The organism is Inquilinus sp. YAF38 (genome assembly GCF_052113205.1).
Lineage (GTDB): Bacteria > Pseudomonadota > Alphaproteobacteria > DSM-16000 > Inquilinaceae > Inquilinus.
Genome location: NZ_JBFRCU010000021.1, coordinates 5001 through 59702 on the forward strand (window position 1 = coordinate 5001; position 54702 = coordinate 59702).

General features: G+C 69.3%; 56 protein-coding genes, 2 tRNA genes and 1 rRNA gene (1 of these 59 cut by a window edge). 19 read left to right on the forward strand and 40 right to left on the reverse strand.

From position 1 onward, the window contains the following. Nucleotides 1–119: 119 nt before the first annotated feature. The 9 genes from AB4Z01_RS11950 to AB4Z01_RS11990 form a co-directional block, all read right to left on the reverse strand. Nucleotides 120–195: transfer RNA gene (locus AB4Z01_RS11950), tRNA-Ala, on the reverse strand. Between the two features lie 6 nt (nt 196–201). Then, nucleotides 202–278, reverse strand: a tRNA-Ile gene (locus AB4Z01_RS11955). Between the two features lie 181 nt (nt 279–459). Further along, nucleotides 460–1945: ribosomal RNA gene (locus tag AB4Z01_RS11960) — 16S ribosomal RNA — on the reverse strand. Between the two features lie 517 nt (nt 1946–2462). Then, nucleotides 2463–2885, reverse strand: a complete 423-nt coding sequence (locus AB4Z01_RS11965; RefSeq protein WP_441693716.1) for a DUF1489 family protein — start codon at nt 2883–2885, stop codon at nt 2463–2465. Between the two features lie 44 nt (nt 2886–2929). Further along, nucleotides 2930–3832, reverse strand: a complete 903-nt coding sequence (locus AB4Z01_RS11970) for a hydroxymethylglutaryl-CoA lyase (protein WP_441693718.1) — start codon at nt 3830–3832, stop codon at nt 2930–2932. Between the two features lies 1 nt (nt 3833). Continuing rightward, on the reverse strand, nt 3834–5801 hold the full coding sequence (locus tag AB4Z01_RS11975) for an acetyl-CoA carboxylase biotin carboxylase subunit (protein WP_441693720.1): 1968 nt from the start codon (nt 5799–5801) through the stop codon (nt 3834–3836). A gap of 78 nt (nt 5802–5879) precedes the next feature. Next, nucleotides 5880–6527 (reverse strand): LysE family translocator, encoded by a 648-nt coding sequence (locus tag AB4Z01_RS11980; protein ID WP_441693722.1) that lies wholly within the window; start codon nt 6525–6527, stop codon nt 5880–5882. A gap of 65 nt (nt 6528–6592) precedes the next feature. Next, the gene (locus AB4Z01_RS11985) at nt 6593–7963 is read right to left on the reverse strand and encodes a metallophosphoesterase family protein (protein WP_441693724.1); all 1371 of its coding nucleotides are present in this window, start codon (nt 7961–7963) and stop codon (nt 6593–6595) included. A gap of 13 nt (nt 7964–7976) precedes the next feature. Next, nucleotides 7977–9218 carry an NAD(P)/FAD-dependent oxidoreductase gene (locus tag AB4Z01_RS11990; RefSeq protein ID WP_441693725.1) on the reverse strand — a complete coding sequence of 414 codons (1242 nt, stop codon included), beginning with the start codon at nt 9216–9218 and terminating at the stop codon, nt 7977–7979. A gap of 252 nt (nt 9219–9470) precedes the next feature. On the opposite strand from AB4Z01_RS11990, the gene AB4Z01_RS11995 reads away from it, so the two are divergent. The 3 genes from AB4Z01_RS11995 (at nt 9471) to AB4Z01_RS12005 (ending at nt 12907) form a co-directional block, all read left to right on the forward strand. Then, on the forward strand, nt 9471–11507 hold the full coding sequence (locus AB4Z01_RS11995) for a beta-N-acetylhexosaminidase (RefSeq protein WP_441693727.1): 2037 nt from the start codon (nt 9471–9473) through the stop codon (nt 11505–11507). Between the two features lie 73 nt (nt 11508–11580). Next, a complete protein-coding gene (locus tag AB4Z01_RS12000; RefSeq protein WP_441693729.1) occupies nt 11581–12324 on the forward strand; it encodes a hypothetical protein in 744 nt (247 codons plus the stop codon). A gap of 205 nt (nt 12325–12529) precedes the next feature. Further along, entirely contained in the window at nt 12530–12907 is a 378-nt protein-coding gene (locus AB4Z01_RS12005; protein ID WP_441693731.1) for a hypothetical protein, read from the forward strand. Here AB4Z01_RS12005 and AB4Z01_RS12010 read toward each other — a convergent pair whose 3' ends face one another. The 11 genes from AB4Z01_RS12010 to AB4Z01_RS12060 all read right to left on the reverse strand — a co-directional run bounded on the left by AB4Z01_RS12010 (nt 12908) and on the right by AB4Z01_RS12060 (nt 23172). Then, nucleotides 12908–13690, reverse strand: coding sequence for an enoyl-CoA hydratase-related protein (locus tag AB4Z01_RS12010; RefSeq protein WP_441693733.1), 783 nt, complete (start codon nt 13688–13690; stop codon nt 12908–12910). Next, nucleotides 13687–13980 carry a hypothetical protein gene (locus AB4Z01_RS12015; RefSeq protein ID WP_441693735.1) on the reverse strand — a complete coding sequence of 98 codons (294 nt, stop codon included), beginning with the start codon at nt 13978–13980 and terminating at the stop codon, nt 13687–13689. Before AB4Z01_RS12015 ends, AB4Z01_RS12010 begins: the two co-directional genes overlap by 4 nt. Before the next feature lie 5 nt (nt 13981–13985). After that, nucleotides 13986–15593 (reverse strand): carboxyl transferase domain-containing protein, encoded by a 1608-nt coding sequence (locus AB4Z01_RS12020; protein WP_441693736.1) that lies wholly within the window; start codon nt 15591–15593, stop codon nt 13986–13988. 169 nt (nt 15594–15762) lie between these two features. Beyond that, nucleotides 15763–16032, reverse strand: a complete 270-nt coding sequence (locus AB4Z01_RS12025; RefSeq protein ID WP_429224043.1) for a hypothetical protein — start codon at nt 16030–16032, stop codon at nt 15763–15765. 138 nt (nt 16033–16170) lie between these two features. Beyond that, complete coding sequence (locus AB4Z01_RS12030; protein WP_441693738.1) at nt 16171–16902, reverse strand: peptidase; 732 nt, start codon at nt 16900–16902, stop codon at nt 16171–16173. 29 nt (nt 16903–16931) lie between these two features. Further along, complete coding sequence (locus AB4Z01_RS12035) at nt 16932–17759, reverse strand: transglutaminase family protein (RefSeq protein WP_441693741.1); 828 nt, start codon at nt 17757–17759, stop codon at nt 16932–16934. Nucleotides 17760–17771: 12 nt separating this feature from the next. Next, the gene (locus AB4Z01_RS12040) at nt 17772–18710 is read right to left on the reverse strand and encodes an alpha-E domain-containing protein (protein WP_441693744.1); all 939 of its coding nucleotides are present in this window, start codon (nt 18708–18710) and stop codon (nt 17772–17774) included. 31 nt (nt 18711–18741) lie between these two features. Next, nucleotides 18742–20133 (reverse strand): circularly permuted type 2 ATP-grasp protein, encoded by a 1392-nt coding sequence (locus AB4Z01_RS12045; RefSeq protein WP_441693902.1) that lies wholly within the window; start codon nt 20131–20133, stop codon nt 18742–18744. A gap of 138 nt (nt 20134–20271) precedes the next feature. Continuing rightward, on the reverse strand, nt 20272–21636 hold the full coding sequence (locus AB4Z01_RS12050; RefSeq protein WP_441693747.1) for a glutamate--cysteine ligase: 1365 nt from the start codon (nt 21634–21636) through the stop codon (nt 20272–20274). A 33-nt stretch (nt 21637–21669) separates the two neighbouring features. Beyond that, nucleotides 21670–22428, reverse strand: coding sequence for a 16S rRNA (uracil(1498)-N(3))-methyltransferase (locus AB4Z01_RS12055; RefSeq protein ID WP_441693749.1), 759 nt, complete (start codon nt 22426–22428; stop codon nt 21670–21672). 60 nt (nt 22429–22488) lie between these two features. Continuing rightward, nucleotides 22489–23172: a DJ-1/PfpI family protein gene (locus AB4Z01_RS12060; protein WP_441693752.1), complete on the reverse strand. Its 684-nt coding sequence runs from the start codon at nt 23170–23172 to the stop codon at nt 22489–22491. An 85-nt stretch (nt 23173–23257) separates the two neighbouring features. Between AB4Z01_RS12060 and AB4Z01_RS12065 the strand changes: the two genes are divergently transcribed. Both AB4Z01_RS12065 and ubiA read left to right on the forward strand, forming a co-directional pair. Continuing rightward, entirely contained in the window at nt 23258–24220 is a 963-nt protein-coding gene (locus AB4Z01_RS12065; protein ID WP_441693755.1) for a GlxA family transcriptional regulator, read from the forward strand. A gap of 81 nt (nt 24221–24301) precedes the next feature. Further along, nucleotides 24302–25225 carry a 4-hydroxybenzoate octaprenyltransferase gene (gene ubiA, locus AB4Z01_RS12070; protein ID WP_441693758.1) on the forward strand — a complete coding sequence of 308 codons (924 nt, stop codon included), beginning with the start codon at nt 24302–24304 and terminating at the stop codon, nt 25223–25225. On the opposite strand, the gene AB4Z01_RS12075 is transcribed toward ubiA, so the two are convergent. Then, on the reverse strand, nt 25226–25567 hold the full coding sequence (locus tag AB4Z01_RS12075; protein WP_441693760.1) for a DUF488 domain-containing protein: 342 nt from the start codon (nt 25565–25567) through the stop codon (nt 25226–25228). Continuing rightward, complete coding sequence (locus AB4Z01_RS12080; protein WP_441693763.1) at nt 25564–25875, reverse strand: hypothetical protein; 312 nt, start codon at nt 25873–25875, stop codon at nt 25564–25566. Before AB4Z01_RS12080 ends, AB4Z01_RS12075 begins: the two co-directional genes overlap by 4 nt. Between AB4Z01_RS12080 and AB4Z01_RS12085 the strand changes: the two genes are divergently transcribed. Then, nucleotides 25874–26524 (forward strand): class I SAM-dependent methyltransferase, encoded by a 651-nt coding sequence (locus AB4Z01_RS12085; RefSeq protein ID WP_441693766.1) that lies wholly within the window; start codon nt 25874–25876, stop codon nt 26522–26524. The genes AB4Z01_RS12080 and AB4Z01_RS12085 overlap by 2 nt on opposite strands. Before the next feature lie 43 nt (nt 26525–26567). Here the strand turns inward: AB4Z01_RS12085 and AB4Z01_RS12090 are convergent, their stop codons facing one another. From AB4Z01_RS12090 to AB4Z01_RS12115, 6 genes are all read right to left on the reverse strand, one after another. Next, nucleotides 26568–27716, reverse strand: coding sequence for a L,D-transpeptidase family protein (locus AB4Z01_RS12090; RefSeq protein ID WP_441693769.1), 1149 nt, complete (start codon nt 27714–27716; stop codon nt 26568–26570). Nucleotides 27717–27916: 200 nt separating this feature from the next. After that, a complete protein-coding gene (groL, locus tag AB4Z01_RS12095; protein ID WP_429224057.1) occupies nt 27917–29569 on the reverse strand; it encodes a chaperonin GroEL in 1653 nt (550 codons plus the stop codon). A 49-nt stretch (nt 29570–29618) separates the two neighbouring features. After that, nucleotides 29619–29930: a co-chaperone GroES gene (gene groES / locus AB4Z01_RS12100; protein WP_034840379.1), complete on the reverse strand. Its 312-nt coding sequence runs from the start codon at nt 29928–29930 to the stop codon at nt 29619–29621. 151 nt (nt 29931–30081) lie between these two features. Then, a complete protein-coding gene (locus AB4Z01_RS12105) occupies nt 30082–31362 on the reverse strand; it encodes a TRAP transporter large permease (RefSeq protein WP_441693772.1) in 1281 nt (426 codons plus the stop codon). After that, a complete protein-coding gene (locus AB4Z01_RS12110) occupies nt 31362–31886 on the reverse strand; it encodes a TRAP transporter small permease (protein ID WP_441693775.1) in 525 nt (174 codons plus the stop codon). Before AB4Z01_RS12110 ends, AB4Z01_RS12105 begins: the two co-directional genes overlap by 1 nt. Before the next feature lie 66 nt (nt 31887–31952). Next, nucleotides 31953–32921 carry a TRAP transporter substrate-binding protein gene (locus tag AB4Z01_RS12115; protein WP_441693778.1) on the reverse strand — a complete coding sequence of 323 codons (969 nt, stop codon included), beginning with the start codon at nt 32919–32921 and terminating at the stop codon, nt 31953–31955. A gap of 111 nt (nt 32922–33032) precedes the next feature. Here AB4Z01_RS12115 and AB4Z01_RS12120 point away from each other — a divergent pair, with 111 nt between their 5' ends. The 7 genes from AB4Z01_RS12120 to AB4Z01_RS12150 all read left to right on the forward strand — a co-directional run bounded on the left by AB4Z01_RS12120 (nt 33033) and on the right by AB4Z01_RS12150 (nt 38817). After that, nucleotides 33033–33713: a GntR family transcriptional regulator gene (locus tag AB4Z01_RS12120; RefSeq protein WP_441693780.1), complete on the forward strand. Its 681-nt coding sequence runs from the start codon at nt 33033–33035 to the stop codon at nt 33711–33713. A 148-nt stretch (nt 33714–33861) separates the two neighbouring features. Beyond that, entirely contained in the window at nt 33862–34125 is a 264-nt protein-coding gene (locus AB4Z01_RS12125) for an usg protein (RefSeq protein ID WP_441693783.1), read from the forward strand. Between the two features lie 347 nt (nt 34126–34472). Then, on the forward strand, nt 34473–35639 hold the full coding sequence (locus tag AB4Z01_RS12130; RefSeq protein ID WP_441693786.1) for a pyridoxal phosphate-dependent aminotransferase: 1167 nt from the start codon (nt 34473–34475) through the stop codon (nt 35637–35639). A gap of 13 nt (nt 35640–35652) precedes the next feature. Further along, the gene (locus tag AB4Z01_RS12135; protein WP_441693789.1) at nt 35653–36420 is read left to right on the forward strand and encodes a GNAT family N-acetyltransferase; all 768 of its coding nucleotides are present in this window, start codon (nt 35653–35655) and stop codon (nt 36418–36420) included. Beyond that, a complete protein-coding gene (locus tag AB4Z01_RS12140) occupies nt 36417–36881 on the forward strand; it encodes a hypothetical protein (protein ID WP_441693792.1) in 465 nt (154 codons plus the stop codon). The genes AB4Z01_RS12135 and AB4Z01_RS12140 overlap by 4 nt, the downstream gene beginning before the upstream one ends. Before the next feature lie 180 nt (nt 36882–37061). Further along, nucleotides 37062–38102, forward strand: a complete 1041-nt coding sequence (locus AB4Z01_RS12145; RefSeq protein ID WP_441693795.1) for a hypothetical protein — start codon at nt 37062–37064, stop codon at nt 38100–38102. An 88-nt stretch (nt 38103–38190) separates the two neighbouring features. After that, nucleotides 38191–38817, forward strand: coding sequence for a LysE family translocator (locus tag AB4Z01_RS12150; RefSeq protein ID WP_441693798.1), 627 nt, complete (start codon nt 38191–38193; stop codon nt 38815–38817). Here the strand turns inward: AB4Z01_RS12150 and AB4Z01_RS12155 are convergent. Then, a complete protein-coding gene (locus AB4Z01_RS12155; RefSeq protein ID WP_441693800.1) occupies nt 38814–39893 on the reverse strand; it encodes an asparaginase in 1080 nt (359 codons plus the stop codon). The genes AB4Z01_RS12150 and AB4Z01_RS12155 overlap by 4 nt on opposite strands. 115 nt (nt 39894–40008) lie before the next feature. Here AB4Z01_RS12155 and AB4Z01_RS12160 point away from each other — a divergent pair, with 115 nt between their 5' ends. After that, nucleotides 40009–40536, forward strand: coding sequence for an RNA methyltransferase (locus AB4Z01_RS12160; protein WP_441693803.1), 528 nt, complete (start codon nt 40009–40011; stop codon nt 40534–40536). 109 nt (nt 40537–40645) lie between these two features. After that, nucleotides 40646–42466 (forward strand): glycoside hydrolase family 15 protein, encoded by a 1821-nt coding sequence (locus AB4Z01_RS12165; RefSeq protein WP_441693805.1) that lies wholly within the window; start codon nt 40646–40648, stop codon nt 42464–42466. A 20-nt stretch (nt 42467–42486) separates the two neighbouring features. Here the strand turns inward: AB4Z01_RS12165 and AB4Z01_RS12170 are convergent, their stop codons facing one another. The 3 genes from AB4Z01_RS12170 to AB4Z01_RS12180 form a co-directional block, all read right to left on the reverse strand. After that, complete coding sequence (locus AB4Z01_RS12170; RefSeq protein ID WP_441693808.1) at nt 42487–42843, reverse strand: response regulator; 357 nt, start codon at nt 42841–42843, stop codon at nt 42487–42489. 82 nt (nt 42844–42925) lie between these two features. Further along, nucleotides 42926–43423 carry a hypothetical protein gene (locus AB4Z01_RS12175; protein ID WP_441693811.1) on the reverse strand — a complete coding sequence of 166 codons (498 nt, stop codon included), beginning with the start codon at nt 43421–43423 and terminating at the stop codon, nt 42926–42928. Next, the gene (locus tag AB4Z01_RS12180) at nt 43420–43917 is read right to left on the reverse strand and encodes a hypothetical protein (RefSeq protein WP_441693813.1); all 498 of its coding nucleotides are present in this window, start codon (nt 43915–43917) and stop codon (nt 43420–43422) included. Before AB4Z01_RS12180 ends, AB4Z01_RS12175 begins: the two co-directional genes overlap by 4 nt. A gap of 135 nt (nt 43918–44052) precedes the next feature. On the opposite strand from AB4Z01_RS12180, the gene AB4Z01_RS12185 reads away from it, so the two are divergent. Continuing rightward, nucleotides 44053–44733 (forward strand): DUF1223 domain-containing protein, encoded by a 681-nt coding sequence (locus AB4Z01_RS12185; RefSeq protein ID WP_441693815.1) that lies wholly within the window; start codon nt 44053–44055, stop codon nt 44731–44733. A 13-nt stretch (nt 44734–44746) separates the two neighbouring features. On the opposite strand, the gene AB4Z01_RS12190 is transcribed toward AB4Z01_RS12185, so the two are convergent. The 6 genes from AB4Z01_RS12190 to AB4Z01_RS12215 all read right to left on the reverse strand — a co-directional run bounded on the left by AB4Z01_RS12190 (nt 44747) and on the right by AB4Z01_RS12215 (nt 49347). After that, complete coding sequence (locus tag AB4Z01_RS12190) at nt 44747–45433, reverse strand: NrsF family protein (protein ID WP_441693817.1); 687 nt, start codon at nt 45431–45433, stop codon at nt 44747–44749. Beyond that, nucleotides 45430–46008, reverse strand: coding sequence for a sigma-70 family RNA polymerase sigma factor (locus tag AB4Z01_RS12195; RefSeq protein WP_441693820.1), 579 nt, complete (start codon nt 46006–46008; stop codon nt 45430–45432). The genes AB4Z01_RS12190 and AB4Z01_RS12195 overlap by 4 nt, the downstream gene beginning before the upstream one ends. 95 nt (nt 46009–46103) lie before the next feature. After that, a complete protein-coding gene (locus tag AB4Z01_RS12200) occupies nt 46104–47057 on the reverse strand; it encodes a DUF1624 domain-containing protein (protein ID WP_441693823.1) in 954 nt (317 codons plus the stop codon). A gap of 10 nt (nt 47058–47067) precedes the next feature. Continuing rightward, nucleotides 47068–47751, reverse strand: a complete 684-nt coding sequence (locus AB4Z01_RS12205) for an FkbM family methyltransferase (RefSeq protein ID WP_441693826.1) — start codon at nt 47749–47751, stop codon at nt 47068–47070. A 13-nt stretch (nt 47752–47764) separates the two neighbouring features. Continuing rightward, nucleotides 47765–48607 (reverse strand): branched-chain amino acid aminotransferase, encoded by an 843-nt coding sequence (locus tag AB4Z01_RS12210; protein WP_441693829.1) that lies wholly within the window; start codon nt 48605–48607, stop codon nt 47765–47767. 110 nt (nt 48608–48717) lie between these two features. Continuing rightward, a complete protein-coding gene (locus tag AB4Z01_RS12215) occupies nt 48718–49347 on the reverse strand; it encodes a S24 family peptidase (protein WP_429224079.1) in 630 nt (209 codons plus the stop codon). 391 nt (nt 49348–49738) lie between these two features. Here AB4Z01_RS12215 and AB4Z01_RS12220 point away from each other — a divergent pair, with 391 nt between their 5' ends. The 3 genes from AB4Z01_RS12220 to choX all read left to right on the forward strand — a co-directional run bounded on the left by AB4Z01_RS12220 (nt 49739) and on the right by choX (nt 52482). Then, the gene (locus tag AB4Z01_RS12220; RefSeq protein ID WP_441693831.1) at nt 49739–50866 is read left to right on the forward strand and encodes a D-alanyl-D-alanine carboxypeptidase family protein; all 1128 of its coding nucleotides are present in this window, start codon (nt 49739–49741) and stop codon (nt 50864–50866) included. Nucleotides 50867–51005: 139 nt separating this feature from the next. After that, entirely contained in the window at nt 51006–51500 is a 495-nt protein-coding gene (locus tag AB4Z01_RS12225; protein WP_441693834.1) for a thioesterase family protein, read from the forward strand. 40 nt (nt 51501–51540) lie between these two features. Continuing rightward, on the forward strand, nt 51541–52482 hold the full coding sequence (gene choX, locus AB4Z01_RS12230; RefSeq protein WP_441693837.1) for a choline ABC transporter substrate-binding protein: 942 nt from the start codon (nt 51541–51543) through the stop codon (nt 52480–52482). A 48-nt stretch (nt 52483–52530) separates the two neighbouring features. Here the strand turns inward: choX and sdhA are convergent, their stop codons facing one another. Together sdhA and AB4Z01_RS12240 are read right to left on the reverse strand one after the other, a co-directional pair. Further along, complete coding sequence (sdhA, locus tag AB4Z01_RS12235) at nt 52531–54327, reverse strand: succinate dehydrogenase flavoprotein subunit (RefSeq protein WP_441693839.1); 1797 nt, start codon at nt 54325–54327, stop codon at nt 52531–52533. Next, on the reverse strand, nt 54324–54702 hold the 3' portion of the coding sequence (locus AB4Z01_RS12240) for a YbfB/YjiJ family MFS transporter (protein WP_441693841.1). The gene runs 869 nt beyond the window's last position; 379 of the gene's 1248 nt are visible here — the last part of the coding sequence; its start codon lies off the right edge, out of view; its stop codon occupies nt 54324–54326. The genes sdhA and AB4Z01_RS12240 overlap by 4 nt, the downstream gene beginning before the upstream one ends.

Sequence of the window (54702 nt, forward strand, 5' to 3'; positions counted from 1 at the left end):
ATGTCCAATATCCGCGACCGCCGAAGCGATCTGCCGCAGGCCCCTCAGGACCTGCGATCCGTCTTCCTCTCACATTCCAGCTTGTCGCGTCGCTCTTCCCTCTTCTCACACCAAGGTTTTGGTGGAGGCGGACGGGATCGAACCGACGACCTCATGCTTGCAAAGCACGCGCTCTCCCAACTGAGCTACGCCCCCAAGGGATGGTGGGCCAGGGAGGATTTGAACCTCCGACCTCACGCTTATCAAGCGCGCGCTCTAACCAGCTGAGCTACTAGCCCTAAAGCATTGATGACCGGCCCATGGCCCACCGCTTCGCACCTCGCGCCCAATCCATTGGATCGGCGCCAGATGCGCTGCGTTAAGCCAACCGGTCATCGGCTGGAATGGAGAAGGGATGCGTGGCCGGCGGCCTTCAGATCCATGATCGGATCCTAGGCTCCGTTTGTCGGGCATCCTTAGAAAGGAGGTGATCCAGCCGCAGGTTCCCCTACGGCTACCTTGTTACGACTTCACCCCAGTCGCTGATCTCACCGTGGCCGGCTGCCCCCATTGCTGGTCAGCGCACCGTCTTCGGGTAAAACCAACTCCCATGGTGTGACGGGCGGTGTGTACAAGGCCCGGGAACGTATTCACCGCGGCGTGCTGATCCGCGATTACTAGCGATTCCAACTTCATGCACCCGAGTTGCAGAGTGCAATCCGAACTGAGACGGCTTTTGGGGATTAGCTCCAGGTCGCCCCTTCGCTGCCCACTGTCACCGCCATTGTAGCACGTGTGTAGCCCAACCCGTAAGGGCCATGAGGACTTGACGTCATCCCCGCCTTCCTCCGGCTTGTCACCGGCAGTATCTCCAGAGTGCCCAACTGAATGATGGCAACTGAAGAGGAGGGTTGCGCTCGTTGCGGGACTTAACCCAACATCTCACGACACGAGCTGACGACAGCCATGCAGCACCTGTGTGGAAGCCAGCCGAACTGAAGGACCCGGTCTCCCAGGCCCATACTTCCCATGTCAAGGGTTGGTAAGGTTCTGCGCGTTGCTTCGAATTAAACCACATGCTCCACCGCTTGTGCGGGCCCCCGTCAATTCCTTTGAGTTTTAATCTTGCGACCGTACTCCCCAGGCGGTGTGCTTATCGCGTTAGCTGCGCCACCGAACAGCAAGCTGCCCGACGGCTAGCACACATCGTTTACGGCGTGGACTACCAGGGTATCTAATCCTGTTTGCTCCCCACGCTTTCGCGCCTCAGCGTCAATACCAAGCCAGGTGGCCGCCTTCGCCACTGGTGTTCTTCCCAATATCTACGAATTTCACCTCTACACTGGGAATTCCACCACCCTCTCTTGGATTCAAGCTCGCCCGTATCAAATGCAGTTCCCAGGTTGAGCCCGGGGCTTTCACATCTGACGCAACGAACCGCCTACGCGCCCTTTACGCCCAGTCATTCCGAACAACGCTTGCCCCCTTCGTATTACCGCGGCTGCTGGCACGAAGTTAGCCGGGGCTTCTTCTCCCACTACCGTCATCATCGTCGTGGGTGAAAGAGCTTTACAACCCGAAGGCCTTCATCACTCACGCGGCATGGCTGGATCAGGCTTGCGCCCATTGTCCAATATTCCCCACTGCTGCCTCCCGTAGGAGTCTGGGCCGTGTCTCAGTCCCAGTGTGGCTGGTCATCCTCTCAGACCAGCTACCGATCGTCGGCTTGGTAGGCCGTTACCCCACCAACTACCTAATCGGACGCGGGCCCCTCTTCCGGCGATAAATCTTTCACCCGGAGGTCGTATACGGTATTAGCCAAAGTTTCCCTTGGTTGTTCCGTACCAGAAGGTAGGTTCCCACGTGTTACTCACCCGTGCGCCACTCCCCTTGCGGAGCGTTCGACTTGCATGTGTTAGGCCTGCCGCCAGCGTTCGTTCTGAGCCAGGATCAAACTCTCAGGTTCGACTTCAGATCATTCCAGCCGAAGCCAGAACAACCCTACTAGTGGAGCGCTCCACCCCGATCTCACGACCGAGGCTGCACCTCACACACCTGAGCCATCCACGTCCAATCAGCTTGCGCCAACCAAACGCTCATGACTCTACTAGCGTCCGAGATACCGCGCCCGCTTGTTTGTGCCCTTCAACCGAAGACCAAACCGCCGGCCGCGTATCCCTTCTCCAATGCTTCTCACTTGTACAAGATCCGTCGCTCTTCCGCCGGGCTTCCCCGACCCCAGAGCCGCATCCACCCGTCGCGCCTTCCCCTTCCAGGGCCGGCCCGCCAGGGCGAAACGTCGATGTAGTGTCCCGACCCGGCTTTTGCAACCTTGTTTGGCTGCTCTCCGCTGCGTCGCTCTCTTTCGAGTTCGTCGCCGCGGCGTCGCCGTCGGTGGAGCGGTTTATAGGGGGGTGATCCGGACCACGCAAGAGCTTTTTTGCACTTCCGTGAATTTCTTGTCGGAGCTCCCGGAGTCCCTCTCAGAGCAGCCCGAGAGCCCTGAGTTCCTGCTGCAGATGGGCCGGCAGGTCGCTCTCCGACGCCGTCCCGAGGTCGCGCGGCGCGACGTCCGGGTCGAGATAGCGCCAGCCCTGGAAGGCGCGCAGCGGCCGGGCTTCCACCGCCGTCAGCTCCGGGTCGTAGAGCAGCCGGCAATAGGTGTCGCCGTCCTCGTCGGTCACCATGAACATGTCGAGGATCGGCTGCCGCACGAGGATGACGTGGCGGATCACCCAGAAGATCGAGCCGCCGCCGATCAGGTCGTCCCGCCGGGTCGGCATGCGCTTGGTGTAGCCGTACACGACCTCCCGCCCCTCGACGACATGGCGCCGGCCCTGCTGGACCGTGGCGAGCTGGGCCGGCTCGGCGATGCCGACGGCGACCTTCAACAGATGAACAGGCACAGTTCCTCCATGGCCGCGCCATCGCGGCCACGCTTCGGGATGAATCAGGCGTCGCGGGCGATCAGCGCACGGGCCGTCCTGGAGGCCGGCGGCCGGTCGAGCACGCCCGAGATGAATCGGGTGGCGTCGAGCAGCCGGTCCAGAGCGACACCACTGGCGATGCCGAGGCCGTCGAGAAGATAGACCACATCCTCGGTCGCGACATTGCCCGTGGCACCCTTGGCATAGGGGCAGCCGCCCAGCCCCGCCACCGCCGAATCGACCACGGCGATGCCGCGCTGCAGCGCGGCGTGGATGTTGGCGATCGCCATGCCATAGGTGTCGTGGAAGTGGACGGCCAGCGACTCGCGCGGGATCCGCGCCGCCACCGCCTCGATCATCGCCACCGCCTTGCCCGGCGTGCCGACCCCGATGGTGTCGCCCAGGCTGATCTCGTAGCAGCCGAGATCGAACAGGGCCGCCGACACCTCCGCCACCTTCGCCGCCGGCACCTCGTCTTCATAGGGACAGCCGAGCACGCAGGAGACGTAGCCGCGCACCTTCAGCCCGGCGGCACGGGCACGGGCCACGACCGGGGCGAATCGGGCCAGGCTCTCGGCGATCGAGCAGTTGATGTTGCGACGGCTGAAGCTCTCCGAGGCGGCGGCGAACACCGCGATCTCGGTCGCCCCGGTGGCGAGCGCGGCATCGAGGCCGGTCTCGTTCGGCACCAGCACCGGGTATGAGATGCCGGGCGCCCGCGCGATCCGGGCCATGACCTCGGCCGAATCGGCCATCTGCGGCACCCATTTCGGGCTGACGAAGGCGCCCGCCTCGATCACCGCCAGCCCGGAAGCCGACAGACGGTCGATCAACCCGACCTTGGCCTCGAGCGGCACCACCGCCTTTTCGTTCTGCAGCCCGTCACGCGGGCCGACCTCGACGATTCGGACTTGGGCCGGGAGCATCTCAGGCGGCCTCGAAGCCGATCAGGGCCACGCCTTCGTCGACCTGGTCGCCGGCGGCGAAGGGCAGGCTGGTGACGGTGCCGTCCGCCGGCGCGGCCACGGTGTGCTCCATCTTCATCGCCTCCAGCACGATCAGGGGCTGGCCCTTGGCGACCTTGGCGCCGGCCTCGACCAGAACCGCGATCACCCGGCCAGGCATCGGCGCGGTCAGCCGRCTGCCGCCGCCGGCCTCCTCGCCGGCATGCGCCAGCGGATCGACGATGCCGAACACCCGGTCGGCACCGTCGCGCAGCACCGCGACCTTCTCCCCAGTCGCCACGATCGTCGCCCGCACTGTGCGGTCGCCGAGCCGGGCGGTCAGCACGCCGTCGGCCAGCGTGCCGGCGACCTCGACCGGGCCGTCCGGCGTGCCGATCGACAGGCTGCCATGCCGGCGGTAGCGCACCGCCGCCGCGATCTCGGTGTCGCGGTCGGCCAGGCGCAGCGTCTCCACCGCCTCGTCGTTCATCCGCCAACCATCGGCCAGGCCCCAGGGGCTGGCGCGATCACGGGCACGGCCGAGCACGAGGCCGAGGGCTGCGAGGGCGATGTCCTCCGAGCCGGCCGGCGCGGGCGGCGCCAGCAGCTCCGCCGCGTGGCGGCCGATGAAGCCGGTGTCGAGCTCGGCTGCGGCGAAGGCCGGGTGGCGCGCGATCGCGCGGAGGAAGTCGAGATTGGTGGCGAGGCCGGCGATCCGCGCCTGGTCCAGCGCCCGGGCCAGCCGCCGCACCGCTGCCGGCCGGTCGATGTCCCAGACGATCAGTTTGGCGATCATCGGGTCGTAGTGGATCGAGATCGAATCGCCCTGGCGCACGCCCGAATCGACCCGGACATGCGGCGCCGCCTCGGGCAGCGCCAGATGCGCCAGCCGCCCGGTCTGCGGCAGGAAGCCGGCCTGCGGATCCTCGGCATAGAGCCGGACCTCGATCGCGGCACCGTTGATGGCGAGGTCGTCCTGGCCTAACGGCAGCGTGCCGCCGGCCGCGACCAGCAGCTGCCATTCGACCAGATCGAGCCCGGTGATCGCCTCGGTCACCGGATGCTCGACCTGCAGCCGGGTGTTCATCTCCATGAAGTAGAAGCGGCCGTCGGTGTCGAGCAAGAACTCGACCGTGCCGGCGCCGACATAGCCGATGGCCTGGGCCGCGGCGACCGCGGCCTCGCCCATCGCCTTGCGGATGGCCGGGTCGAGGCCGGGGGCCGGCGCCTCCTCCACCACCTTCTGGTGGCGGCGCTGGATCGAGCAGTCCCGCTCGAACAGGTAGACGCAGTGGCCGTGGCCGTCGGCGAAGACCTGGATCTCGACATGGCGCGGCCGGGCCAGATAGCGCTCGACCAGCACCCGGTCGTTGCCGAAGGAGGACGCGGCCTCGCGCTGGGCGCCGGCGAGCTGGGCGGCGAACTCCTCAGCCCGCTCGACCACGCGCATGCCCTTGCCTCCGCCGCCGGCCGAGGCCTTGATCAGCACCGGAAAGCCGATCGTCGCGGCCTCCGCCGCCAGATGGTCGGGATCCTGGTCGGCCTCGTGATAGCCCGGCACCAGCGGCACGCCGGCCGCCGCCATCAGCGCCTTAGCCTCGCTCTTGCCGCCCATGGCGCGGATCGCGGCCGGCGGCGGGCCGACGAAGGTGAGGCCGGCCTGGGCGCAGGCCTCGGCGAATTCCGCATTCTCCGACAGGAAGCCGTAGCCCGGATGGATCGCCTGGGCGCCGGAGGCCTTGGCCGCGGCCAGGATGGCGTCGATCCTCAGATAGCTCTCGCGCGCCGGGGCCGGGCCGATGCGGATCGCGGAATCGGCCTCGGCGACATGGCGCGCCCCGGCATCGGCGTCGGAATGGACCGCGACGGTGCGCAGGCCGAGGCGCCGCGCCGTCCGGATCACCCGGCAGGCGATCTCACCGCGATTGGCGATCAGGAGCGTGTCGAACATTCCGGCCCCGAAACTGCTGCTGGGTTCGGGCAACAATCTAACAGGGCCGGTCCGCGGCGCACGCGGGAAATCGAAGTGCTATTTCGGCCGGCCGTCGGCCAGCACCAGCCGCGCCGCCAGGCCGAGGAAGACGATGCCGGTGAAGCCGTTCAGCAGCCGCGCCACGATCGGCCGCCGCGACAGCAGCCGGCCGAGCCCGCCCGAGGACATGCCGACCAGGGCGTTGATGGTGGTGCCGGAGATGTTGCCCAGCGTGCCCAGCACCAGGATCTGCAGCACCGCGCTGTGCGACGGGTCGACGAATTGCGGAAGGAAGGCGATGAAGAACAGCGCCACCTTGGGGTTCAGGACGTTGGTCACCATGCCGTCGAAGAAGATCCGGCCCGCCGGACGCGGCGGCAGCGGCCCGGCCGCGCCGAGGCCGCCGCCAAGTCCGCCGGCCGCGCCGCGCAGCGCCTTCACCCCCAGCCACAGCAGATAGGCAGCGCCGCCCCAGCGCAGAATCTCGAAGGCGGTCGGCGAGGCGGCGAACAGCCCGGCCAGGCCCAGCGCCGCCGCCATGGTGTGCACCGCCGCGCCGCCACCGATGCCGAGCGCCGCGGCCAGGCCGGCGCGCGGCCCGCGGGAAACGCCGTTGGCGAAGCAGAACAGCATGTCGGGCCCGGGCGTGAGGTTCAGCGCCAGGGCGGCGGCCATGTACAGCGCGAGCGTTCCCGGATCGAACATAGTCAGCGTCTCACAATGGATACGGCCGGCAGACTAGAACGGCGGCCTCTGCCCCGCCACCGATCTCAGCCGACCGCCACCGACGCTTTCAGGTCCCTCCCCTGGAACCGTCGGTCGGCGGGGCCGCGCTGGCCATGCCCGACGCTCCACCGGCCCGGCCAGTCCAGTCGCTCGATTCCGGTCGCCGAAGCTGCCGCCAGCGAGGACCAGCCTGTCTGCTTGTCAAGGCGGTACAGGATGCCGCAAGGCCCCATGTCGGGATGGAGTAGTAGCCGGATATCGAAGGCGCCCGACAGCGCCGGGCCGTGCCAGTAGAGGGGGCTGCGGCCTGGCTCCCGCCCCAGGATGACGGTCAGGATCTGCCGTGGCCCGCGCAGGCCGATCCACAGCGGCGCGAGGCTGCCGGGGTCGAATGCGGAGACCAGGGTCTGCGCCACGCTCGTTCCGGCCGGGGCGGCCTGGCCGGCGAAGCGGAAGGCGACGAACCGGCCGGGCGCCAGCCGGCCGGTCAGCGGCGCGACGCCGTCCCCCGCCGGCAGGACGCGCCACGCCTCGTCAAGGATCGGGGGCGGCGGCCACTCCAGCCGCTCGCGGATCTGCCCATCCGTGTCCAGCACCTGGCAGCGCAGGCCTTCGGCATCCAGCGCGGCCTGGATGCAGTGGAGGTACTCCACTCCCTCGGGCATGCGGTGGGCTGTGCCGGCGCCGGCCGTGCAGAGCTGCAGCACGCCGCCATGCACCTGGACGTCATAGGCCAGGATGTGGCTGCAGACATAGGCCAGCACGCCGGCCTCGACCAGGATGCTCCAGAATTCATGCGCGTGCTCCGGCCCGATCTCGCGCTGCCACGGCCCGGAGAAGCCGTCGACCGGATGGACCGGGTGATGGCCGACCACCAGCTTGTGGCGCGCATCAGCATGCTGGTCGAGGATCCGGCGCAGCCAGTCGGTCTCGACATGGCCCTCACCGCCGAGGCCGGTCCAAAGCGTGTGGACGAAGACCAGCAGCAGGTCGCCGCGGCGGATCCAGTAGGACAGGCCCTCCTGTCCCGGCGGCCCGTTCCGAGGCAGGTCGAGCACGTCACGGAACACCGCTTCGCTCATCTCGTCATAGGCGGTGTGGTTGCCGGTCGTGTGCCAGATCGGGATCGCCCGGCGGTCGAGCCACCCCATCTCCCGGTCCAGCCAGTGCCGCCACTGCGCCCGCAGCGCCTCGGCGTCGGCGGTCAGGCCAATGATCTCGTCGCCGGGAAACAGGATGAACTCCGGCTGCGGTGCGAGGCGGCGGAGGACCGCATTGACCGCGGCGAAATTCCGCTCGTGCGGAGCGTCGGGAACGCCGGAGCAGGAATCGCCATAGAGCACGAACTGATGCCCCGGCCCCCGCGGCAGCAGGGCGGAGATGGCGTCGGGCAAACCTTCGGGCAGGCCTGGCATCGCCCCGCTCCTCTCAGAACCGGTCGGCCCGGTAGGGCGACGGGTCGACCACGGTTTCGCCGCCGGTGATCATCTCGGCCAGCAGCCGTCCGGTCACCGGCCCCAGGGTGAAGCCGTGATGGGCGTGACCGAAGGCGAGCCACAGCCCCCTGTGCCGCGGCGCCGGCCCGATCACCGGCCGCATGTCCGGCAGGCAGGGCCGCGCGCCCATCCAAGGTTGGTCATCGACCCGGCTGTCCAGCGGGAACAGGATCCGCGCCGCGGCCTCGGCGGCCTGCAGCTGCACCGGCGTCGGCGGCGCATCGCGCGGGCCGATCTCGACGCCGGTGGTGAGGCGCACGCCGCGCGCCATTGGCGTCAGCAGGAAGCCTTGGTCGTCGTCCAGCACCGGCCGGTGCAGCACGGCATTGCCGAGCGGTCGGTAATGCATGTGGTAGCCGCGCTTGACCGCGAGCGGCAGGCGGTAGCCGAGCGGCCGCAGCAGGTCGAGCGACCAGGGGCCGAGCGCCACCACCACGTCGCGCGCCAGCACCGGGCCGTCCGGCCCCTGCAAGCTCCAGCCGCCCTCCACCGGCTGCAGCGATCGGGCATCGGCCGGCACCAGGCTGCCGCCGCGGCGCAGGAACAGCTCGGCATAGCCCTTGGTGACGGCGCCGGGGTCGGAGACGGAGACCGGGTCCATCCAATGCACGCCGCCGGCCAGCCCGTCCGCCAGATGCGGCTCCAGCGCCCGGATCTGGCCCGGGTCGAGCACCCCGAAATTCAGGCCATGGGCGGCGGCGACGGCCCTGCCCGCCTCCCCCGCCTCCAGGCTGCGTGCGGTCCGGTAAACGGTGAGCCAGCCCGTTTCGCGCGCCAGATGGGCGATCCCAGCCTGCTCCAGCAGCGGCCGGTGCTCGTCCAGGCAGCGCTCGATCAGCGGCAGCATCGCCCGCGCCGCCTCGGCCAGGCGGGCCGGGGACGAATGGCGCCAGTACTGGAACAGCCAGGACGCGATCCGCGGCAGGAAGGCCCAATGGTAGCGGGCATCGATCCGCCGGTTCGAGGCGTAGCGCAGCAATTCGGGCAGCGAGCGCGGGAAGGCGTAGGGCACGACGCTGGCGCGCTCGATCAGCCCGGCATTGCCATGGCTGGTCTCCTCGCCCGGGCCGCGGCGGTCGACCAGCACCACCGAGCGGCCGCGCGCCTGCAGATGCAGGGCGATCGAGACCCCGATGATTCCGGCCCCGAGCACGGCGACATCGCTTCTGATCACGGTGACTTGCCTTTCTGAGCCTGCCGTCTGGCCTGCCGATGCCGCATAGCACATCCCGGAAAGCTTGGGGGGCGAGCGCCCGGAACGGCCAAGCAAAATTTGCGTCCCAGCGTGGTATAGACCATTGCCTTCGCCCGGCAGCCGTGGGCAGCATGGCCTGCAGCAGACGGCGCGTCGTCGATCGCGACGACCCGGCCGCCGGGCTGCGGGGACCGGACGGTCCCATTCCCGCCAACCGCGAAGGCCCGGCCGATGACGTCCCCGTTCCGACTCGAAACCTTCTGGCGGCCCGCCGAGGACGGCGACTCGCTGAGCTATACGCTGAGGCTGACCAACCGGTCGGACCTGACGGTCTCGGGCTTCAAGCTCTGCGTCAGCGGGCCCGCCCGGATCGACCCCGCCGCGGTGATCGAGGGCGGCACGCTGTCCGCCCGGCTGTCCAACCATTCCGAGTTCACGCCCGCCCCGGATCTGGATCTGGCCCCCGGCACCAGCTGGACGATCACGGCACGGGGCCTGAGCTATCCGCTGCGCCATTGGACCGACGGCGCCACCACCGCCTATGTCGCGCTGGCCGATGGCTCGACCGCGCCTGTCGCCACCGCGCCGACGCATTCGGCTGTCGACAACGCGCCGCTGAAGCGGGGCACCCAGCGATTCCCCGTCCCGGCCTCGGTGCCGATGTCGATCTCGGGCACGACCGTCCCGGTGCCGGTCTCGGTGATTCCCTGGCCGGAAAAGGTCGCCGTCAGCGGCCGCCGAGCCGTCCCCGCCGGGCTGGCGCCGAAGGGCGAAGGTGCCGAAGCCGGGCAGGCCACCACCGCCTTCGCCGAGCTGACCGCAGCGCTGTTCCCGGCCGAGGGCATCATGCGTCCCGAGGCGGAGGGCGGCCTGGCCGTCGATCTCGTGATCGAGCCGGGATTCGGCCCAGAGGCCTATCGCATCGCCTTCGCCCAGGACGGCGTCGCCGTGCAGGCCTCCACCCGCACCGGCCTGCTGTACGGCCTGATCACGCTTGGCCAGGTCTGGCGCGGCGCCAGCCGCCATCCCGAGACCTTCCTGTTCCCTACGGGCGGCGAGATCCAGGACGCTCCGGCGCACGGGTGGCGCGGGTCGCATCTCGACGTCGCACGGCAGTTCTATTCCTCGGCCGAGGTGGCGCGGTTCGTGCAACTGCTGGCCTGGAGCAAGATGAACCGCTTCCACTGGCACCTGTCGGACGACGAGGCCTGGCGCGTCGAGATCGATGCCTATCCGGAGCTGATGAAGATCGCCGCCTGGCGCGGCCACGGGCTGGCGCTGCCGCCGCTGCTCGGCTCCGGCCCCGAGCCGCAAGGCGGCTATTACAGCAAGCAGGCGATCCGCGACCTGGTTGGCCTGGCCGACCGGCTGGGCATCGTCGTGGTGCCGGAGATCGATATCCCCGGCCATTGCTACGCCGTGCTGCACGCCCTGCCGCATCTGCGCGACCCGGGCGAGCACGGCGAGTACCAGTCGGTGCAGGGCTTCCCTAACAACTGCCTGAACCCGGCGCATGAGCCGGTCTACGGCTTCCTCGAGACCGTGTTCGACGAGCTGATCGCGCTGTTCCCGTCGAAGATCCTGCATGTCGGTGCGGATGAGGTGCCGCTGGCCGCCTGGTCGGGCTCGCCGCTCGCGCTCGACCGCCTGAAGCAGGCCGGCGGCGAGGCGCTGGCCGCGCAGCACGCCAAGCTGGTGAACACGATCGGCAACAAGCACGGCGCCGACGCCATCGAAGGCTCGGCGACGGCCGTGCTGCAGGCCGGGTTCCTGCAGCGAGTCCAGCGCTTCCTGGGCTCACGCGGCGTCGTCACCGGCGGCTGGGAGGAGGCGGCGCATGGCGACGTGATCGAGAAGGACAAGAGCTACCTGGTCGGCTGGCGGTCGGTCGAGGCCAGCGCCGAGCTGGCCGGCCGCGGCTATGGCGTCGTCGTCGCGCCCGGGCAGCGCTACTACCTCGACATGTCGCAGGGCACCGCCTGGTCCGAGCCAGGCGCCGGCTGGGCCGGCTGGTCGGGCCCGCGGGAGACCTATGAGTTCGAGCCCACCCGGGGCTGGACCGAGGACCAGCTGAAGCATCTGATGGGCGTGCAGGCCTGCATCTGGTCCGAGCCGATGACCGACCGCGCCGTGTTCGACCGGCTGGTCTTCCCCCGGCTGTCGGCGATCGCCGAGGCCGGCTGGACCCGCAAGGAGGCGAAGTCCTGGGCGCGCTTCAGCGCCCTGGCCGGGTTGATGCCGAATCTGTACGGGCACTGGGCGGACTGATCTCCTGATAAGATGACTCCACGGGCAGCTCGACCCGACCCATCGGCCAGGCGAAGCCCGGGGGAGAACAGGGATGGGAGAGACCAGGATCGATGAGATCGCCGACGGCATCTATCGACTGTCGACCTATGTGCCGGAGATTGCGCCGCCGGCCGGCTTCACCTTCAACCAGTTCCTGATCAGGGCCGAGGAGCCGCTGCTGTTCCATTGCGGGCCGCGGCGGATGTTTCCGTCCGTCGCCGCCGCCATGGCCAGGGTGATGCCGGTCGACCGGCTGCGCTGGATCGGCTTCGGCCATGTCGAGGCCGATGAATGCGGCGCCATGAACGAATGGCTGGCGGCGGCGCCGCAGGCGCAGCTGGTGCAGGGCGGGATCGGCTGCATGGTGTCGATCAACGACATGGCCGACCGGCCGCCACGGCCCCTCGCCGATGGCGAGGTGATCGACCTCGGCGGCAAGCGGCTACGCCATCTCGACACGCCGCAGATCCCGCATGGCTGGGACGCCGGGCTGCTGTACGAGGAGACCACCGGGACGCTGCTGTGCGGCGACCTGTTCGCGCATCTCGGCGGTGGCCCGGCCGTAACCGGGACCGACGTCGTCGGCCCGGCCCGCGCCGCGGAGGACATGTTCGGCCCCAGCGCCCTGACGCCGATGACGGCACCGACGATCCGCCGGCTCGCCGGGCTGTCGCCAAGCACTCTCGGCATCATGCACGGATCATGCTTCCACGGCGACGGGGCGGCCGCCCTGAACGCGCTGGCCGACGACTATGCGCGCCGGCTGCAGGAGCAGTTGGACCGCCTGGCGGAGTGAGTTCCTTTGCCTGGCGCCATCCCCTAATCATGGGGGAGTGCGGTGCCGTCGCGATCCGACGACACTGCGATCACGCCTGGGGGGGCGGGAATGCGCCGGGCCGTCCTGTGCCGTCCGTAACAGGCCGGAAGGAACGGTCCGGCGCATCCTTCTCGGTGCGGCAGGCAGGACTGCGTCCGCCGCCGTCGTCGATCAACGAGGGAACATGATGCGCAGCATCGACAGAGCGTTCTTCACCCTGGCCGTGCTGATGGGGCTGGCCGGCATGCTGCTGGGGATCCAGATGGGCATGGCCCATGACTTCCAGCTGGTGCCGGTGCATGCCCACATCAATCTCGTCGGCTGGGTCTCGCTCGCCTTGTTCGGGATCGGCTACCGGCTGGGCTTCGCCAAGTCCGGCGCGCTGGCCGTCGTGCATTTCTGGATCGCCGCCGCCGGCGCCATCCTGCTGCCGCTCGGCATCTACCTGGCCACAACCCGGCAGCAGGAGGCCGTGGTCATCATCGGCTCGCTGCTGACCGTCGCCTCGATGCTGCTGTTCCTGGTCAATGTCCTGCGGGCCGGGTCCACGCCGGCGCCCTGATCAGCCGAGCCAGGACGGCTTGCGCTTTTCCAGGAAGGCGGCGACGCCTTCCTTGCCCTCATCGCCGGCGCGGATCGCGGCGATGCGGCGGGTGCAATCCTCCTCGACCTCGGCCGGCGTCTTGCTGGCCACCGCGGCGACCAGATCCTTGGCCGCCCGGACCGCCGCCGGTCCGTTGCCGCGCAGCGCCGCCAGGACCTGCCGCGCCGCCTCCTCCAGCCCGTCGCTCGCCGCCAGCTCGTGCACCAGGCCGAGGCGCCGGGCCTCGACCGCGTCGAAGCGCTCGGCGGTCAGGAAATAGCGGCGGGCGGCGCGGGCGCCGATGGCGCGCACGACATAGGGGCTGATCACCGCCGGGATCAGGCCCAGCTTGACCTCGGACAGGGAGAAGGCAGCCGCCTCGGTGGCGATGGCGATGTCGCAGCAGGCGACCAGCCCGACCCCGCCGCCATAGGCCGCGCCATGGACCAGGGCGACCGTCGGCTTCGGCAGCGTGTCGATGGTGCGCATCAGCGCCGCCAACGCCCGGGCATCGGCCAGGTTCGCTGCCTCGTCATAGGCCGCCATGCGGCGCATCCAGTCGAGATCGGCGCCGGCCGAGAAGCTTTTGCCGGCACCGCGCAGCACCACGGCGCGCACCGCATCGTCGGCGCCGAGCTTGGCGAAGCCCGCGGTCAGGTCGGCGATGACATGCTCGTCGAAGGCGTTGTGCCGGTCCGGCCGGTCCATGACGACCGTGCCGATGCCGTTCTCGATCTCGATCTCGATCCGGACCGCGCTCATCGCACTACCCAGCTCAGCACCAGCAGACCCAGCAGCGCCCAGACGACACCGGCCACGATCGACCGGGCGATAAAGGCGCGGACGGAACAGTACAGCAGGAACAGGCCGAGGATCAGCAGCGCGAAGGAGAAGATCGAGGCGTTCATCCCGATCGAGCGGGCCATGCCGCCGAGGAAATCGTTCACCGCGCCGCCGAGGCCGTCGACCACCCCCCGGATCGCGCGAATGATGAAGCCGATCAGCCCGCCCAGCGCCTCGCCGAGCCATTCGAAGAAGTTGCTCTGAATCATTCCACTCACATCCGGAACACGCCGAACCGGGTCGGCTCGATCGGCGCGTTCAGCGCCGCGGACAGCGCCAGGGCCAGCACCCGCCGGCTGTCGGCCGGGTCGATTACCCCGTCGTCCCACAGCCGGGCCGAGGCGTAATAGGGATGGCCCTGCTTCTCGTATTGGTCGCGGATCGGCGCCTTGAATGCCTCCTCCTCCGCCTCCGGCCAGGTTTCGCCCTTGGCCTCGATGCCGTCGCGCCGCACCTGGCCCAGGACGTTCGCCGCCTGCTCGCCGCCCATCACCGAGATCCGGGCGTTCGGCCACATGAACAGGAAGCGTGGGCCGTAGGCGCGGCCGCACATGCCATAGTTGCCGGCGCCGAAGCTGCCGCCGATCAGCAGGGTCAGCTTCGGCACCTGGGCCGAGGCCACGGCGGTGACCAGCTTGGCGCCGTCCTTGGCGATGCCGCCGCGTTCGTATTTCGAGCCGACCATGAACCCGGTGATGTTCTGCAGGAACACCAGCGGGATGCCACGCTGACAGCACAGCTCGACGAAATGCGCGCCCTTCAGCGCGCTTTCCGAGAACAGAATGCCGTTGTTGGCGACGATGCCGACCGGGATGCCCCAGAGATGGGCGAAGCCGCAGACCAGCGTGGTGCCGTACAGCGCCTTGAACTCATCGAACTCCGACCCGTCGACCAGCCGCGCGATCACCTCGCGCACGTCGAAGGGCTTCCGCAGGTCGGTGCCGACGATGCCGTAGAGGTCGGTGGCCGGGTACAGCGGCTCCGCCGGCTCGCGCAGCGCCAGGGCCGGGCGCTTGACCCGGTTCAGGTCGCCGACGATGCGGCGGGCGATCGCCAGCGCATGGTGGTCGTCCTGGGCGTAGTGGTCGGTGACGCCGGAGATGCGGCTGTGCACGTCAGCGCCGCCGAGATCCTCGGCCGAGACCTCCTCGCCGGTCGCCGCCTTCACCAGCGGCGGGCCGCCGAGGAAGATCGTGCCCTGGCCCTTGACGATGATCGATTCGTCCGACATCGCGGGGACATAGGCGCCGCCGGCGGTGCAGGAGCCCATCACCGCCGCGATCTGCGGGATGCCGGCGGCCGACATCGTCGCCTGATTGTAGAAGATCCGGCCAAAATGGTCGCGGTCGGGGAAGACCTGGTCCTGCAGCGGCAGAAAGGCGCCGCCGGAATCGACGAGATACAGGCAGGGCAGGTTGTTCTCGCGCGCGATCTCCTGCGCCCGCAGGTGCTTCTTCACCGTCAGCGGGTAGTAGGTGCCGCCCTTCACCGTGGCGTCATTGGCGACGATGACACATTCCTGGCCGGAGACCGGGCCGATGCCGGTGATGATGCCGGCCGCGGGAACGTCCTCGTTATAGACGCCATGGCCGGCGAGCTGCGACAGCTCGAGGAAGGGCGCGCCGGGGTCGAGCAGCCCGCGAACCCGCTCGCGCGGCAGCAGCTTGCCGCGGGCGACGTGCCGGTCGCGGGCCGCCTGGCCGCCGCCCAGCTTGATCCGGGCAACGGTCGCCTGCAGGTCGTCGACGGCCGCCCGCATGGCCGCTTCGTTGTCGCGGAAGGCGGCGGACCGGGGGTCGACCGCGCTGTTCAGCACGGGCATGGGCGCTCCAGCTCAAGCCGATGGTGGTGCCGGGCACCATGCCGGGACGGAGGAGTCCGGGCAAGCACGGAAAGATAGTTGCCGATGGGGCGCCGGGTCATCCACGACAAGAAAGGGGGCCGAAGCCCCCTTTTGTCCCGTTTCCGTCGCTCTCAGAGCGCCGGGCCGATCACGGGCACTGCGGGTCGCCCTTGGTGCACTGCGGCCCATTGGTGATGAGCTGGTTCGGCGCCCGGTAGACGTGGCGGTTCACGACCTGTCCGTCCGGCCCAACCACGGTGGTCGAGCTTTCAAGCGTCGAACCCGCCGGCACGTTGGCGGGCAACGCGGCCGGAGCCCGGGCGTCCACCACCGTATCCTGCGGCTGGGCGCAGGCACCAAGCGCCAGGAGCGCAGCGAAACCGGACAGCAGGACGGTTCTACGAAGCGCGATGCTCATGGCACAATCTCCTCATTATCATTATCGGTCGGGCCGTTGACACGGCTTTACGCCGATACAACACCGGAAGGGTGGTTCAGGCTCCCATCAATTTCAACCTTGAAACCTGCTAAATAGTTCCCGCTTCGATTCGTTCGGTCATGACCAATCCGGATTGGGGATGGCTTGATAGGCTTGGCGCAGCGCGTCCGACCAGCGCTGACGCAGGCTGGAGAAGTAGGAATCGTCCTCGCCGACCCGCTTGCGCAGGGCCAGCTTCAGCGCGTCGCGGCGGTACAGCGCGATGTCGATCGGCAGCCCGACCGAGAGGTTGCTACGCAAGGTCGAATCCATCGACACAAGGCCGAGCTTGAGCCCGTCGATCAGCGGCGTCTCGAAGCGCGCGGCCCGATCGAGAATCGGCTTGCCGTATTTATGCTCGCCGATTTGCAGATAGGGCGTGTCGGCCGTCGCCTCGATGAAATTGCCGGCCTGGTAGATCTCGAACAGCCGGCAGCGGCGCCCGGTGATCTGGCCGCCGAGCAGGAAGGACGCATTGAAGCCGCCGGCATGCTGCTCCATCGCCGGGCCGTCGCGGTTCCAGACCGCGCGCACCGCCTCGCCCACCAGCTCGGCACAGCGGAACATCGATGGCGCGGTGGCCAGGCTCTCGCGCCCGTCGCCGGCGTCGACCGCCTCGGACAGGAGGGCGACCACGGATTGGGTGATGGCGAGATTGCCGGCGGTGAGCAGCACCATCACCCGGTCGCCTGGCCGCTCCCAGATATGCATCTTGCGGAAGGTCGAGATGTTGTCGACGCCGGCGTTGGTGCGGGTGTCGGCGATCATCACCAGCCCGTCTTCGAGCAGCAGGCCGAGGCAGTAGGTCATGCGAAACGGTCCGGGGTCATGGTGAAGGATCAGGCCTGCGCCTGGGTCTGGGACTGGCCGACGCGGACCACGACCTCCAGCGCCTCGGCACCGCCGCCTTGGCGCAGGCCGCGGACCGGGGCGGTGTCGTGGTAGTCGAGCCCGATGGCGATTCGGACATAATGCTCGGTCGGGCAGATCCCGTTGGCGGCGTCGAAGCCGACCCAGCCGAGCCCGTCGATGAAGGCTTCGGCCCAGGCGTGGCCGGCCGCCTGCTCGACGCTGCCGTCGGCCATCAGCAGATAGCCCGAGACGTAGCGGGCCGGCAGGCCGAGGTGGCGGGCACAGGCCAGGAAGACATGGGTGTGGTCCTGGCACACGCCGATGCCGGCGGCCAGCGCCTCGGCCGCGGTGGTGGCGGCGTGGGTCAGGCCGGGCCGGAAGGCGATGCGGCCGCGCACCGCCAGCATCAGCGCATGGGCCAGGGCCAGCGGCTCGCTCCCGCCGGCGGCGGCCTCTTCCGCCAGCGCGATCAGTGCGGCATCCGTGCCGGCCAGCGACGACGGGCGCAGATAGAAGGCGGGCGGGAACCGCTCCTCGGCCCCGGTGACGACGCCACCGGTGTCGCGGGTCACGACCTCGCCTTCGACCGTCAGGGTCAGCGCCTCGTGCGGCCGTTCCAGCGACAGCATCTCGACGATGTTGCCGAAGCCGTCCTCGCCGCCGGCGGCGAGGCTGGCCCCGGCCGGCGGCACCACCCGCCAGCGCAGCACCTCCTGCCCGTCATGCGATCGGGGCGTCAGGCGCAGCGTCTGGAGGGTGCGGGTGACCGGGCCGTCGTAGCGATAACGGGTCTCATGGCGGATCAGGAGGCGCATGGCCGGAACGGATCAGATCAGATAGGCCTTGCTGACCTCGAGGCCGAGGATGTTGTTCTGCTGGATGAACGCGGTCAGGTATTCGTGCAACCCGGTGCGGAAGATCGTGTCGATCCGGCCGTAGCGCAAGCGCGAATGCATCTCTCCGGCCAGCCGCTGGCATTCGTGCTTGCGGCCATAGAGATCGGCGAGCTGCCCGAGCAGCTCGACCATCACGCCGAGGCAGCCGGCGAGCGAGCGCGGCATCTCCGGCCGCAGGATCAGCAACTCGCCGACCTGCCAGGGCTTAATGCCGTCGCGGTAGAGATAAGCGTAGCTGCCGAGCGCCGAGGCGCCGCGCAGCACCGCCGCCCATTGGTAGAAGTCGAGGCCGCCGCCGACCTCCTCATCTGCCGGCAACAGCACGTGGTACTTCACGTCGAGCAGCCGGGCGGTGCTGTCGGCGCGCTCCAGCATGGTGCCGAGCTGCAGGAAGATGTGGCCGTCGTCGCGCAGCATGGTGTCGGCGACGGCGCCGTGGAACAGCATCGACCGTTCCTTGACCCAGTCCAGCAGGTCGCGCAGGTCGCCGCCGGCGATCCGCCCTTCCCGGGAGTCGAGGTCGAGCCAGGTGGCGTTCAGCGTCTCCCACATCGGCCGCGTCAGCGCCGCGCGCACCGCCCGCCCGTTGGTCCGCGCCCGCTGCAGGCAGGAGCGGATGCTGGCCGGATTGTCCGGGTCGCGGGCAATGTAGTCGACCACCGTGGCCGGGGTCGCCGCGTCGTGCTTCTTGTAGAAGCCCTCCTGGCAGCCGGAGATGACGACGGCGGAATGCCATTCATCCTGATGCGCGCCGCCGCTGCTCGGCGTCAGCGCCATGCGGTCGGCCACTTCGAGGATGCGGGCGAGGTTCTCGGCGCGCTCGACGTAGCGGCCGAGCCAGTAGAGGTTGTCGGCGGTGCGGCTCAGCATCCCGAAGACCCTGTCTTGATGTCCTGCGCCGTCATGCCGTCAGCACCCAGGTGTCCTTGGTGCCGCCGCCCTGGCTGGAATTGACCACCAGCGACCCCTCGCGCAACGCCACCCGGGTCAGCCCACCCGGCACGATCCGGACCTGGTCCTGGCCGGTCAGCACGAAGGGACGCAGGTCGACATGGCGCGGCGCCACGCCCTGATCGACGAAGGTCGGGCAGGTCGACAGCGCCAGGGTCGGCTGGGCGATGAACTGGTCCGGCTGCGCCTTGACCCGTTCGGCATAGGCCTCGCGCTCGGCCCGGCTGGCGGTCGGCCCGACCAGCATGCCGTAGCCGCCCGACCCGGCCACCTCCTTGACCACCAGCTCGTCGAGCTTGCCGAGGACGTGGGAGCATTCCTCGGGCTTCGAGCAGTCCCAGGTCGGGACGTTCTTCAGGATCGGTTCCTCGCCCAGATAGAAGCGGATCATCGCCGGGACGTGGATGTACATCGCCTTGTTGTCGGCGATGCCGGTGCCCATGGCGTTGGCCAGGGCCACGTTGCCGGCGCGGTAGGCGTGGTACAGGCCGGGGACGCCCAGCACCGATTCCGGGTTGAACACCAGCGGATCGAGGAACTCGTCGTCGATCCGGCGGTAGATCACGTCGACCCGCTTCGGCCCGCGGGTGGTGCGCATGTAGACCACGGCGTCGCGCACGAACAGATCCGGCCCCTCGACCAGCTCGATGCCCATGCGGTCGGCCAGGAAGCTGTGCTCGAAATAGGCGCTGTTGTAGATGCCGGGGGTCAGCAGGGCGACGGTCGGCTCGCCCTCGCAATTGCGCGGCGCCACCGACCGCAGCGTCGCCAGCAGCTCCTGCGGGTAGTGCTCGACCGGCGCCACGCTGTGCCGGGCGAACAGGTCCGGGAACAGCCGCATCATCATCTCGCGGCCTTCCAGCATATAGGACACGCCGGATGGCGTGCGGGCGTTGTCCTCCAGCACGTAGAAGTCGTTCGGCCCGACGCGGACGATGTCGATGCCGGCGATATGGGTGTAGACGCCGCCGGGCGGGTCCAGCCCCTTCATCTCCGGCAGATAGCCTGGATTGTGCAGCACCAGCCGCTCCGGCACCTGGCCGGCGCGCAGGATTTCCTGGTCGTGATAGACATCGTGCAGGAAGGCGTTGAGCGCCTTCACCCGCTGCGCCAGCCCCTGCTCGAGATGCTGCCATTCGGCGGCGTCGAGCACGCGGGGCATGATGTCGAACGGGATCAGCCGCTCGGGATCGCCGCCCTCGCCATACACCGCGAAGGTGATGCCGATGCGGCGGAACAGCGCCGCCGCCTCCCGGCGCTTGAAATCGAAGACCGAAGCCGGCGTCGCCGCCAGCCAATCTGCCAGGGCCGCATAGGGGGATCGGACCGGATCCCCGCCCATCTCGTCGAATGCCTGCACTATCCCTCCGGCACGTCCCTGCTCGACCAAAACATCAAGCAAGGCATGTGCCACCAACCGCAAGCAAAATTCTGCGGCGGCCGGCGAAGGATGCCTAAAATTCCAGCAAGGGCTGCCGGGTCAATAGGCGTAGGCGGTGAAGATGGGGTCGACCGAGCCGCCCCATTCGGTCTCGTAGCGGCGCAGCATCTCCGAAGCCTGGGTCTCACCGCTGTCGGCGATGCGCTGCAGCTCGTTGAGGAAGCCCTCCTCGGTGCCACCAATGGCGTCGGTCGAGGCCCGGGCGGCCAAGCCGGCACGGGCGATCGCCAGCACCTGCAGCGCCACGTCGCGCACGGTGCCGCCGCGGAACGGGGTGGCGAGACCGAGGCGCGGCACGTCGCGGCGCAGCACCGCCCGCTCCGACGTCGTCCAATCCTTGACCAGGTCCCAGGCGGCGTCCAGCGCGGTGCCGTCATACAGCAGCCCGACCCACAGCGCCGGCAGGGCGCAGAGGCGCGACCACGGCCCGCCATCGGCGCCGCGCATCTCCAGGAACTTCTTGAGCCGCACCTCGGGGAAGGCGGTGGTCAGGTGGTCGGCCCAGTCGTTCAGGGTCGGCAGGTGGCCCGGGTAGACCGCCAGCTCGCCCTTGAGAAAGTCGCGGAAGCTGTGGCCGGAGGCGTCGATATAGCGGCCGTCGCGGTAGACGAAGTACATCGGCACGTCGAGCAGGTAGTCGACATAGCGTTCGAAGCCGAAGCCGTCCTCGAACACGAAGGGCAGGTCGCCCGTGCGGTCCGGATCGGTGTCGGTCCAGATGTGGCTGCGCATGCTCTGGAAGCCGTTCGGCTTGCCCTCGGTGAAGGGCGAGTTGGCGAACAGCGCCGTGGCGATCGGCTGCAGCGCCAGGCTGGCCCGGAACTTCTTCACCATGTTGGCTTCGGAGGCGAAGTCGAGATTGACCTGCACCGTGCAGGTCCGCTTCATCATGTCGAGGCCGAGCGAGCCGCGCTTCGGCATGTAGTCGCGCATGATCTTGTAGCGGCCCTTCGGCATCCAGCCGATGTCCTCGCGCCGCCATTTCGGCTGGAAGCCCAGGCCGATCATGCCGATGCCGAGCTGCTCCCCGACCTTCTTCACCAGGGCCAGATGGTCGGCCACCTCGGCGCAGGTCTCGTGGATGCTGCGCAGCGGCGCGCCCGACAGTTCGACCTGGCCGCCCGGCTCCAGCGTCACCGAGGCCTTGTCGCGGATCAGCGCGATCAGGTTGCCGTCCTCCTCCACCCGCTCCCAGCCGCAGCCGGCCAGGCCCTCGAGCACGGCACGGATGCCGTCCGGCCCGTCATAGGGCAGCGGCCGCAGGTCCGACAGGCGGAAGGCGAACTTCTCGTGCTCGGTGCCGATGCGCCAATCCTCGGGCGGCTTGGACCCGGCGGCGAGATAGTCGACCAGCTGCGCCTTGCTTTCGATCGGTGCGGCGCTGGCGCTCTGGGGACCGGACATGGGCGGATACTCGGATGGCGGGATCGGTTGAGGTCAAACGCGATGCGGCGGCCGGCCGCGCCCGTCGCCGGCCAGCATCTGCCAGACCGCGAGCGCGGCGATGGCCGCCGTGTCGGCGCGCAGAATACGAGGGCCGAGGCCGACGGGTCGAACAAATTCGTGACGCTGCAGGGCCGCGAGCTCCGCCGGCGCGAAGCCGCCCTCGGGGCCGACCAGGAGCGCGGCGGGAGCGGCCGCTTCCGCCGCCGCTTCGGCGATGGGGCGGGCCGCCCCGGCCTCGGCGCAGACCAGCAGCGTCCGGCCCGCCGGCCAAGCTGCGAGCAGGGCGTCGAGTCCGACCGGGTCGCGGACCTCCGGCACGTCCAGCCGCTCGCACTGCTCGGCCGAGGCCACGGCATGGGCGCGCAGCCGGTCGAGATTGACGCGCTGGACGTCGGTGAAGCGGGTGAAGACCGGCTGCAGCACGGCGGCGCCGAGCTCGGTCCCCTTCTCCACCACCGCGTCGACCGCATCCTTCTTCACCGGGGCGAAGCAGAGCCAGAGATCGGAGACGGGCTCGGGCACGCGCAACTGCCGTTCGGCCAGGGCGCTGCCGCCGGCCTTGCTGAGGGCATCGAGCCGCGCCAGCCATTCGCCGTCGCGCGGGTTGAACAGGCGCAGCCCGGCGCCCGGCGTCAGCCGCAGCACACCGCGCAGGTGATGTGCCTGGGCCTCGGACAGCGACACCGGCCGCCCCTCCTCAAGAGGGGCGTCGACATGCAGGCGAGTGCGCGGCAGGGCGTCGGAGGTCATGTGCGACGCTAGCCGCTGCCCATTCGGCCGGCAACGGATCCTTGGAAGGAAACGCCGGGCTCAGGCCCGGCGGCGCTCCCTGGCCACCTGTTCGATGATCGCCTGACGGTCCGGCATGCGGGCGCGATTGCGGGCCGTCACCAGCTCGACGATCTCCGGTGCCGCGGTCTCGGGGCGGCCGGAGTCGAAGGGTGGCGCCGGGGCGTATTCGAGCGACAGCTGGATCGCCTTGGCCACCGTCTCGTCCGCCAGCTCGGCCGCCAGGGTCAGGGCGAAATCGATGCCGGCGGTGACGCCGCCGCCGGTGAAGATATTGCCGTCGCGGACCACGCGGCCGGGATCGGGGATGGCACCGAACAGGGCCAGCTGGTCGCGCCAGGACCAGTGGCAGGCCGCCCGCCGCCCCTCGAGCAGCCCAGCGGCGGCCAGGATCAGCGACCCGGTGCAGACCGAGGTGACGTAGCGGGCCGTGGCGGCGAGCCGGCGGATCTCACCCAGATAAGCGTCGCTGCGCATCGCGTCGACGCAGCCGAAGCCGCCCGGCACGCATAGCACGTCGCAGCGCTCCACCGTCTCCAGCCGGGCGAGGTTGGCGAAGGTCAGCCCGTCGACGCTGACCGCCTCCCCGCCGACCGAGGCGACAATGGTCGTGGCGCCGGGCAGCCGCGCCAGCACCTGGTGTGGGCCGGTGAAGTCGAGATGGGTGACGCCGGGATAGATCGGAAAGACAATGACGGTGTCCATGGCGGCCTCCGGGACGGGAATTGACAGAAGCAGTATCGGCGCGCAGGGTCATGTCTGAAACGACGTTGTTCCCTCATTTACCGCCATGACGCGCACGATCGGCTTCCTGATCTTTCCCGGCTTCAACATCCTCGACCTGTCGGGGCCGCTGGCGGCGTTCGACACCGCGTCGCGGGACTGCGTGCCGCCGCCCTACCGGCTGCGGGTAATGTCGGAGCGGGGCGGCGCGGTCGCGAGTTCCGCCGGCCTGCCCGTGCTGACCGAATCCGTCGATACCGAGCCGCTCGACACGCTGGTGGTCGTCGGCGGGCGCGGCGTTCCGGACGCGCTGGGCTCGGCGCTGCTGTCGGCTTTCATCCGCGGCGCGGCCGACGCCCGGCGGGTGACCAGCGTCTGCTCCGGCGCCTTCCTGCTGGCCGCGGCCGGCCTGCTGGACGGGCGCCGCGCCACCACCCATTGGCAGCAGGCGGCGGCGCTGCAGCGCCTGCACCCGCGGGTGCGGGTCGAGATGGACCGGATCTTCGTCCAGGACGGCCCGGTCTGGACATCGGCCGGCATCACCGCCGGGATCGACCTGGCCCTGGCGCTGATCGAGCAGGATCTGGGCGTCGACGCCGCCCGTGCCGTGGCCCGGACCCTGGTGGTCTATCACCGCCGCCCCGGCGGGCAGTCGCAGTTCTCCGCTTTGCTCGACCTCGCCCCGGCCACCGACCGGATCCAGGCGGCGCTGAGCTTTGCGCGCGAAAATCTGCGCGGCCCGCTGCCGGTCGACCGCCTGGCCGAGGCGGCGTGCCTGAGCCCGCGCCAGTTCGGCCGCGCCTTCCTGGCCGAGACCGGGCAAACGCCGGCCAAGGCGGTCGAGCGGCTGCGCGCGGAGGCGGCCCGGCCACGGATCGAAGACGGCGCCGAGCCGATCGAGATTGTGGCGCGTGACGTCGGCTTCGCCGATCCGGAGCGGATGCGCCGGGCCTTCATCCGCTGCTTCGGCCAGCCGCCGCAGGCGATGCGGCGCGGCCGCCGGGCCGCGGCGCCGGCGATGCATCCATGACCGTCCCGCTGTATCTCGGCCTTTGCCGGCGGTCGCAACGGCGCTACTGATGCGCCAGCACGCGCCATCGGCGACAGGATCATGACCGACACCGCCTCCGACATGCGGCCCCAGAGCCGGCTGCTCCGCTGGGCGCCGCCCGGCGTCCGGCCCTATCTGACGCTCGCCCGGCTGGATCGGCCGAAGCCGGTCATGCTGCTGCTCTATCCCTGCTGGTGGGGGCTGGCGATGGCCCCCAGGCCGGCCGGGTTCGGCTGGACCGACCTGTGGTACGTCGTCCTGTTTGCCATCGGCGCGCTGGTGATGCGCGGCGCCGGCTGCACGGTGAACGACATCCTGGACCGCGACTTCGATGGCCGGGTGGCGCGCACCCGCACCCGGCCGATCCCGAGCGGCGCGGTCAGCCCGACCCAGGCGGTGCTGTTCCTGATCGCCCAGCTGCTGCTGGGCTTCCTGATCCTGATCCAGTTCAACAGCACCACCGTCGGGCTCGGCATCGCCTCGCTGGTGGTGGTCTTCACCTACCCGCTGATGAAGCGGATCACCTGGTGGCCGCAATTCTTCCTGGGTCTGGCGTTCAACTGGGGCGCGCTGGTCGGCTGGCCCGCGGTGACCGGCGAGTTGGCCCTGCCCTCGCTGATCCTGTTTGCCGCCGGCATCTGCTGGACGCTGGGCTACGACACGATCTACGCGCTGCAGGACATCGAGGACGACGCCCGCATCGGCCTCAAATCGACCGCCCGGCTGTTCGGCGGCGCCACCCGGCGCTGGGTCGCCGGCTTCTACGCGCTGACCGTCCTCGGCATCGGCACCGCCGGCCTCCTGGCCGGGCTGGCGCCCCTGCCCTTCCTCCTGCCGCTGGCCGTCGGCGCGGCGCAGCTGGCCTGGCAGGTGGCGGCGCTGGTCCCAGACCGGCCGGTCGACTGCCTGGCCAAGTTCAACTCGAACCGCTGGTTCGGCCTCATGGTCCTGGCCGGCTTGGTGGCTGGACGCGCTCTCGCCTGATCAGCCGCCGAGATACTTGGCGAGGGCCACGGCGTTGTTGTGGCGCTCGTCGCGGCTGGCATAGAGCAGCGTGACCCAGCCGTCCTTGCTCTTCTGCCGCAGGAAGGCGACCGCATTCGGGTGGGTGTCCAGCTCGGCAGAGTAGCGGCGGCAGAATTCCGGCCACTTCTCCGAATCGTGATGGATCCAGTGGCGCAGCTCGTCGCTCGGCGCAACGGTCTTGAGCCAGAGGTCGAGCGCCGCCTGCTCCTTCGTCAGGCCGCGCGGCCACAGCCGGTCGACCAGGATGCGGTAGCCGTCGCCCTCCTCGGGCGGGTCGTAGACGCGCTTGACCCGGATCATGACCCGGCCTCGTCGCGCTTCGGAGCCTTGGACTTAGGCGAAGACTTGGCCTTCGGCTTCGAGTCCAGACCGGCATAGGCCGGGTCGATCTCATGCAGGTAACAAGGCGGAGAGCTACACTCCCCGATCTCGTCTTCGGCCGGACCGTCCTTCGGTCGGGCCGGCACATGGCGGCTCGCCATCTCGTCGTTTCCTCGCTCTGCGGCGACGGTCTGCGCCGTCGCCGTTGCCCGAATCTTCCGCATTCCGGCGCCGGACATCAAGACGCCATGGCTCAACGCCGCCCTGCAGGATAGGAAGGTCGCCATGGACGACATCGACGCCTTCATCCGCGCCAACACGGCGCCGACCCGACCGCCGCTCTTGCCCGAGCTGGTGCTGCACCTCGCCACCGAGGTGACGCCGCTATGGCAGGCAACCGAGGAGTCGCTGCGCCGCACCGGGCTGCCGCCGCCCTACTGGGCCTTCGCCTGGGTCGGCGGCCAGGCGGTGGCACGGCATATCCTGGACCATCCGGACAGCGTCGCCGGCAAGCGGGTGTTCGACTTCGCCTCCGGCTCCGGCATCGTCGCGCTGGCCGCGGCCCGGGCTGGCGCCGCGGCGGTGACGGCAGCGGAGATCGACCCGATCGCGGTGGCGGCGATCCGGCTGAACGCGGCGGCCAATGGCTGCGCGGTCGAGGCCGACAGCGGCGACCGCATCGGCGATCCGCTGGACGGCATCGACATCGTCTGCGCCGGCGACGTCTGCTACGAGAAGCCGATGTCGGACCGGGTGATGCCCTGGCTGCGGGTCTTGGCCGGGGCCGGCAAGACCGTGCTGCTGGGCGACCCCGGCCGCGCCTACCGGCCGCAGGACGGGCTGGAGGAGATCGCCCGCCACCAGGTGCCGACCAGCGTCGAGATCGAGGATCGCGCCGTGCGCGAGGCGGTGGTGTGGCGCGTGCTGTCAGGCTGAGGCCCGATGGCCGGGCTCGCATCCGCGAACCCGGCCCGGGTGATCAGTTGGTGGTCGGCGCCGCCGGCGTCGTGGTCGCGGGGGCGGCCGGGACGGTTGCCGGGGGCGGCGTGACCGCGGGAACCGCCGGGGCTGGAGCGGTGGTGGCCGGGGCCGCCGGAACAGCAGGCTCGGTCACGGCCGGGGCCGCGGGGGCGGCAGGAACCGCTGGGGTCTCCACCGGTGCAGCGGGGACAGCCGGCGCGGCCGGCGCCGTGGTGGCCGGGGCGGCGGGCTGAACCGGGGTCGCGGGCGGCATCTCGCCCGGCGCCGCGGGCACGGTCTGGCCCGGCACGGTCTGGCCCGGGATGATCTCGGCCGGGGGCTGGGCCGGCGGCTCGGCCGCCTTCTTCGCCGCGGCGGCGCGGCGGCCGGCGGAGCGGGTCAGATAGGCCTGCCGCGCCGCTTCCTTGTTGGCGTAGACGTCCGGGTGGTCCACCGGCTGGCCGAATTCGTCCGGGAATCGGGTGTAGTAGCCGATATAGACCGGGATCTCCTCCGGCAACCGCTCGCTGTACATGCGGCCGGTGCGGATCTTGCGGTCGATCTCGTCGACGCTGACGCCGTCGGCCCAGGCCGCCAGTTCCCGCACCTGCTGGACCCGGACGCAGCCATGGCTCAGCGCCCGCTTGTCGCGGCCAAAATAGCTCTTCTGCGGCGTGTCGTGCAGATAGATCGACTGGTCGTTGTCGAGTTCGAGCTTGATCCGGCCGAGCGGGCTGCGCGGCCCCGACGGGATGTACTCGCTGGCCTCGTTGCGGACGATCGACGGCGTCGGCGTCCAGTCGGGGTTGTATTTGATCGCGTACATGTTCGACATCAGCTCGGGCGTCGAGGTGCCCGGGGCGCCGACCACGACCTTGCTGCGGATCACCGGGGCGCCGTCCTGGAATGCGATCAGCTCATAGGACGGGATGTTCACCAGGATGAACTTGCCGCGCGCCGGGATCGCGACATTGACGCCGGCGTCGCGCATCGCCTGGACGAAGGGCGACACGGGCGGCGGCGCCGGCTGCTCCGGCCCCGGCAGGCTGGCGGTCTGCTGCGTCCCGGCCGGCACGCAGGCGGCCAGCACCAGGATCGAGGCGACCGCCAGGGCGGCGCGAGCGATCGGCCCGCGGTGGTACGGCGCGCTCTTGGAACAGGCGGTCATCGCGATTTTCCCTTCCGTCTCGGACGGCCGGGTGGTCGAACCCGGGGCCGTTGCATTCATTTAGTTGCCGGTACTCGGCCCGGCAATCGAAAGACTGCAGTGGCCCCACGAGTCTTGCATCGCTGGTCGTTATGGCAAAAAAGGGGCGCTCCGAAGAGCGCCCCTCCACAATTCGACGTTTGAACGATCCGATCGGCAGATCAGAAGTCCATGTCGCCCATACCGCCCATGCCACCCATGCCGCCGCCCGGCGCCGAGGCGGCCGGCTTCTTCTCGACATGCTCGGCCACCATCGCCTCGGTGGTAATCAGCAGGCTGGCCACCGACGCGGCGTTCTGCAGCGCGGCGCGCACGACCTTGGTCGGGTCGATGACGCCGGCCTTGATCAGGTCGCCGTACTCGCTGGTCTGGGCGTTGTAGCCCCAGTTCTTGTCGTTCTTGTCCTGCAGCTTGCCGACAACGATCGAGGCGTCGCCGCCCGCGTTGGTGACGATCTGACGGACCGGCGCCTGCAGCGCGCGACGGACGATGTCGATGCCGACTCGCTCGTCGTCGTTGTCATGCTTGACCTTGTCCAGCGCCTTGGAGGCGTAGAGCAGGGCCGTGCCGCCGCCCGGGACCACGCCTTCCTCGACCGCGGCGCGGGTCGCGTGCATCGCGTCGTCGACGCGATCCTTGCGCTCCTTCACCTCGATCTCGGTGGCGCCGCCGACGCGGATCACCGCGACGCCGCCCGCCAGCTTGGCCAGACGCTCCTGCAGCTTCTCGCGGTCGTAGTCCGAGGAGGTCTCCTCGATCTGCGCCCGGATCTGGTTGCAGCGGCCCTCGATGTCCTTCTTGGCGCCGGCGCCGTCAACGATCGTGGTCTCTTCCTTGGCGATCAGGACCTTCTTGGCCCGGCCCAGCATGTCGAGCGTGACGCTCTCGAGCTTGATGCCGAGATCCTCGGAGATCACCTGGCCGCCGGTCAGGATGGCCATGTCCTCGAGCATCGCCTTGCGGCGATCGCCGAAGCCCGGGGCCTTGACCGCCGCGACCTTCAGGCCGCCGCGCAGCTTGTTGACCACCAGGGTGGCCAGGGCCTCGCCCTCGACGTCCTCGGCGATGATCAGCAGCGGCTTGCCCGACTGCACCACCGCCTCGAGCACCGGCAGCATGGCCTGCAGGTTCGACAGCTTCTTCTCATGCAGGAGGATGTACGGAGCCTCGAGGTCCGCAATCATCTTCTCGGCATTGGTGATGAAGTACGGCGACAGGTAGCCGCGGTCGAACTGCATGCCCTCGACGACTTCGAGCTCGGTGTCGAGGCTCTTGGCCTCTTCCACCGTGATCACGCCCTCGTTGCCGACCCGCTCCATGGCCTTGGCGATCATCTCACCGATGTCGCGCTCGCCATTGGCGGAGATGGTGCCGACCTGGGCGACTTCGGCGTTGGTCTTGATGACCTTCGACCGGGTCTTGAGGTCGGCGACGACGGCCTCGACGGCCTTGTCGATGCCGCGCTTCAGGTCCATCGGGTTCAGGCCGGCGGCCACCGCCTTGACGCCCTCGCGGACGATCGACTGGGCCAGCACGGTCGCCGTGGTGGTGCCGTCACCGGCCAGGTCGTTGGTCTTCGACGCGACCTCGCGCACCATCTGTGCGCCCATGTTCTCGAACTTGTCGGCGAGCTCGATCTCCTTGGCGACGGTGACGCCGTCCTTGGTGATCCGCGGTGCGCCGAACGACTTGTCGAGCACGACGTTGCGGCCCTTCGGGCCCAGGGTGACCTTGACCGCATCGGCCAGGATGTCGACGCCGCGCAGCATGCGGGAGCGCGCGTCGAGCGAGAACTTGACGTCCTTCGCTGCCATATTCTTATTCCTTAATCTATTGGAATTCCGGTGAAGGCGACGGGGCGGATCAGGCCGCCTTGGCCGACTTCTTCACGGTGATGATGCCGAGGATGTCGCTCTCCTTCATGATCAGGAGATCCTGACCGTCGAGCTTGACCTCTGTGCCGGACCACTTGCCGAACAGAATGCGGTCACCGGCCTTGACGTCCAGCGGCTGCAGCTTGCCGGCTTCGTCGCGGATGCCGGCGCCGACCGAGATGACCTCGCCCTCCTGGGGCTTTTCCTTGGCGGTGTCCGGGATGATGATCCCGCCAGCGGTCTTCTCGTTCTGCTCGATGCGACGCACCAGCACTCGGTCGTGCAGGGGACGGAATTGCATCGTTTTCTCCCACTCTCTCGTTCAGAGATTTGCGTTCAGGGCCTGCCCCGGCCGGTCGTTAGCACTCTCGGCCAGTGAGTGCTACGCATTTAAGGGGACGGCGGAAGCGGGTCAAGGCCCGTGCGCAGATTCTCTCAACGAAAGGCTTCCCTCAGCGAAAGACTGCGGGCAGCCACAGCGAGAGCGCCGGAATATAGGTCACGGCCAACAGCACCGCGATCGAGGCGCCGAAGAACGGCCAGATCGTCTTCATCGCCTCGCGGATCGTGATCTTGCCGACGGCGCAGCTGACGAACAGCACCGACCCCACCGGCGGCGTGTTCAGGCCAATGCCGGCGTTGAGGATCAGGATCACGCCGAAATGCACCGGGTCGATGCCGAAAGCCTTGACCACCGGCAGCAGCACCGGGGTGCAGATGATGATCATCGGCGCCATGTCCATGAAGGTGCCGAGGATCAGCAGCGCCACATTGATCAGCAGCAGCACCGTCAGGGGGTCGCTGGAGATCGCGTTGATCGCCTGGACCGTCGCGGTCTGCACCTGCAAGAGCGCCATCAGCCAGCCGAAGGCGCCGGCGGTGCCGATCACCAGCAGCACCATGGCGGTGGTGCGCACCGCCCCCTGCACCGCCTCGACGAAGCCGCGCCAGTCGAGCTCACGATAGACCAGGAGCGCGATCAGGAAGGCGTAGATCACCGCGATGCAGGAGCTTTCGGTCGCGGTGAAGACACCGGAGCGGACGCCGCCGAAGATGATGCCGATCAGAAGGATGCCGGGCAGCGCCAGGACCAGGTAGCGGCCGACGGCGCGCAGCCCCGGGAACGGGTCGGACGGATAGCCGCGCCGGCGGGCGACGACATAAGCGGTGACCATCAGCGCCGCCGCCAGCAGCAGGCCGGGGATGATGCCGGCGGTGAACAGGTCGGCGATCGAGACGTTGCCGCCCGCCGCGATCGAATAGAGGATCATGTTGTTCGACGGTGGGATCATCAGCGCGATGATCGCGGAGTTGGCGGTGACGTTGACCGCATAGTCCCGGGCGTAGCCCCGCGCGGCCATCTGCGGGATCATCAGCCCGCCGATCGCCGAGGCGTCGGCTACTGCCGAGCCGGAGATGCCGCCGAACAGGGTCGAGGCGACGACATTGACCTGGCCCAGGCCGCCACGCATATGGCCGACCAGGCTGGCGGCGAAGCGGATCAGCCGCGCCGCGATGCCGCCGCGGATCATCAGGTCGCCGGCGAAGATGAAGAACGGGATCGCCATCATGGCGAAGGTGTTCATGCCGGAATTGATCTGCTGGAACACCACCACCGGCGGCAGGCCCATGGTGAGCACCGTCGCCAGCGAGGAGATGCCGAGGCAGAAGGCGATCGGCATGCCCATGAACATCAGCAGCGTAAAGCCGCCGAACAGGACCCACAGCTCCATCACGCCAGCTCCTGCACGCCTTCGACCGCCGCCTCGTGCTCGACGCCGGCAATCTGTTCGAACAACCGCTCGGCGGCGAACAGCGCGATCAGCGCGCCGCCGACGATCAGGGGAATGAAGTCGAAGCCACCCGGCAGGTCGAGCACCGGGATGGTCGCGGTCCAGGTGCCGATCGCCAACTGGATCGAATACCAGACCATGGCGACGCCGAAGCCGAGGATGAGCAGCAGGTTGACCGCCTCCAGCGCCCGGTTGACCCCCGCCGGCAGCGCCTGCTGCAGAAAATCGAGCCCGAGATGGAAGCTCTCGCGCACCCCGACCGCGGCGCCGAGCAGGATGAACCAGCCCATCAGTTGCAGCGTCAGCGGCTCGGCCCAACTCGGCGTGTCGTTCAGCACGTAGCGGGCGAAGACCTGCCAGCCCACGGTGACGGTCATCGCCAGCATGCCGAAGCCGGCCAGCCACAGGGCGCCGGTGGACAGGACGCCGAGGGTCCGGCGGGTCAGAGCCAGGATGGAAGCCATTCCGGCCGATCTCCATGACAAAAGGACCGGCCCCGCGCATCACGGGGCCGGCCGGATGGCACAGCCTCACTGCACCGCGCGGATGCGCTCCACCAGCGACTTCATCGCGTCGGTGGTGACGAACTTGTCGTAGACCGGCCCCATCGCGGCCGCGAAAGGTGCCTTGTCGACGGTGATGATCTCGCCGCCGCCGGCCCGCACCTTCGCCTCCGACTCCTTTTCCCGCGCGGTCCACAGCTCGCGCATCTTGACCACCGATTCCTTGGCCGCTTGGCGCAGCGTCGTCTGGTCGTCGGGCGACAGCTTGTCCCAGGCGATCTTCGAGATCACCAGCACCTCGGGAGTCAACGAATGCTCGGTCAGGGTGTAGTGCTTCGCCACCTCGAAATGGCGCGAGGATTCGTAGGACGGCCAGTTGTTCTCCGCCCCGTCGACGACGCCGGTCTCCAGCGACGAATAGACCTCGCCGAAGGCCATCGGCGTCGGGTTGGCACCGAAAGCCTGCATCATCGCGATCCACAGGTCGGATTGCTGGACCCGCAGCTTCAGGCCCTTCATGTCCTCGATCGAATGGATCGCCTTCTTGGTGGTGTAGAAGGACCGGGCGCCGGAATCATAGAAGGCGAGGCCGACCAGCCCGTGCGGCTCGAACGCCTTCAGGATCTCGTCGCCGATCGGGCCGTCCACCACCTTGTGCATGTGGTCGACCGAGCGGAACAGGAAGGGCAGGCCCAGCACCTGCGTCTCCGGCACCAGGTTGTTGAACGGCGCCGTGTTCACCCGGTTCATGTCGATCACACCGAACCGGGTCTGCTCGATCGTGTCCTTCTCGGCACCGAGCTGGGCGTTGTTGAACACCTGGATCTTGATCCGGCCGCCGGTGCGCTGCTCCATCAGCTCGCCGAGATATTGCACCGCCACCACCGTCGGATAGCCGTCGGGATGGATGTCGGCCGAGCGCAGCGTCTGCGCCGAAGCCGGAAGGGCAGCCAGCGTCAGCGCCGCCCCCAGGACCAGTGCCGCAATGGATTTCACGAAACGCCTCCCCTTTGATCGCCTGGTATGATCAGGCCGCCGTCTAGTATGGTAGTCGGGAGCCTAGTATGGTACCTGTCCCGATGCAATATCCCTCGCGAGCCTGACCGCATGGCGCCACTCGATCTGCTCGACCAGACCACCAGCATCGCCCGGCTGATCGAGCTGGAGATCCGCAAGGCCATCGTCACCCTGGCGATGAAGCCCGGCGCGCCGCTGTCGGAGCAGGAGATCGCAGTTCGCTATGGGGTGTCGCGGCAGCCCGTGCGGGAGGCCTTCATCGCCCTCGCGCGATCCGGGCTGGTCGAGATTCTGCCGCGGCGCGGCACCTTCGTGGTCAAGATCTCGATCGAACGGATGCTGGAGGCCCGCTTCGTTCGCGAATCGCTGGAGAGCGCGGTGGTGCGGCGCGCCTGCGAGCGCTTCGACGCCCGGGTCCGCACCCGCATCGATTTCCACCTCGAGGCGCAGGAGCTGGCGGCATCGGCCGGCGAGCACTACGAATTCCAGCGCGCCGACGAGGCCTTCCATGCGGCAATCGCCGAGGGCGCTGGCTGCCCGTCGGCCTGGACCGTGATCGGGGACCTGAAGGCGCATATGGACCGCGTCTGCCATCTGACGCTGCCCTCGGCCTCATCGCTGCCGGGGCTGATCGAGCAGCATCGGGTAATCCTAGCGGCGATCGACCGGCGCGACCCGGACGGCGCCGAGGCGGCGCTGCGGGCGCATCTGTCGGAGATCCTGCGGGCCCTGCCGACGGTGCAGCGCGACCACCGCGACTTGTTCGCCTGATCAGTGCCGATCTGGCAGCACTCCTGCCGAGTTGCTGCTAACATATTGATTTTCCTACATATACCCTTGCCCGCACCGGAAATCCACATCACATTTCTTTCATAGACCCGCCCGTCAAGGCGGGCCTGCGGAAAGGGATGATGAAGGAATGACCGATCTGGAACGCCAGCTGCAGGGATACCGCCTGACCACGGCGGAGATCCTGTATCACTTGCCCGATCATCCGGGGCTGCTGCAGAGCTTCGTGTGGCAGAGACTCGACCTCGCCCCGCGCTTCCCGGAGCTGCACCGGTTCCTTGACTTCTGGAGCCACAATATCGAAGGCAGGCTGCACTCTGTCCGGGTCGCAGCGGCTGCTGTGGTCAAGCCGGCCGATCTGCGGCTCTGCGATGCCGAATTCCGGCTGCACTGAGATCAGGATGAAGAGGCAGGTCGGCGGCGGGGCCGTTTAAATGCCCCGCCGCCGCCCGTGACCTGGAGGGGGGATCCGGTCACGGGGTCCTGCATTACACGGCTTCGGCGGGGAGGGATTCCGCCGGGCCGCCGAGGCCCGCCGCTGGTGGGCGACCGAAGCCGCTCACGACCCAGCGCTGTTGGGGCCTCACCCCTCCTAACAATGCGATCCCGGATCGGTTCCCGGGAAATGTCGCTCCCCGCTCGCATCGCGCGACGCCCATGCGCCGGCCGCGGATGACGCCCGCAGCCCCATCTTGCTACCCTCCGCCGCGAAGTCAGGGAGAGGTCAGCGTGGACGGACATATGGCGGCGGGTCTTCTGGGCGGCATCCGCCCCGACATCGCGCGGCTGCCGGAAAGCGGCATCGTCGAGGTGGTCAATGCCGGGCGCGGCAAGCCCGGCCTGATCCCCCTCTGGGTCGGCGAAGGCGACCAGCCGACGCCGGCCTTCATCGGCGAGGCGGCCAACCGCGCCCTCCTGGAGGGTCAGACCTTCTACACCTGGCAGCGCGGCATCCCACCGCTGCGCGAGGCCCTGGCCGGCTATGTCGGCCGGATCGCCGGGGCCACGGTGCCGTCGGGCCGGATCTACGTCACGATCGGCGGCATGCAGGCGATCATGATGACCATGCAGGCGCTGGTCGGGCCAGGCGACGAGGTGGTCCTGCCCGCCCCGGTCTGGCCGAACATCTTCAGCGCCGTCGAAATCGCCGGCGGCCGCACCGTGCCGGTGCCGATCGGAGTCGAGAACGGCCATTGGCGGCTGGACCTGGACCGGCTGTTCGCCGCCTGCGGGCCGCGCACCCGCGCCCTGTTCCTGAACAGCCCGGGCAACCCGACCGGCTGGACGCTGACGGCGGAGGAGCAGAAGGCGATCCTCGACTTCTGCCGCGCCCGCGGCATCTGGATCGTCGCCGACGAGGTCTATGCCCGTTTCGTCTACGACCGGCCAGTGGCTACGTCCTTCCTGTCGATCGCCGCGCCGGAGGACCGGCTGGTGGTGGTCAACACCTTCTCCAAAAACTGGGCGATGACCGGCTGGCGCATCGGTTGGGTGGTGGCGTCGGAGGAGCTGGGCCAGGTCTATGAGAACCTGCAGCAGTTCAACACCTCGGGCGTGCCGACCTTCCTGCAGCATGGCGCGGTCGCCGCGATCGAACAGGGAGAATCTTTCATCCAGAGCCAGGTGGACCGCTGCCGCACCGCGCGCGACCTGGTGATCGGCCGGCTGTCGGAGTCGCCGCGAGTCCGGCTGACCCGCCCGGACGGCGCCTTCTACCTGTTCTTCCGGGTCGAGGGCGAGCCGGACAGCCGGGCCCTGGCGCTGCGCCTGCTGCACGAGGCCAATGTCGGCCTCGCCCCCGGCTCGGCCTTCGGGCCTGGCGGCGAGGGCCATCTGCGGCTGTGCTTCGCCGGGTCGGTCGAGCGGCTGCAGACCGCGATGGACCGCCTGCTGCCCGCGCTGTCGTGAGCAGGGGGAGGCCGTGAACCGGGTGCTGCTGCAGCGCCTCGTTCCCAACACCCTCGCGGCCGCGACCGAGGGCCGGCAGCGCGCCGATGTCGGCCCCTTCGCGCTGTTCGTCTCCGAGGCCAGCGACGACCCGATCCAGAGCTTCGCCGTGCCGGTCGCCCCCGCGTCGGACTGGCGGCCGGCGGTGGCCGAGCTGCAGCAGGCCTTCGATGCCGCCGGCCGGCGCTTCCGCATCGAGTTCTTCCGCGAGCTGCACCCCGCCTTGTCCCCGACGCTCTATGCCATGGGCTATGAGCGCGAAATGGAGGCGCCGCTGATGATCCTGCATCGCGACGCCTATCGGCCCACCCCGGACGGCCCGGCTCATCTGCTGGCAGCGGAGGACGAGGCGGCGCTCGACGGGCTGATGCTGGTCCAGCACGAAGCCTTCGACCAGCCACTGGACGCCGCCGGCGCAGCGGATTTCCGCGCCCGGCTGCGCCAGGGCCTGGCCCGCGGCAGCCGCCGGGCCGCCCTCGCCCAGCTTGATGGAATTCCCGCGGCGAGCGGGCTGTTGCTGATCGGCGGCGACACGGCCGAGCTGGCGGCGGTTGGGACCCGGCCGGCCTTCCGCCGCCGTGGACTGGCCGAAGCGGTGTGCCGTCGGCTGCTCGACGCCTATTTCGCCGGCGGCGACCTGGCCTGGCTGTCCGCCGCGGCGGGGGCGGAGCCGCTCTACGCCAGGCTGGGCTTCCGCCCGGTCGGCACTCAATTGAATTTCGGTATCCCGAGGACGGAATGACCAGGAAGAAGACGACGCGGCGACGGCGCCGGCCCGCCGATCCCATGGTCCGGATGGCCGAGATGGCCATCGCGGCCGGACAGACGATCGGTCACCGCAGCCGGATGATGGCGCAGGCCGCCGGCGATCCGGCAGCGCTGGGCCACCCCGAATTCACCCGCATGGTGGCCGAGAAGATGGCGGTCGCGGCCGAGACCGGGGCCGAGGTGGCGCGCCGGATCTCAGCGGCACAATGGGGCTGGGCCTCCTGGCTCGGTGCCCAGGCACAGCTGGGCGCCGCGGCATGGGCGGCCAACCCGGCGACGGCGTGGCAGCGCTGGCTGACGGCGAGCACGGGTCAGGCCGCGGATATCGGCCGGCGGCTGGCGACGGATGCGGCCGACCTGGCCGATGCCAGCCTGGCCCCGGCACACCGCGTCGTCTCCGCCAATGCCAAGCGCCTGGGCCGGCGGAAGCGTTAATCACCCGCCACCGCAAATGGAAATCTTGGATCCAACACAAGTTTCATAACGAATCGATTTCCCATCAGCGCAATTCGTCACCGAACCTTCATAGGAAACGTCTTGCGAAGACTGCTACGAGCATCCTGATTTCGGCGCTTCACGCGGCGAAACCCATTGAAACCGACATTGGGGGACAGGATGAATCGTGCAGGGAAGCGGCGCGCGCTGCGCGCCCTCGGTCTGGTCTCGGCCCTGGTTCTCGCCGCGGTCGCCACCGAGAACCGGGCCTGGGCCTGGGGCCACACCGGCCATGTCGAGATCGGCGCCGTGGTCGCGGACAGCCTGCCCTGGCAGATCAAGGCCATGCTGGACTGGCGGTCGGCCGATTCGGCCATCGCCGAATGGAATGCCGAGCTCGACGTCTCCAAGGGCGCCGGCCAGACCCACGACTTCGAACGGGACCCGGGCCACTACATCGACATCGACGATGCCGGCAAGGTGCTGGGGGGTGTCGACTTCGATGCGATGCCGGTGTCGCGCCGCGACTACGACACCGCGCTGCGCACCGGCGGCCAGACCCAGTACGGCGCCGGATACCTGTACTACAGCCTGATCGACGGCTGGCAGCAGATCCGCATGGATTTCGCCTGGATGCGGGCGCTGACCGTGGGCCTGCGCACCGCCTCGAACCGCGCCGACCGCGAGTTCTTCCAGGAGCAGTTGGATCTGCGGCGCCGGCTGCTGCTGCGCGATATCGGCGTGTGGGGCCATTACGTGGCCGATGGCAGCCAGCCGATGCACGTCTCGGTGCATTTCAACGGCTGGGGCAACTATCCGAACCCGAATAACTACACCAACGCCCCGATCCACGCGCCGTTCGAAGGCGCCTTCGTCAAGAGCTTCATCACCGAGCGGGCGGTCCGCGCCGCCCTGCCGCGCTATCGCGACTGCGGCTGCCAGATCGAGCAGCGCGTGCACGACTACCTGCTGACCACGCTGGGCACGGTCGAGCGGGCCTATCAGCTGGCGCCGTCGACCAGCAACTACACCACCCCGACCCCGGCGGCGGTCGGCTTCGTCACCCAGCGCGTCGCGGCCGGGGCGGCCGAGCTGCGCGACATGGTGATCGACGCCTGGAAGTCGAGCGGCGACTGGACCGTCGGCTACCCGGCGATCAAGGTCTCGGACATCGAATCCGGCAAGGTCAAGGTGACCCGCGACTCGTTCTGGCACGACTGATATTTGGGTCCAGCGGCGCGGCCGTCGCGCCGCTGGACAAATCCCTGGCGCCATGGATTGCTGGCCGCTCGCACAAGGAGCCGTCGCCATGTCGCTCGACCTTTGGTTCGCCTTCCTGCTCGCCGCCTTCGTGGTCCTGATCATCCCGGGCCCGACCGTCACCCTGGTGCTGTCCTACGCGCTCGGCCGCGGCCGGTCGCATGCCTGGTGGATCGTCGCCGGCGTCGCGCTGGGCGATCTGACGGCAATGACGCTGTCGATGCTGGGGCTGGGCGCCCTGCTGGCGGCCTCGGCCGGCGCCTTCACCGTGCTGAAATGGATCGGCGCCGCCTATCTGGTCTATCTCGGCGTCAAGCTGTGGCGGGCCGCGCCCAAGACGGACGGCCTGGAGGCGGCGGATGCCGGCCGGTCGCCCCGCGCCATGCTGCTGCATGCCTTCGCCGTCACCGCGCTGAACCCGAAGAGCATCGTCTTCTTCGTCGCCTTCCTGCCGCAGTTCGTGCATCCGGAGGCGCCGCTGCTGCCGCAGATGGTGGTGCTGGAGGGCACCTTCGTCACCCTCGCCGCGCTGAACGCCGCCGCCTATGCCTGGATCGGCGCCCGGCTGCGCGACACCATCGGCAAGCCGTCGGTGCTGCGCATGATCAACCGGGCCGGGGCCGGCGTGCTGGTCGCCGCCGGCTTCGCCACCGCCGCCTGGAACCGGGCGAGCTAGCCGGCCAGCCCGTCGGCACCGCGGACCGCGCCGACGGTCACGCCGCGCCGGGTCTTGATCTCCGGCGCCAGCCAGCGGCCGGCGATCTCCGGGTCGGCGTCGTCCAGCGCGCCGATCCGCTTCAGGATCGCGGCCATGGCGACATTCGCCGCCCGCTCCGCCCCGTCCTCGATCTTCAGCGCGACGCCGAGCCCATACTCCGGCAGGGCGGCGCAGAACACGCCCTCGGCCCCGACCTTGGTCATCACCCGGCCGCGGCAGGCCTGCATGATCTCGGTGTCGAAGCGGCCGGTGCCGGCCACCAGGAAGGGCTGCGCCGCCCAGGCCTTGCGGATCCGCAGCACCGCGTCGCGGCGCTTTTCCGGCAGGTCGGCGGGGTCGGCGATCCGGGCCATGGCGAAGGCCAAGCCTTCCAGCGGGACGGCGATGGTCGGGATCGAGCAGCCGTCGGCCGCCCAGGCCGCATCGCCGAGGCCGCAGCCGGTCATCTGCTCGAGCACGCCGAGGATGCGCTGCTGCACCGGGTGGTCGTAGCGGATGTAGCCCTTGGTCTTCTCGCCGAGATGGACCGCGGTGGTCAGGAAGCCGGTGTGCTTGCCGGAGCAGTTGTTGTGCAGGGTCGTGGGATGCTCATGGCTGCACACCAGCGCATGGGCCGAGCCCTCGTGGAACGGCAGATGGGTGCCGCATTCGAGGTCGGATTCGGACAGGCCGATCTTCGCCAGCCAGGCCGCCACCCGCTCGACATGGCCTGGCTCGCCGCCATGCGAGGCGCAGGCCAGGGCCAGCTCCTCGTCGCCCAGGCCGAAGTCATCGGCGGCGCCGCTCTCGACCAGCGGGATCGCCTGCAGCGACTTGATCGCCGAGCGGGCATAGACCGGCCGGCCGATATCGCCCCAACGGCCGTGCACCCCGCCGCTGCGGTCGACGATCAGGGCGCTGCCGCGATGCCGGCTCTCCACCACCGAGCCGCGGGTGACCTCGACCAGGATTGGTGCGCCGTCGCCGGCAAGATCGGCGGTGCCGGCGGCATGGCTGTGGTCGTGCCCGTGAGTGTGATCGTGATGGTCGGTCATGGTCGTCTCGGCAAATGGAGCGGGGCCGCTTCCGGCGCGCACCTTGCCCTCCCGCCATTCGCGGGGCAAGTTCGCCGGAATAGACGATGGAGCCGGACGGCACGGACGGGATCGGATGAAAGGCTATTTCGCGATCGGCTGCGAAGGCATCAGCAAGCCGATGAATGTGGGCGCCCTGCTGCGCACCGGCCATGCCTTCGGCGCGGCGTTCTGCTTCACCGTGGCGCCGGTGACCGAGGAGGTCGATTTCGGCTGGAGCGACACGTCGAGCGCCGCCGGCACCGTGCCGCTCTACACTTATCCCGACGTCGCCTCCCTGATCCTGCCGCAGGGCTGCACGCTGGTCGGGATCGAGCTGATGGCCGAGTCCGTCGCCCTGCCGAGCTTCCGCCATCCGCGCCGAGCGGTCTATGTGCTGGGATCGGAGCGCGGCGGCCTGTCGCCGGAGATGGTGGCGCGCTGCGACCACATCGTGCAGATCCCGACCCGCTTCTCGCTGAACCTGTCGCTGGCCGGCGCGCTGGTGATGTACGACCGGATGATCTCGCTCGGCCGCTTCGCCCCGCGGCCGATCATGCCGGGCGGCCCGACCGAGGAGCTGCCGCCTCATGTACATGGGGCCCCGAAGGTGGCAGAGGGCTGATCGACCGAGGTCGCCGACGGCATCAGCGCGGCGGCGCCGGATCCGGCGACATCTCCAGCGTCCGCGTGTTCTGGAACGATAGGGGCGGTCGTTTCAGGATGCGAGGGACATGGCAAAGCGCCGGAGAAAGGCTCGACTCGAACGCCGGATCGCAGACCACGGCGTGATCGGTAACCTGTTCACCATGGCGCTCGTCGCGCTCGACGGCACCATCGATTATCTCTGCTGGCCCGACTTCGACAGCCCGAGCCTGTTCGCCGCCTTGCTGGACCATGACGAGGGCGGCGCCTTTGAGCTGGCTCCGGAGATCGACGGCGCCCGCGTGCTTCAGACCTACCTGCCGGAGAGCAATGTGTTGGTGACCCGCTGGCTGGGGAAGGAGGCCAGCGCCGAGGTCACCGACCTGATGACCGCGTCCCGCGAGGACGACGAATGGGTCTTCCGGCTGATCCGCCGCATCCGGGTCACCCGCGGCACGGTCCGGCTGCGGCTGCGCTGCGCCCCGCGCTTCGACTATGCCCGGCACAAGCCGAAGGTGACGGTGCGCAAGGGCGAGGCCGTGTTCTCGGCCGCGCCGGGGCCTGTCCTGCGGCTGTGGGGTCCGGTCCGCTTCTCCCGGCGCAAGGCCGGGGCCGAGGCCACCTTCACCCTCGAGGCCGACGAGGCGCTGGACCTGGTGCTGGACGAGGCCGGCACCGGGAAGCCGGACGCCGACGCGCTGGAGCGCATCGTCGCCGAGAGCGTCTGCGATTGGCAGGCCTGGGCCGCCAAATCGAGCTACAAGGGGCGATGGCGGGACGCCGTCACCCGCTCTGCCCTCGTGCTGAAGCTGATGACATCGCGCCGTCATGGGTCGATCGCGGCCGCCGCAACCTTCGGCCTGCCCGAGACACCGGGCGGGCTGCGAAACTGGGACTATCGGGCGACCTGGGTCCGCGACGCCTCCTTCACCGTCTACGCCCTGATGCGCCTGGGCTATCAGGACGAGGCGATGGCCTTCACGCGCTGGGTCGCCGATCGCGCGGCCGACTGCCCGGACGGCCGGCTGCAGGTGATGTACGCCATGGACGGCGGCATCGTGCAGCAGGAGACGGCGCTGCCGCATCTTGCCGGCCATGGCGGCGCCCGGCCGGTGCGGATCGGCAACGACGCGGCCGGCCAGCTGCAGCTCGACATCTACGGCGCCCTGCTCGATTCGATCTATCTCAGCAACAAGTACGGCGACGCCATCTCCCACGCCGACTGGCATGGTGTGCGCGGCGTCGTCGACTATGTCTGCGCCCATTGGCAGCGGCCGGACGCAGGCATCTGGGAGATGCGCAGCGCGCCGATCGAGCATCTGCATTCCCGGCTGATGTGCTGGGTCGCGGTCGACCGGGCCATCCGGCTGGCCAGCAAACGGTCGCTGAGCGCGCCCTTCGAACGATGGCTCCGGGCGCGGAACGAGATCAGCGAGGACATCTGGAGCACCTTCTGGAACGACGAAGCCGGGCACTTCGTGCGCAGCAAGGGCGGCCGCGACCTGGACGGGGCGATGCTGATGATGCCGCTGGTGCGCTTCGTCGGGGCCACAGACCCGGCTTGGCTGGCCACGCTCGACGCCATCGGCGACCAGCTGGCCGATGACGGGCTGGTGATGCGCTACGACCGCGAGGACGGGCTGGACGGCAAGGAAGGGTCCTTCGCCGCCTGCGCCTTCTGGTATGTCGAGTGTCTGGCCCGTGCCGGCCGGGTGGAGCAGGCCCGCAACAATTTCGAAAAGCTGCTGCTGTACGGCAATCACCTGCAGCTCTATGCCGAGGAGTTCGACGTCCGCGCCGAGTTCCTGGGCAACTTCCCGCAGGCCCTGACCCATCTGGCCCTGATCAGCGCAGCCTTCACCCTGGACCGGGCGCTGGACGGCATGCAGGGAGAGCAGTGGCGGGCCTGAGCCTCGTCGGGGGCCGACGCCTATCCGCCGGTCGCCAGCAGCAACCGCACGGTCGAGGCCAGGGCGTCGGCGGCGTAGGGCTTGCGCAGGGTGGGCAGGTCGGCCGGCACCCCGTCCTCGATGCCGTAGCCGGTGGTGAACAGCACCTTGAGCGCCGGCCGCTCGCGCCGCACCTGGACGGCCAGCTCGGCGCCCGACATGCCCGGCAGGCCGACATCGGTGATCAGCAGGTCGAACTCGCCGCCGTCGAGCAGGCGCAGCGCTTCCGGCCCGTCCGCCGCCTCCGCGACGTCGAAGCCGCCATCGATCAGGGCCTCCACGGCGAGGAGACGCACCAACACGTCGTCCTCGACCAGCAACACACGTCCGCCACACATCAGTTGGTTGTTCGCTTCCTGCAATCCCGACCCGATTCATGGCGGCAAACCGGGCCGGGGGCAACCCTCCTTCACCGGCTCGTCAGTGGATCGTGGTTCCGGCCGGGACGGTGTGGGCAGCGGCCTCCGGCGGGGGCACCTGGCCGGCCACCGCCGGCAGCACGATGCCGCCATCCTGCAGGGCGTCCGCCACCGCGGCGAAGGGCCGGCCGCACAGCCGGGTGGCGGCCGGCGTCAGGATGGCGCGGGCCAGGAACGGCACCCACAGCGTCTCGCCCTGCTGGTGCAGCGCCACGACGTCGAGCAGCAGCCGCTCGTCCTCCGTCACCTGCCGGCAGCGCGGGCAGTTCACCTGGATGGTGCGGCCGGCGCCATTGGCGATGAAGCCCATCAGGTCGTCCACCGCCTCGGCCGCCGCCGGCGCGCCCTCGTTGCGGAAGGCGGTGCGCAGGTTGGCGAGCACGGGGATGCCGTGGCGATGGCCGGCGACCCAGGCACGCAGCGCCCACAGCACCAGCGTCTCGGCCCGGGTCAGCGGCGGTGCGCCGGCATCCTCGCAGTCATGCGCCTCGTCGCTCATGACAGCGCCGCCCGGACCAGGCCGAAGGACGGCAGGTTGGCCGGAATCGGAAGCGGCCGGGGCGGCGAGGCCGGCCGCTGCAGGATCATTCCCGCCTCCGCCAGCAGATCGCCGAGCTCGGCGCACAATCCGGCGGCGGCGCGGCAGGCGGCCGGCGACAGCATGCCGCGCAGCATCAGCGTGCCCGACACGCCGGACTGGCTGACCGCGACAAGATCCAGGATCCGGCGCTCATCCTCGGTGACAATGAAGGCGCATGGCACGCCGATCTGCACCCGCCGCTCGGCGCCGAAGCCGATGATGCGGGTCAGCAGGCCGACCCGCTCCGCCGCCGCCTCGGCGCCCACCTTGCGGAAGGCCAGCAGCACCGGATGGTCGGTCGGCGCCCCGGTCTTCAGCCCGACGACGCTGAGCCGAAGCGCCCACAGCACCAGCTGCTCGGCAAACGGCAGGGCGCGGCGGTCGCCCGGCTCGGTGATCTGGTCCTCGTCCATTCTGGACTCTCCGTGTCAACGGTCGACTTATTTGAGAACGATTATCAATCGCGAATCAAGCCCTCTTGTGTTCCGGTCGTAACCCGGTGCCGGACCGGACCGAACCGGGGGCAGGTTTCGCTTCAGGGACAGGACATGACCCGACCGCTCCTCGCCGGCCTGCTCGCCGTAACCGCGCTGTCCGCCGTCCCTGCCGTCGCCGCAGAGAGGCCGGTGGTGGTGGAGCTGTTCACCTCGCAGGGCTGCTCCTCCTGCCCACCCGCCGACGCGCTGCTGGCGACGCTGGCCGACCGGCCGGAGGTGCTGCCGCTGGCCTTCCATGTCGACTATTGGAACCGGCTGGGCTGGGTGGACCCGTTCTCGAGCGCCTGGGCCACGGCGCGGCAGGGCGCCTATGCCGCGCAGATGGGGTCGAGCCAGGTCTACACGCCGCAGGCGGTGGTCGATGGCGGCCGCGATGTCGTCGGCTCCGACCGGGCGGCGCTGGACACGGCGATTGCCGAGGCCCGATCCGACCCGTCGGTGCCGCTGACGCTGACCGTGTCGGATGCGGCGCTGCAGGTGGCGGTAGGCCCCGAAGCGCCGGCGGATGCGGTGCTGTGGCTGGTCGGCTTCGACGACCGGCACGACACGCCGGTGCGGCGGGGCGAGAATGCCGGCCGCACCCTGATCGACCGCAATGTCGTGCGCAGCCTGACCCGGCTGGACGGCTGGTCGCCTGGCGGCATGATCGCCGCGGCCCGGCCGGAGGGCGATCGGACGGCCGTGCTGCTGCAGGCCGCGGACGGCCGGATCCTGGGGGCGGCCCGGCTGTAGCGGGGCCCTCTGCTCAGCCGGCCTGGTTGGCCGGGCGCGGCGCGAACAGGCCGAACAGGCTGCGGTTCAGCAGGGTGCCCAGCCCGACCAGCAGCGCCACGGCGCCGCCATGCCAGATCAGCACCATCAGCGTCGCCTCGTCGCCATGGAACATCGAGACGCCGCAGGCCGACAGCGCAGCCGCGGCCAGCATCCCGCTGGCGATCGTGGGAACCGGGCGCACCGGCCCGGCAAGTCGCAGCATCGCCAGCAGCACCACCGACAGCGGGATGCTGATCAGCAGGATCGACCGGAAGCAGAAAAAGCTGACTCCGAGCGCGAAGCCCTCCGCCCCGTGACGCACCCAATCCGTCAGGCAGCCATAGCCGATCGAGAACAGCCAGAGCGCCACGCCGGGGAGAGGCAGCAGAGCCCAGGCGCGCGGCCGGTCCGGCAGGCTGATATGGAAGGCGGCAATGGCCGCGAGGATGCCGGTCAGCATCGAGCCCGCCCATTCCAGCTGGTAGTGGGTCTCGCCCATCTCCGCCATGAAATCGGGCCGTATGCCGAAGGCCGCAACCACGGTTCCGATCACCAGGGCAGCGACGGCCAGCCAGAACAGGGCCCGCAGCATCGGCGGCCGCAGCGGGCGCACGGGCTGTGCATCGGCAGCGAGCTGCGCGATCAGGTCCTCGGTGCGAGTGTGCCCCGTCTCCGTCATTTCGGTCCCAACGCCCCCTTCAGCGCCTTCAGCGCGCGATGCATCGCGACCTTCAGCGCCGGCACCGACGCGCCGCTGGCCGCCGACGCCTCCTTCAGCGACATGTCCTTCAGCTTCAGAAGCTCGACCGCCTGGCGCTGGCCCGGCGGCAGCTCCGCGATCGCGCGCCGCAGCGTGATCGAATCAGCCTCCATGCCCAACTCATTCGTTTCGGGGGCGGCAAAGGTTTCCTGGAATGGTTCGATCGTCGTCTCGCGGCCGGTGGTGCGGATCTGGATGCGCACCCGGTCGACGATCCGCCGCCGGGCGATCGCCACCAGCCAGGGCTGGAACGGCCGGGTCGGGTCATAGGTCCGGCGGATGCTGTGCAGGGTCAGCAGCACGTCCTGCACCGCGTCCTCGGCATCGGCTGGGCGGTGCAGCGACCGGCGGGCCAGCGCCCGCAGATAAGGGGTGATCTCGGTCAGCAGCCGGTGATAGGCGGCCCGGTCGCCGGCCTGCGCCGCGACCATCAGCGCCGACCAGCCGACGTCCCGCACCACGCCGGACCGGCTGTCCGCGTCGGGTGGGCTCATGACAGCGATCGGCGGGGCAATCCGGACATCGCCGCCGAGACTAGGGCCCCGGCCCATGCCAGGCGAGCTAATTTTCCGTCATATTTGAGACTGCGCTACCGGCTGCAGACGGCGGCCAGGTCGCGCAGGCGATCCTTCAGTTCGGGCGCCGCATCCGGCCGCAGCGCCAGCCACAGAGTCTGGGCCTTGAGCCCATCGACCATGCAGCCGCAATAGGCGTGACACCCCTCGGCACTGCCGCCCCGCTGCTCGCATTGCACTTGGCAGTCGATCAGCAGCGGCGCCGGGTCCGGCGGCGGCGACAGCATCGCCTGCGGGTCGCGGCCGAGCGCCATGCCGACCAGCAGCAGGAGGCCGATCAGCGCCGGCTGATGGATCAGATAGACGGCCAGGCTATGCCGCCCCACCCAGCGCAGCGGCCGGCCCAGGATGCCGCCGTCGACGCTGCCGCCCGGGACGTGGGCCCGCAGCCACCACCGGCCCGCGGCAATGCCCAGCAGCACCGGCCCAAACCAGGGGAACAGCGGCTCGTAGTCGTTGCTGCGCGGCGGCTGGGTGCCCAGCCCGGTCCACAGCAGCCAGGCATGATCGAACAGAGGCGAACGCCACAGGATCGGCAGCGCGATCACGGCCAGGCCGAGCACGAGATTCACCGGCGGCCGCAGCCGCAGGAACAGCAGGCCGAGGATGCTGGTGACCGCAATGCAGTGCAGGATACCGAAGAAGATGAACTCATCCGGGATCGCGAACCAGGTCGCAACCGTGACCGCGACGGCACCGGCCACCACCTTGTTCAGCCGGATCGCCCAGCGCCGCCAGTCGCGCCCCTGCACATGCCACAGCACCAAGCCGACGCCAACCAGGGCCAGGAAGCTGCCGGCGATCAGGTACCGCGCCGCGATCCAGCCGGCGCCGTCCGCCAGGTCCCAGTCGACGAAGCCGAAGAATCGCAGGTCCCAGGAGAAGTGGTAGAGCGCCATCGCCAGCAGCGCGAGGCCACGGAGCAGGTCGACGGCCGGCAGGCGGCCGGGGCGCGGGGAGTCCGACATCGGGTTCGGGCTAGCCCGGCCGCACGAACACGCCGTCCATGCCGATCAACCGGGCGGTGCGGCGGTTGAAGTAGCCGGGGATGAACAGCGCCGGCACGAAGCCGAGCTCGGCCATGTGCTGGATGGTGTCGCGATAGGACGGCTCGCCGTCATAGACCGGCACGATCGACAGCTCCATCTGCACCGCGGCGATGCGCGGCAGCACGCCGCGCGCGCCGTCCAACACCCGGCGCTCGGTGCCCTGGGTGTCGATCTTCAGCAGCACCCGATCGTCCGGCCGGGCGTGGCGGGGGAAGATCCGCTCCAGCCGCGCCTGCGACGCCACCTCGGTGCCGACATAGGCCGAACCATCGAGCAGATCCGCCATCTCCGCGGTGAAATCGAGCACCGAGCTCATGTCGCTCTCGCCCGACACCTGCAGCGTCACCGGCGTGTCGCCGTCGCCCAGCGCCAGCCGCGATTCGACCGTCCAGTCCGGATCGCCGGCGGCCGCCGCGGTCAGCGCGGCATGGGCGGCGGACAGCGGCTCGACCGAGACGATCCGCCCGGCATAGCCGCCGCGCCGCAGCCGCCGCGCGTATTGGCCGACATTGGCGCCGACGTCGAACACCAGGGTGATGCCCTGGTGCTCGAGCACCCGGACCAGGTTGCGCGTGTCCTTGGAGACCGGCTCGGGCGGAACGGTGTCGCTCATCGGCCTGCCGGGCTCAGGAGTGAGCCCACTCCCAATACAGCTTGCGGGCCTTGGCGTAGAGCGGCCCGGGCTGCAGGTGCCGGTCCTCCAGCCGGGTGCAGGGCAGCACCTTGGCGAAGTTGCCGGTCTGGAAGATCTCGTCGGCATCCGCCAGCTCGCCTGGCCGGATCGCGCGCTCGACCACCTCGACCCCGTCATGACGCAGCAGCTCGATCACCCGGCGGCGGGTGATGCCGGCCAGGAAGGTGCCGTTCGCCGCCGGGGTGTGCACGGCGCCGTCCTTGGCCATGAAGATGTTGGCGGTGGCGAATTCGGCGACATTGCCGATCGGGTCCAGCATCACCGCATTGGTGAAGCCGCGCTGCTTGGCCTGGCGCATGGCGAAGCCGGATTGCGGGTACAGGCAGGCGGCCTTGGCCAGGGTCGGCGCCATCTCCGGCGACGGCCGGCGCAGCCCCTGGGCGAAGCAGGCACTGTCCTCGCCCGGCTGCGGCAGCGGCGAATCGTAGATCGACAGGCAGAAGCGAGTCGCCGCCGGGTCGGGCTCGATCCAGCCGTCCTCGGCCCAGAACATCGGCCGGATATAGACCGCGGCGTCGGCCGGGAAGCGGCGCAGCCCCTCGCGGGCCAGCGCCTCGATCTCCTCGGCCGGCAAGGTCGCCTCCAGCCCCATGGCCTTGGCCGAGGCCACGGCCCGGACGCAGTGGCGGTCGAGGTCCGGCGCCACGCCTTCGAAGCCGCGGGCGCCGTCGAAGATGATCGAGGCCATCCAGGCGGCATGCGTCAGCGGCCCCATGATCGGCGGATTGCCCTCCTGCCAGGAGCCGTCGAGGAAGGTCCACGCTTGTCTCGCCATGTGTCCGTCCGATCCCGCATCGTTTACCGGCGGAGCATAGGCGAGCGGCCGGGCGGCGCCAACACCACCCGGCAGATGGCCCAGCCCTGCGCCCAGTGCAGGGCCTCAGGCTATTGGCTCGACCAGACGATGCGGGCCTTCCAGGCCACGTCGGACAGCTTCAGCGACTGCTGCGCCTGGTCGCCCGACAGCAGTTTGAGATCGATCCGGTTGGCGCTGATCCGCACCAGTTCGCCGACCAGGAGCTCACCACCGACCGTCCTGGCCACCACCCGGTCGCCGCGCCGCAGCCCGGCTGCCGGCGAGACGACGACGACGTCGCCGTCCCGGTAGATCGGCGCCATGTCGTTGCCGGCGATCTCGAGCGCATAGGCGGTGGGATCGGACAGGTTGGGGAAGTCCACCTCGTCCCACCCCTTGCCGGCCGGGCGGCCCGCATCGTCGAACAGCCCGTTGGCGGCGGCCTGGGCATGGCCGACGACCGGGATGCGGCGGGCCGGCAGGCCCGAACCGTCGTCGATCAGCCGCACGAAGGCGGCGATCGAGCTGCCGGTCGCGTCCAGGATCTTCGAGATGCTTTCGGTCGATGGCCAGCGCAGCTTGCCGTCGCTCGACTGGCGCTTGCTGGGATTGAAGGTCGTGGGGTCGAGTCCCGAGCGGCGTGCGAGGCCGGAGGCGGACAACCCGTTGAGCTTGGCGAGACGATCGATCGCCGCCCAGATGTCGGCGTGCTTCAGCATGGGACCAATGTCTCCCGGGGGCGTTGCGCCACGTGTAAGAGCGTAATTATTCATAAAACTTACCTAAAAATGAATATGTTTCTTTTCCTAGTACCCTGAGCTCCCCCATGTTGCATCTCGCCTATTCGACAAACGTGGCCCCCACCACACTTGGCATTGTACAAGCGACGCGACCTTTGCGCTATGACCCGAAAGGGATAGGAGAGCGAGTAAGGCGATAGGTTCAGGTTTCCTATGCATGCCCTCTCACCGGCGCGTCCTCGCGTCGCGTGCTTCGCCGCGAGGCACCTGCGCGCTTCGCCGCGGGGCGGTCGTGACAGGCTTTGGTTGGCAGCGGCCTCAGTTGACGCTATCCCTGCGGTCCATGCCCCGACCCATGATCAAGATCGCGATGCCGGCCCTCCTCCTCCGTGCCACCGTTCTTCTCGCCGTCCTCGCCGCGCTGCCTGCCGACGCGGCCACGGTCGACACCATCGCCAAGCAGGCGATCCTGATCGACACCACCACCGACACGGTGCTGATGGAGAAGGCCGCGGACGAGCGCATGCCGACCTCGTCGATGAGCAAGATGATGACGGCCTATCTGGTCTATGACGCGCTGCGCGACGGCCGGATCACGCTCGACACCAAGTTCCCGGTCAGCAAGAAGGCCTGGCAGACCAGCGGGTCGAAGATGTTCGTCCAGATCAACGACACCATTCGGGTCGAGGACCTGCTGCGCGGCCTGCTGATCCAGTCCGGCAACGATGCGGCGGTGGTGCTGGCCGAAGGCCTGGCGGGGTCGGAGACCGCCTTCGCCGACCGCATGAACGAGATGGCGAAGACGCTGGGCATGAACGCCAGCCACTTCGTCACCTCCAACGGCTTGCCCGACCCTGAGCATTATTCGACCGCGCGCGACCTGGCGATCCTGGCCGAGCGGATGATCTCGGACTTCCCGCAATACTATCGCTACGACAGCGAGCGGGAGTTCACCTGGAACAAGATCAAGCAGGGCAACCGCAACCCGCTGCTGTATCGCGATATGGGGGTAGACGGGATCAAGACCGGCCACACCGATTCCGGCGGCTATGGCCTGACCGCGTCGGGCGTGCGCGACGACCGCCGGCTGGTGCTGGTGGTCAACGGGCTGCCCAGCATGCAGTCGCGCGCCGACGAGGGCGCTCGCCTGCTGGAATGGGGCTGGAGCCAGTTCCGCCTGTACCCGCTGTTCAAGGCCGGCGCCACGGTCGACGAGGCGACGGTCTGGCTCGGCACCGAGGACAAGGTGCCGGTGACCGTGGCACAGGACCTGGCCATGACCCTGCAGCCGGCCGATTTCGACAAGATGACGGTCACTGCCCGGTTCCAGGAGCCGATCGAGGCGCCGATCGCCAAGGGCCAGGTGCTGGGCGAGCTCGACATCGCCCCGCCGGAGGGGCCGGTGCGCAAGGTGCCGTTGGTCGCCGCCCAGGACATGCCGGAGGCGTCGATCTTCCGTGCCCTCGGGATGAAGATCGGCCTGCTGCTGGGCCTCTGAGCGGAAGGCCCCAGCAGGCGGCGCTTTCGATCAGGTCGACGTCGCCTTCGGTCAATAACTCGCGCCTCCGCCGCGTAGCATCGCCTGCATCCGAGCCCGTCCGAACAGAGACGGGCCGCAGGCGAGGACCAACCGGCGGATGCCAGCGACCGCGGCCAACCCGACATCCCCGTCCGACCGGACGATCGCGACACCGCTGCGGCTGCACCGCGAGGCGGTGCGGGCGGAGTGGACCGACTACAACGGCCATCTCAACGACGGCTACTATGCCGTCATCTTCAGCCACGCCACCGACGCCTTCCTCGAGTTCGCCGGCATCGACACCGCCTATCGGGCGCGCAGCCGGCGCACCGTCTTCACCGGCGAGATGAAGATCCGCTACCGGCGCGAGGCGCACGCCGGCGACGAGGTGGCGATCGAGACCCGGCTGGGCGCGATGGATGCCAAGCGCTTCACCCTGCACCACGTCATGCGTCTCGCCGCGGACGGCACCGTGCTGGCCGAGAGCGAGGTGCTGAACCTGTCGATCGACGCGACCGTCCCGAAGGTCGCCCCGTTCGAGGCCGAGATCCACGACCGCTTGAGCGAGATCCGCGCCGCCCATGAGGCCGGTGCGGAGGACGAGAAGGGCTGACAACGCCCGCCGTTCCCATGAGGACAGACAGGAGGCAATGATGAACGCGAGACGTTTCCTTTTCGCCGCGGCGATCGCCGCGCTGGTGCCCGCCGGGGCCGCCCTGGCCGACGACGCGGCCTGCAAGACCATCAAGCTGTCGGATGTCGGCTGGACCGACATCACCTCGACCACCGCCCTCGCCAGCACCGTGCTGACCGGGCTGGGCTATGAGCCCAACGTCAACATGCTGTCGGTCGCGGTCACCTTCGAATCGCTCAAGAACAACCAGGTGAACCTGTTCCTCGGCAACTGGATGCCGTCGCAGACCGAGATGGTCGACCCTTATCTGAAGCAGGGGGTCGAGCTGGTCGGCACCAATCTCGACGACGCCAAGGTGACGCTGGCGGTCAACCACGAGGCCTATGAGGCCGGGGTCAAGGACTTCGCCGACCTGCAGAAATTCGCCGACAAGTTCGGCAAGTCGATCTACTCGATCGAGCCCGGATCCTCGGCCAACAAGAACCTGTCGACCATCATCGGGAAGAACGAGTTCGGCCTCGGCGGCTGGAACCTGGTCGAGGCCAGCGAGCAGGCGATGCTGGCCCAGGTCGACCGGGCCGCGCGGCGCGGCGAATGGGTGGTGTTCCTGGGCTGGGCGCCGCATCCGATGAACATCAAGTACAAGATCGACTACCTGACCGGCGGCGACGCCTATTTCGGCCCGAACTACGGCGGCGCCACGGTGCGCACACTGGCCAACCAGAAATGGCTGTCGGGCTGCCCGAACCTGCAGAAATTCGCCAAGCAGCTGGTGTTCGACCTGAACACCGAGAACCAGATGATGTCGATGATCCTGGACGGCGGCCTGGAGCAGAACGCCGCCGCCCGAAAATGGCTGGGCGAGCACCCCGAGCTGCTGACCAAGTGGCTCGACGGCGTCACCACCATCGACGGCAAGCCGGGGCTGGATGCCGTGAAGGCGTCGCTGAAGAGCAGCTGAGATTGCGGACCGGCCGGCGCCGCCTCGGCGGCTCCGTCCGGCCGCCGATCAGTACACCCGCTCTTTCGGCGGAATCGGCGCGACCTCGTTGGACAGCGGCTGCATATGGACCGGCCGATAGTCCAGCCGGACCTCGCCCGTCTCGTCCAGCCCCGCCAGGCTGTGCTTCAGCCAGGCCGCGTCGTCCCGCTTCGGATAGTCCTCGCGGGCATGGGCGCCGCGGCTCTCGGTCCGGCTGATCGCCGAATGCAGGCTGACCACCGCCTGCTGCAGCATGTTGTCCAGCTCCAGCGCCTCGGCCAGATCGGTGTTGAACACCATCGACCGGTCTGTCAGGCCGAGATCGGCTCGCATCGGGCCCGCGGTCTCTTCCAGCTTGCCGAGTCCTTCCTGCATCAGCGGCCCGTCGCGGAACACCGCGCAGTGCCGCTGCATGATGCGCTGCATCGCCAGCCGGATCTCGCCGGCGCCGGTGCCGCCCTTGGCGTGGCGCACGCGGTCCAGCCGCGCGATGGCCTTGTCGGTCGCCGCCGCCGGCAGCGGGGCGTGCGACTCTCCCGGCCGCAGCGTCGCCACGGCCCGCTGCGCCGCCGCCCGGCCGAAGACGATGATGTCGAGCAGCGAGTTCGAGCCCAGCCGGTTGGCGCCGTGCACCGACACGCAGGCGGCCTCGCCGATCGCCATCAGCCCCGGCACAACCGTTTCCGGGTCGCCGCCGCGCAGTGTCGTCGCCTCGCCATGCAGGTTGGTCGGCACGCCGCCCATGTTGTAGTGCACGGTCGGCAGCACCGGGATCGGCTCCTTGGTCACGTCGACCCCGGCGAAGATCTTCGCCGTCTCGCTGATGCCCGGCAGCCGCTCGTGCAGCACCTCGGCGCCAAGATGCTCGAGATGCAGCAGGATGTGGTCCTTCTGCGGGCCACAGCCGCGCCCTTCGTTGATCTCGATCGTCATCGACCGGCAGACCACGTCGCGCCCGGCCAGGTCCCGCGCCGTCGGGGCGTAGCGCTCCATGAAGCGCTCGCCCTCGGAATTGGTCAGGAAACCGCCCTCGCCCCGCGAGCCCTCGGTGATCAGGCAGCCGGAGCCATAGATGCCGGTCGGGTGGAACTGGGTGAACTCCATGTCGGCCAGCGGCAACCCGGCGCGCAGCGCCATGGCGTTGCCGTCGCCGGTGCAGCTGTGCGCGGCGGTGCAGGAGAAGTAGACCCGGCCGTAGCCGCCGGTCGCCAGCACGGTGCGATGGGCACGGAAGCGGTGCAGCGTGCCGTCCTCGACATTCCAGGCCAGCAGGCCGCGGCAGGCGCCGTCCTCGTCCATCAGCAGGTCGAGCGCGACATACTCGACGAAGAACTCGGTCCGGTGCTCCAGGCATTGCTGGTACAGGGTGTGCAGGATGGCGTGGCCGGTGCGGTCGGCGGCGGCGCAGGTCCGCCGGGCCATCTGCTTGCCGTAGTTCAGGGTCTGGCCGCCGAAGGCGCGCTGGTAGATCAGGCCGTCGGCGGTGCGCGAGAACGGCACGCCGAACCGCTCCAGTTCCAGCACCGCCGGCCCGGCCTCGCGGCACATGTATTCAATCGCGTCCTGGTCGCCAAGCCAGTCGGAGCCCTTGACGGTGTCGTACATGTGGAAGCGCCAGTTGTCGCCGTCGCCCATGTTGCCGAGCGACGCCGCCATGCCGCCCTGGGCCGCCACGGTGTGACTGCGGGTCGGGAACACCTTGGTGACGCAGGCCGTCTTCAGCCCGGACGCGGCCATGCCGAGCGCCGCGCGCAGCCCGGCACCGCCGGCCCCGACGATCACCACGTCGTAGCTGTGGTCGATGATGGCGTAGGACTCGGTCATGACGATGCTCCGGAGGATCGGGCCCTGACCGTCAGCGCCAAGGCGAGGTCGATGGCGAGCGCCAGGGCCGCGGCGGTGCCGCCGATCACGAACAGGATGCGGTAGTCGCCGCCGGTGCGGTCGAACAGGGCGGCCAGGCCATAGGCCGCCCCGGCCTGGAACAGGGCGAACATCGTGGTCGCCCGCCCCCAGGCGGCGCGCTGCGCCTCGGCGCCATGCGGGATCAGCTCATGGATGCGGCCCAGCACCAGCGGCACGATGCCCGGGGTGAAGCCGCCGATGACGATGCAGGAGACGATCAGGGCCGCAGGGGCCGTGGTGACGGCCGGCAGAGCCGCCGCCACCGCCTGAACCAGGAACGCCACGCGTAGCGCC

Bases quoted from the DNA above. Each gene is read 5' to 3' on its own strand.
- AB4Z01_RS11970 (WP_441693718.1), bottom strand. From the start codon at position 3,832: ATGCTCCCGGCCCAAGTCCGAATCGTCGAGGTCGGCCCGCGTGACGGG.
- AB4Z01_RS11980 (WP_441693722.1), bottom strand. From the start codon at position 6,527: ATGTTCGATCCGGGAACGCTCGCGCTGTACATGGCCGCCGCCCTGGCG.
- AB4Z01_RS11985 (WP_441693724.1), bottom strand. From the start codon at position 7,963: ATGCCAGGCCTGCCCGAAGGTTTGCCCGACGCCATCTCCGCCCTGCTG.
- AB4Z01_RS11995 (WP_441693727.1), top strand. From the start codon at position 9,471: ATGACGTCCCCGTTCCGACTCGAAACCTTCTGGCGGCCCGCCGAGGAC.
- AB4Z01_RS12000 (WP_441693729.1), top strand. From the start codon at position 11,581: ATGGGAGAGACCAGGATCGATGAGATCGCCGACGGCATCTATCGACTG.
- AB4Z01_RS12005 (WP_441693731.1), top strand. From the start codon at position 12,530: ATGATGCGCAGCATCGACAGAGCGTTCTTCACCCTGGCCGTGCTGATG.
- AB4Z01_RS12010 (WP_441693733.1), bottom strand. From the start codon at position 13,690: ATGAGCGCGGTCCGGATCGAGATCGAGATCGAGAACGGCATCGGCACG.
- AB4Z01_RS12015 (WP_441693735.1), bottom strand. From the start codon at position 13,980: ATGATTCAGAGCAACTTCTTCGAATGGCTCGGCGAGGCGCTGGGCGGG.
- AB4Z01_RS12020 (WP_441693736.1), bottom strand. From the start codon at position 15,593: ATGCCCGTGCTGAACAGCGCGGTCGACCCCCGGTCCGCCGCCTTCCGC.
- AB4Z01_RS12025 (WP_429224043.1), bottom strand. From the start codon at position 16,032: ATGAGCATCGCGCTTCGTAGAACCGTCCTGCTGTCCGGTTTCGCTGCG.
- AB4Z01_RS12030 (WP_441693738.1), bottom strand. From the start codon at position 16,902: ATGACCTACTGCCTCGGCCTGCTGCTCGAAGACGGGCTGGTGATGATC.
- AB4Z01_RS12035 (WP_441693741.1), bottom strand. From the start codon at position 17,759: ATGCGCCTCCTGATCCGCCATGAGACCCGTTATCGCTACGACGGCCCG.
- AB4Z01_RS12040 (WP_441693744.1), bottom strand. From the start codon at position 18,710: ATGCTGAGCCGCACCGCCGACAACCTCTACTGGCTCGGCCGCTACGTC.
- AB4Z01_RS12045 (WP_441693902.1), bottom strand. From the start codon at position 20,133: ATGGGCGGGGATCCGGTCCGATCCCCCTATGCGGCCCTGGCAGATTGG.
- AB4Z01_RS12050 (WP_441693747.1), bottom strand. From the start codon at position 21,636: ATGTCCGGTCCCCAGAGCGCCAGCGCCGCACCGATCGAAAGCAAGGCG.
- AB4Z01_RS12055 (WP_441693749.1), bottom strand. From the start codon at position 22,428: ATGACCTCCGACGCCCTGCCGCGCACTCGCCTGCATGTCGACGCCCCT.
- AB4Z01_RS12060 (WP_441693752.1), bottom strand. From the start codon at position 23,172: ATGGACACCGTCATTGTCTTTCCGATCTATCCCGGCGTCACCCATCTC.
- AB4Z01_RS12065 (WP_441693755.1), top strand. From the start codon at position 23,258: ATGACGCGCACGATCGGCTTCCTGATCTTTCCCGGCTTCAACATCCTC.
- ubiA (WP_441693758.1), top strand. From the start codon at position 24,302: ATGACCGACACCGCCTCCGACATGCGGCCCCAGAGCCGGCTGCTCCGC.
- AB4Z01_RS12075 (WP_441693760.1), bottom strand. From the start codon at position 25,567: ATGATCCGGGTCAAGCGCGTCTACGACCCGCCCGAGGAGGGCGACGGC.
- AB4Z01_RS12085 (WP_441693766.1), top strand. From the start codon at position 25,874: ATGGACGACATCGACGCCTTCATCCGCGCCAACACGGCGCCGACCCGA.
- AB4Z01_RS12080 (WP_441693763.1), bottom strand. From the start codon at position 25,875: ATGGCGACCTTCCTATCCTGCAGGGCGGCGTTGAGCCATGGCGTCTTG.
- AB4Z01_RS12090 (WP_441693769.1), bottom strand. From the start codon at position 27,716: ATGACCGCCTGTTCCAAGAGCGCGCCGTACCACCGCGGGCCGATCGCT.
- groL (WP_429224057.1), bottom strand. From the start codon at position 29,569: ATGGCAGCGAAGGACGTCAAGTTCTCGCTCGACGCGCGCTCCCGCATG.
- groES (WP_034840379.1), bottom strand. From the start codon at position 29,930: ATGCAATTCCGTCCCCTGCACGACCGAGTGCTGGTGCGTCGCATCGAG.
- AB4Z01_RS12105 (WP_441693772.1), bottom strand. From the start codon at position 31,362: ATGGAGCTGTGGGTCCTGTTCGGCGGCTTTACGCTGCTGATGTTCATG.
- AB4Z01_RS12110 (WP_441693775.1), bottom strand. From the start codon at position 31,886: ATGGCTTCCATCCTGGCTCTGACCCGCCGGACCCTCGGCGTCCTGTCC.
- AB4Z01_RS12120 (WP_441693780.1), top strand. From the start codon at position 33,033: ATGGCGCCACTCGATCTGCTCGACCAGACCACCAGCATCGCCCGGCTG.
- AB4Z01_RS12125 (WP_441693783.1), top strand. From the start codon at position 33,862: ATGACCGATCTGGAACGCCAGCTGCAGGGATACCGCCTGACCACGGCG.
- AB4Z01_RS12130 (WP_441693786.1), top strand. From the start codon at position 34,473: ATGGCGGCGGGTCTTCTGGGCGGCATCCGCCCCGACATCGCGCGGCTG.
- AB4Z01_RS12140 (WP_441693792.1), top strand. From the start codon at position 36,417: ATGACCAGGAAGAAGACGACGCGGCGACGGCGCCGGCCCGCCGATCCC.
- AB4Z01_RS12145 (WP_441693795.1), top strand. From the start codon at position 37,062: ATGAATCGTGCAGGGAAGCGGCGCGCGCTGCGCGCCCTCGGTCTGGTC.
- AB4Z01_RS12150 (WP_441693798.1), top strand. From the start codon at position 38,191: ATGTCGCTCGACCTTTGGTTCGCCTTCCTGCTCGCCGCCTTCGTGGTC.
- AB4Z01_RS12155 (WP_441693800.1), bottom strand. From the start codon at position 39,893: ATGACCGACCATCACGATCACACTCACGGGCACGACCACAGCCATGCC.
- AB4Z01_RS12160 (WP_441693803.1), top strand. From the start codon at position 40,009: ATGAAAGGCTATTTCGCGATCGGCTGCGAAGGCATCAGCAAGCCGATG.
- AB4Z01_RS12165 (WP_441693805.1), top strand. From the start codon at position 40,646: ATGGCAAAGCGCCGGAGAAAGGCTCGACTCGAACGCCGGATCGCAGAC.
- AB4Z01_RS12170 (WP_441693808.1), bottom strand. From the start codon at position 42,843: ATGTGTGGCGGACGTGTGTTGCTGGTCGAGGACGACGTGTTGGTGCGT.
- AB4Z01_RS12175 (WP_441693811.1), bottom strand. From the start codon at position 43,423: ATGAGCGACGAGGCGCATGACTGCGAGGATGCCGGCGCACCGCCGCTG.
- AB4Z01_RS12180 (WP_441693813.1), bottom strand. From the start codon at position 43,917: ATGGACGAGGACCAGATCACCGAGCCGGGCGACCGCCGCGCCCTGCCG.
- AB4Z01_RS12185 (WP_441693815.1), top strand. From the start codon at position 44,053: ATGACCCGACCGCTCCTCGCCGGCCTGCTCGCCGTAACCGCGCTGTCC.
- AB4Z01_RS12190 (WP_441693817.1), bottom strand. From the start codon at position 45,433: ATGACGGAGACGGGGCACACTCGCACCGAGGACCTGATCGCGCAGCTC.
- AB4Z01_RS12195 (WP_441693820.1), bottom strand. From the start codon at position 46,008: ATGAGCCCACCCGACGCGGACAGCCGGTCCGGCGTGGTGCGGGACGTC.
- AB4Z01_RS12200 (WP_441693823.1), bottom strand. From the start codon at position 47,057: ATGTCGGACTCCCCGCGCCCCGGCCGCCTGCCGGCCGTCGACCTGCTC.
- AB4Z01_RS12205 (WP_441693826.1), bottom strand. From the start codon at position 47,751: ATGAGCGACACCGTTCCGCCCGAGCCGGTCTCCAAGGACACGCGCAAC.
- AB4Z01_RS12210 (WP_441693829.1), bottom strand. From the start codon at position 48,607: ATGGCGAGACAAGCGTGGACCTTCCTCGACGGCTCCTGGCAGGAGGGC.
- AB4Z01_RS12215 (WP_429224079.1), bottom strand. From the start codon at position 49,347: ATGCTGAAGCACGCCGACATCTGGGCGGCGATCGATCGTCTCGCCAAG.
- AB4Z01_RS12220 (WP_441693831.1), top strand. From the start codon at position 49,739: ATGCCGGCCCTCCTCCTCCGTGCCACCGTTCTTCTCGCCGTCCTCGCC.
- AB4Z01_RS12225 (WP_441693834.1), top strand. From the start codon at position 51,006: ATGCCAGCGACCGCGGCCAACCCGACATCCCCGTCCGACCGGACGATC.
- choX (WP_441693837.1), top strand. From the start codon at position 51,541: ATGAACGCGAGACGTTTCCTTTTCGCCGCGGCGATCGCCGCGCTGGTG.
- sdhA (WP_441693839.1), bottom strand. From the start codon at position 54,327: ATGACCGAGTCCTACGCCATCATCGACCACAGCTACGACGTGGTGATC.